Genomic DNA, 57,671 nt, shown 5'->3' on the forward strand with positions numbered 1-57,671 from the left:
TGCCTCATTGTAGTTTTTTTTCCATGATTATGGGATGTTTGGTTTCACCCTTTTTTAATTCGCCAACAGTCTCTTTCCAATCGCCAAGGCTAAAAAAATACTACTTATTTTCGCCGATTTATCCAATCTTCTCCACCTGGTAACTGACTTAAATGCTGGGCTAACACTGCGGGTAAATCTTTGGCGGAATGGATATAAGTCAAGTTCAATAACCTCACAGCAGTCTGAATAATCAGGTTTCTATCCATTATCTCTGCAAGTTGAAATTGAGTATAAACACCATTCAATACTTCCTCGGCAGCCTCTGCGATCGCATCCTCAATCACCTCCTCCTCTATAAAACTCTCCCATTCATCAGAATTGATGTAATAAGATGTTTTATTGTCTTTAATATTTGCCTTTTTAATTTCTCTAATTGAATTGCGAATCGAACTTACCCAAGAACCAGTTAATCGCTGTTCAACTTGATTTTTAATCAAGTGAATCAGCAAAACATTTAAAAAAGATTGGATTTGTCGCAAGATTGCCTGTTTGCTCATTCCATCTAACTCATCGACTATTGCCAAAGCCTCCGTATACCTTCCTTCCAATATGCTCTTTCTAAGAGCAATTAATTCTTGTGTCATTTGATTTACCTCAACTTTGATATTTCCTAACCAAATATGGTTATTAGGTATTAATTATTAATTACACTAGCTAAAATGCCTAAAATTTTATTAACATCTCTAAGGTAATACTCTGTTAAATCTATTTCAATTACTTGGTCTTTTAATTTTAGGAATCTCCAGTTAGTCCCGCTAGTGACAGCGCCAAAAATCGCAGGAATATCGTTGCCTTCACGTTCATTAAATATTCTAGCGCCTAGCATTTCTGCTACGCACTGTCCCAATCCGCCATTGATATTTTCTTTTTTGGCTTCTACAATGATAATTACTGGTGCGGTAAGAATTAATAATTCTGGAGAACGACTAATCAGGAAATCGCAATTTCCATTTAATCCTTTTTCGGGATCGATTGTAAAGTCTATTCCGGAAAAAAAGCTAATTTCAGAATTTAACTGTTTTCTCAGTTCGATCAAAATTGGTGCAATAATCATTTCGGAGCGAGCTTTTTCTGTATTACTGCTAATAGCTAATGGCACAGTATATAGAAGGGTTTCTTCTAAAAAATTACTACTTTCTAACTCTGGAATAGCAGAAAACATATTAACTACATCTAAAAGTTTAAGTTCAAAAGTTTTAGATACTTTTGCTAAACTAAAATCACTGTATGCCATTTTTTTCTCCTTTAATCCTACCTCAAAAATCTCAAATAGTCAGCAGTTACCTCTCCTTGATTTGTACGGTTTTATTGTACCAATTCATGAACAGAGAAACTATCAAACTAATTGTTAGATATGTTACCATGATAATTAACATTGCTTCGATCGCCCGACCGGTCTGATTCAACGTCGGAGAGCCCACCACAAAATAAACGTCGGGATAAGCAACCGCAACCGCTAAACTCGAATTCTTAGCTAAATTCAGATACTGACTGGTTAAAGGTGGCACAATCACCCGCAAAGCTTGCGGCAAAATTACCATCCGCATCATTGTTCCAGACTTCAGCCCCAAAGACTTTCCCGCTTCCCACTGGCCTCTCGATACTGACTGAATTCCGGCCCGCACAATTTCTGCAATGTAACTGCCAGTATACAAGCTGAGTCCTGTCACTAAGGCTGCGAATTCAGGAGTTAATTTTAATCCTCCTTCGAGTTGCAAGGCTTGTGTCAGGCGGGGGAAATCTAGGCGAAAAGGCAGATTTTTGGTAAGAATCAAAGCTAAGATTGCACTCATCCCGATCGCACCTAGAGCCCAAAACAACTGTCTTCCCGGCTTAGCTTCTTCCAACATCACCCGCGCCCGCCACCTCCACAGCCCAGCGGCAGCCAAAACTCCGACAGTTAGCAAAATCAACCAAATCGCAAAACCCGGCAAAGGCACAGGCCAAGGTACAGCAATGCCGCGATTTGTCAAGTAAATCGGCCCGCGTAACTGCGGGTTGTCTTCCAGTTTGGGCAGGGAAATGAAAACTGCAAAATACCAGAAAAATAATTGCAGCAATAACGGCGTATTTCGCAAAATTTCCACATACAAACCAGCCAAACTTCGCAGCAGCCAATTGTCGGAAAGGCGCGCAATCCCTACCGTCAAACCCGCAACTGTTGCGAAAATAATGCCGATACCCATCACCCGCAGCGAGTTGATTAAACCGACTAAATAAGCTTGTCTGTAACTGTTAGCGGGACTGTAGGGGATTACACTTTCACCGATGTCAAAGGATGCTTGGGAATTGAGAAAATCAAATCCAAATGCAATCCCCAGTTGCGAGTAATTGGCGCCCAGATTGTCCCCGAGAATGGCGATAACAACTATTACTAAAATTAGGGCGATCGCCTGTCCGGCTATTTTCCAGAAGCGATCGTCCCGCAGCAGTTTTGATATATCTTTAAATTTGGGCAATTTCTGCGATTTGCCCGGTAGAGGTTCTGGGTTCATAACTGTTTAATTTAGAGCGAACTATACCTAACTTTAGCCTGCCTAAAATATCTTGTAGGGTGCGCCTAACAAGCACCTTAAAAGTCTGCTAGGCGCGGAGTACCTTCCTGTCTAAAATATCTTGTTGGTTAACTGTTAACAGTCAACAGTCAACGGTCAACAGTCAACAGTCAACAGTCAACAGTTAACTAAAATTAACGGAACGGCGGCGAGTAAAGCAAACCGCCATCTTTCCAGAGTCTGTTTTGACCGCGTTCTAACTTAAGTGTACTTTTGGGGCCGAGGTTGCGATCGTAGATTTCCCCGTAATTCCCCACTTTCTTAACAACGCGGACAGCGTAGTCGTTCGGGAGTCCCAAACCTTTACCTAAATCTCCTTCTGTTCCTAGCAAACGTTTGACGTTCGGATCTGTAGTGCTTGCCACTATTTTGTCTACATTTCCTGAATTAATTCCCAAATCTTCAGCTTCAATCGCGGCGAAAATAATCCATCTCACCGCGTCCGACCATTTAGGATCGCCGCTTTTCACCGCTGGGGCTAACGGTTCTTTTGACATCACGATCGGCAAAACAACATTATTCTCGGAATTCGGCAGAGTTGTCCGCTTAGAAACAAGTTGCGATCGATCGGCAGTAACACCTTGACAGCGACCTTCTTGATAGGTGGCAAAGGTAGAATTGACATCTTCAAACACGACAGGAGTGTATTTAACTCCTAATCTTCGCATTTGGTCGGACAAATTTTGTTCCGTGCTCGTACCTGTCTGCACGCAGATAGATTTGCCCGCAAAATCTTTTAAACTTTTGATGCCACTATCTTTTTTGACCATGATGCTTTGAGAGTCATAAAAGATCACCGGGGCAAATTCCAGTCCGGTAGTGCTGTCGCGACTCGCGGTGTAGGTAGTATTTCGGCTGAGAATGTCGATTTCTCCCGCCTGCAAAACTGTAAATCTATCTTTAGCGTTGAGTTTTCGGTACTCGACTTTTTCGGGATCGTCAAATATTGCTGTCGCGACAGCCCTGCACACATCCACATCCAGTCCGGAATATTTGCCTTTTTCGTCTACAAAGCTAAAACCCGGCAGTTCGCCGCTGATGCCACAAATCAGTTTGCCGCGGCTGACAATTGTATCTATCCGGCTGGAACCTTGTTGCGAGTTGCCACCTGCCGCAGTTGTTGCTGTTGTTTGTCCGGTTTGTGCCGATCGATCCCTACAAGACGCCAACGGTGCCACAAACAACACACTTGCTAGCAGCAGAAATCCCCATTTACGCATAAATTTTAATAGAACGCTTTCCTGACAATCCTACCTTGTAGCTGTCAGAACTGTGGCGATCGGCGATCTACACAGCTTCCGGTTTCAAATTAGCCGTTCTGCATCCGTTGCTGCACTGCGGCAACTGCACCGACTACCCGCCTGTTTTTTTTTGAGCAAACTGGGAACCCAGAGTTAGAAACCCGGTTTCTGGCTGAAGGCCTGGTCGTCAAACCTAAGATTTATCCTTGAAACCCGGTTTCTTTTCTGCTATTTCTGCCCAGCGCAAGGGCTCATCGCCTTTCCCTGGAATATTTATCCGATTTTGATTGAATCCGCTCACAGTAGCTCTGGGGCTAGCCGCTGCTCAGCTAAATCGCGGATTAGGGAAAGCCGAGACTGGATGTATTCGTCCAACAAATCTGCTTCTTTGCCATTAAGCGCAGAGTTCGTCTTTAACTGCTTTAGCAGCCACTGTACCAAGGTCGCATCGTCTAAATTGACTAACAGAGTAGCTTGGGTGGTCTCAATTAATGACCAAAGTTGGCGTAACATGACTGGAGTCATAAAACCTCGTTGAGCGTAAATACGCACTTAATGGGCGGGGATAGCGAAAAGCTGGTCTTGGTGTCTCAAGCCGATCTACGAAAAGCACCCTCATGTCGATCGGCTTAATGATTATTTTATATTTGACCACAATAACTTAATGCAGTAGTGTCACAAGTTACAACACACAAGATGTTATAAGAGTTCCCAATTCCTTCACATTCAGATAAACATCTTGATAAAAGATTAACAATCTTTACACGCGCTCGCTCGCGAGGGCTGCCAAGAGCTGTCCGGGATCGTGCCCGATAGCCCGGTTCAAAAGAAAATTGATAGATTACTCAGTAGCCACAAACTTTTCAACCCCCGCCAGAATTATTTCTAATTCAGCGATGATTTTTGTAGCCCCCTCCAAATCATTTGATTCGGCAAGACTTTGAAGCTGATCTGCCATATCGGGCATTAACCGCACCGCCGCCGTAGCGCTGACACCTTTAATTTGATGAGCGTGGCGGGCCAGTGTCTCCATATCTGCCGATGCTATCGCCCCCTTAGCAGCTTCTAAATAACTACCAGTATCCACCACAAAAGCTTGCAGTATTTCCCGCTCAAACTCTAAATCAGCGCCCGAAATTTCGTGCAAACGTGCCATATCGACTACCGATTCGATATCGGGATCAGAGTTTAGAAGTTCCTCGCCATTAAACTTGGGAGTTTCAATTTTTAGCTTGGCCGACCAATTTTCTAGTACAGATTTTAACTTTTCGATCGAAATAGGTTTGCTAATATAATCGTCCATGCCCGCCGCCAGACATTTTTCCCGATCGCCCTTCAAAGCATTCGCCGTCATTGCAATCACCACCGTCTTTTGATGCGACTCCATCTTCCCAGCAGCATCTGCCGCTTCCCGGCGGCGCAATTCCAGCGTTGCTTCATAACCGTCCAAAACCGGCATCTGACAGTCCATCAACACAATGTCATACTTTTTCAGGGCAACCATAGATAGCGCCTCTGCACCGTTATTGGCTACATCCGCAGTACATCCCAAAACTCTGAGTTGATTGAGACCAACTTTTTGATTGATTGGAGTATCTTCAACTAACAAAATCTTTAAACTTGCTAACTCCCGGTTGTCAATAGCCGAGGCTCGATTGGACGTTGGATTTACCTGCGACTCATCAATCAGCGTCATCGGGGCGATCGCATTCGCCAAGCAATCAAATAGTCGGTGAGCTTTCACAGGTTTAGTTAAATACCCGCTAAAACCGCTATCTACCAAGCGTTTCGCCTCTGCAAGCTGATTCATTGAAGTCAGCACCACCCAATGCGTCTGCTGCATTGCCGGCTCAGAAATCCTCAAGCGTTCGAGACTTCCCGCCACCATTTCCGGCAACTGAATATCAACCAAAACGATATCGTAAGGGGAATTAAGGCTAACAGCTTTGTACAGAGATGCGATCGTCATCCAACCGTTCTCAACCTCCTCCACCTCCATTCCCCACAAAACAGCCATTCTCACTAGCACTTTTCGCACTGTCGGCTTATCGCTGGCAACTAACATTTTTCGCCCCGCCAGCACCGTTTCAAAATTCACTTCGCACGCTGTGCCTACAGCGGTTAAATTTTCCGTAACTGTCGGCACAGTAAACCAAAAAGTCGAGCCTTGGCCAGGGGTACTTTCCACACCGATTTGCCCACCCATTAATTCCACCAACTCCTTAGAAATAGCTAGCCCCAAACCTGTCCCACCGTATTTTCTTGTCGTAGAGGCATCAACTTGAGTAAAAGATTGAAACAGCTTTTTTTTGTCTTCGGGAGCAATCCCAATTCCTGTATCTGTGACTTTAAACAGCAGGAGCATCGAGTCATTGTTTTCTATTTTTAACGGTTCGATATTCTCTAAAATTTTCTGATTATCGCTGGCTGCCAACAACCCAGGATTACTAGCATTAGCCACCTCAATTACTACTTCTCCTGCTTCTGTAAACTTAATAGCATTGTTGATCAAATTAGTGAGAATTTGCCGCAACCGCGCTGCATCACCTTTAATTTGCACCGGCACGTCGCTGTCAATCAGTGCCACCACTTCTATACCTTTTTCTTGTGCGGGAGTTGCCAACAAGTCCAGCACTTCATTCACACAGATACTGAGGTTGAATTCGATTGTTTCTAAGCGCATTTCTCCTGCTTCCAGTTTGGAGAGATCCAGAATATCGTTAATGATGGAGAGTAAATTTTGGCCGCTGAGTTTCAGCGTCTGTACAAAGTCAAGCTGTTCGGGAGTAAGATTCGTTTTCAGCAGCAAATCAGTCATCCCCATCACTCCATTCATCGGAGTACGGATTTCGTGACTCATATTTGCTAAAAATAGCGACTTCATTCGAGATGCTTCTAGGGCTGCTTCTCGGGCCTGCTGCGCTTGTTCAAAAAGAGTAGATTGCTGAATGGCGATCGCCAACTGCACGCTCAACCTTCCCAGCAAATCCATCTCAGAATCAGTCCAAACACGCGGAGCGCTGCACTGATGGGCAATCAGCAATCCCCACAACCGATTTTGACTCGTTTCCAAACTCCTTTCCGGCAGTTCAATGCGAGTTTCCGGCGAATATTCTGCTACCAACCCCTGACTTTCATCGCCTATAAAAATTGGTACAACTAAATTAGCCCTTACCTGCAAACTAGCAAGTAAATCTCGGTGTTCCTCGCTCAAATTGGCCGTATAAATATCTGCCATTGTTTGAATCGTTCCTGCACTGTACAGCCATACAAAACTTTCCCCAAAGGATGTTCTTTGAACTTTTCTGCCCAGCAGGGGCATCCAATCATCTCCTACAGATTCCACCACCACAACCGCTGTTTCCTCGGACTCAAAACGATAAATTACCGTGCGGTCAGTTGCCAGCAACTGTCGCACTTCGTGTACAGCAGTGCTCAGAGTTTGAGTGAGGTTAAGAGACTGCCGGACTCGCTGGGCGATCGCCGAAACCAGCCGTTCTTGTTCTGCTTGTTCCCGCAGCATTCTCTCAGCTTGCTTGCGTTCGGTGACATCGCGAATTACCGCAGCAAAGCACAGCGGTTCGGTGGTTTGAGGGTGCTTGACCAGAAAAGCATTCATCACAACATCAATGGGTTGTCCGTTGCCCAAGTGCTGCATTTGACCTTCGCCTTGCCACTGGCCATGACTGATAATTGTTAGTAAAATCTCTTGACTGAATTTCTGTTGAAAATAGGGCCCAATATAATCCCAAATCTCCGTATGAAGCACAGCCGAAAGATTCTCTACACCCACCAGTTTTCGTCCGGCTTCATTGACAAACAGCGTTTTGCCTTTTAGGGTAGCCATACCGATAAAATCGCTGCTGTTTTCAATCAGCGACACAAATTTTTGCCGTTCTTCTTCTCCTTTTTTGCGTTCGGTAATGTCCCGCTTGACGCAGACATGACAAATTACATCGTCGGCGTTGTTAATCACAGAGTATGCCGCAACGTCGATCGCCAGCGTCTGACCTTTTTTAGTGGAGTTAGTAATTTCGCCCCGAAAACTTCCTGTTTTTGCTAAACTTTGGGCAATTGCCAAAAAGCGATCCCCCGCCACCAGCGGCGAAGCTTCTGCTTCTAATTCCGCGTCTGTGTATCCTAGAAGCGTTTGGTGAGCAAGATTTTGTTCGAGGAAAAACCCGTCAGCATCGATAATGACGATCGCATCATTGGAGTTTAAAAATATTTCTCGGTAAAGTTTTAGTTTGTCCTCAGCTCGCTTGCGTTCGGTGATGTCTCTTTTAACACTTACATAACAAACGACATCCCCAGCATCATTTAAAACCGCAAAAGCCGAAACCTCCACCTCAACTATTCCCATTTGCCCAGCCTTAATACAAGTCATTTCGCCTCGGTAACTCCCCGAAGTGGCCAAGCTTTGCAGCACCGACGCAAATGTCTGTTCTCCCATGTGAGTGGCAGGCGTTTTTCCCCACAATTTTGACGCGCTGTGACCCAGCAAAGCCGTGTGAGCTTGATTTGTTTCTAAGTAATAGCCTTCGGGGTCTAAGATCGCGATCGCATCGTTGGATTTTAAAAAGATTTGTTGATAAAGTTGCAGCTTCCGTTCAGCTTGTTTCCGGGCGCTAATATCCGTGAACAAGCCGTAGTAAACTATCTCCCCCGATGCTTGGAATTCTGGCTGGGAAGCTCCTTGCACCCATTTAAGTTTTCCTGACGGAGTGACAATTCTTCCTTCCCACCGCCAAGGCTGCAAATTTTCAGCAGAAAGCGTCACCGAGTTAAGAAAATCATCTCGATCTTCGGGATGAATCATGTCAACAATTACATTAAAATCCTGCTGAGCAGCCTCTGGTTCTATTTCATACAATTCTCGGCAGCCCGCGCTCACAAACGAGAAGGCCATCGAGCCATCTGGATGTAAGTCAATTTGATATACCGTACCCGGTACGCTAGCAGTAATTTTTTGCAGTTTGGCTTGGCTTTGATTCCTGGCTTCCTCTGTGGCTTGCAATTGACCAATCTCTCTAGACAAACCCACAACCCCAAATATATTACCCTCTGCATCGTATAGCGGCAATTTTTGCGTATCAAAGACGTGCTGTTTTCCGCCTTCAAAGACGATCGCCTGGTAGGGATTGCGAACCCTCTCCCCAGCCAGCACAGCTCGATCTTCCTCGCGGATGCCCCTAATTGAGTTGTTGCGATCGCCAAATACTAATTCGGCTGAAAACCCTAATTCAATATCATCTTTGCCGATAATTTCCTCAACATTTTTCCCCACATATTCAGCAAAACTTTGATTAACAAAAATGTATCTAAAATTTCTATTTTTAGCAAAAACTCTGTCCGCAGCAGCTTCCATTACAGCCCGCAACAATAGTTCTTGACTTTCCGAATCCAGAGCACAATTATTTTGAAGTGTATCCTTGACAATGGTCGGTTTAGATGCTAAGATATTTAACTCTTTTGCACAAATTTGAGCTACTGTGTGGAGCAAACAAAGGTGTTCCAAATTAAAAACATTTGCCTGCTCTGCACCAATGAAAAATACTCCCAATAATTCCTCAGTTTCATCCGGGTTGGCTGGTGCCATCAAGAGCGACTGAAACTGAGCCATTGGTGCCGGAGCCATGTTGTGCGCCCAGTCCCGATTGCCAGCAAGCCATTCAGCGCGAGCAGCTTGCAACCGCCCTTCCATTTCGGATCGGGTGCTAGCAGTTAAGGGCTGTAAGTGTTGCAGGTATAGTCGATCGTCCGGTAGGGTCAAAATGGCGATCGCCGCCCCAGGAATCAGGCGATCGAGATATGCCAGACACGCAGACCAAATTTCATCAGCACTGAGACTGGTTTGAACTTTTGCAGTAAGTTCGTTGAGAACTTGCAGTTCCAAGGTACGCTGGCGGACTTGTGCTTTGAGGCTGGCGGCTAGGATTTGCATAGTGCTCACCACACTGGTTTGCTTATATTATAATTATTGATTTTCAAATTTTTGTAAACAATCATCTTAAAATATATCCGACGAAAAGACAACGTTTTATATTTATATTACCTTCACGCGCTAAAAAACCAAGGCGCGATCGGGAGCAAAGAGACACTGCTCAATGCAAGCTCTCGCTCCCGCTGCGACTTAACATCACACCTAAAGATAGATGCAATATCCAGACTTCCGTGGCTTAAACAAAAAAAAATTAGACCAAAGTTCAAACCCTCAAATTCATCTGTAGAGTCAATCAAAAATCGAAAATCGAAAATCAATGGACGGTGAAACTAGCCCATTAAAATCACATTATCGATCACATGGATCACGCCGTTATCAGCTTCGATATCCGCAGCGACAACTGTAGCATTTTTCACCTCAAAACCGTCAGAACAATCAATTTTAATCGGCGAACCTTCCAAGGAAGTAACAAAACCGAGTTTTGCCAAATCAGCTTTCATAAACTTCCCCGATACGACGTGAAACATCAAAATCCTAGTCAGTTGGGGAACGTTCTGCACTAGGGTGGTGATAGTTCCCGGTGGCAATTTGGCAAAAGCATCGTCAGTGGGTGCAAAGACAGTGAAAGGGCCCGGACTTTTGAGCGCATCTACTAAATTAGCTACTTGCACGGCTGTTACGAGGGTTTGGAACGAACCCGCACCTACGGCAATATCAACAATATCAGGCATTGTGTTTTACCTCATCTGGGAAAAAAGTTCTATTAAGTATCGTAAACTGAGGCGGGCAACAATACCTACTGTCTTTTTTGAAAAATTGGTAATTATTTTGTAGTCAGGACTTCAATCCTCACATTTTTGAGGAGGACTTCAGTCCTCACTACAAACCTAATAATATAGGACTTACATATGGCAGCCCAGAAACCGGGTTTTGTACGAAAATACTTCGTTAAAACCCGCAGATTAGGTAAAAAACCCAGTTTCGAGGAGTCGGAGTGCGTAAGTCCTGTAATAGTTATTTTACCCGATATAATATTACTAACCGCTTGGGAATTTAACGGCGGGGGGGGTTTACAATTGGTACATTACTGCTGGCGATTGTGATACCCCAATTCTCTGTTTCTAAATCTTCTACTTCAGCCTTTAGGTTTTCTCCCTTGTGAATGCTAAAACTGCCGTACAAAATTAAAACTTCAAAAATATCCGTATGAATCAAAGCTGCTTTCCGGTGCGCGTTTTCACCTAAATGAAAACCAATCAAATCAGCTTCAGGATCTTTGACATCTTCAGGATGGAACACCTCCCAACTGATGTCTCTGCAGTCATGAAATACTATGCTATAAGGCAATCGATCGCCTGTCGGATCGTAAATACATTCAAATAAAATTTCATTCCCCCACAAAGACACATTGACATTGGTGATGAGGGATGTAAGTCCACCTAAATTAAGCAAGTTGTAGTCATCGGGCATATTAATTACTCACTTTTTCTCCAGTATTGTGCGTCCCAGGAATATTATTGCCAAATTCATCGCTTGTTTTGACCAAACTGCCATCTTTGTCAAGACGCAAACCTTTGTTTATTTTTCGGCCATCTGAACCGTATCTGGGAGCTGGGGTGCGTACAACTTCACCATCAGGACGGATATTGACTCGCGAACGATCGGCAAATTCGTATTCAAGATAACCACCTTTAGTAGGTCTGATTTCTGCACCCAATCCGCGCAAAAAATCATCTACTTCTTGGCGAGTCATCCCGGTTAAGTCTCCAAACTCAGATGCAATTCCATTTCCTCCCACTCCCTGACTCGGCACTCAAGTCTCCTCACCAACCATTGCTTATTGGAGTTTAGCAGGGTTGAATAATCGGAACAAGGAAGTTCGGCAACGGATTCGCTTTCTGAGGATGTAAGGGATGGAAGGAAGAAGGAAGAAGGAAGAAGGAAGAATCATTCCTCAAATTCGCAATGGCTAATTACCAATGCCCAATGCTTTTCGGCTCAATTACCAATTACCAATTCCCAATTTTCAAAACAAATAGGGCGCGCACCGCACGCCCTATCTATCAGCAATTACCCAACAATTATTTCTTAGCCGAGTTGAACTTTAACTACGCGGTTCTTTTCTGCTTCTGCTTTGGGCAAATTCAGGTGCAAAACTCCATTTTTGTACTCAGCTTGTACGCTGTCATTTTGAATCCGTGCGGGTAGGGGAATCACCCGGCGGAACGAACCGTAACGGAACTCAGAGCGAGTCATGCCTTTCTCTTCACTCTTAGTTTCCTGACGGCGTTCGCCGCTGATAGCAACAGCTTCTGCGGTTACTTGTACATCCAAATCCTTAGCTTCCATGCCTGGAACTTCTAATTTAAGGTGGATGGCTTCGGGAGTTTCATCGAGTTCGGCGGCGGGTACAAAAGCAACACCGTTAGATGCGCGATCGGTTGCTGGCGTCAAGCTATCAAACAACCGATTCATTTCTCGCTGCAAGGAGTCCATTTCCCGCAAAGGTTCCCAACGAATAAGTGCCATAACTAATACCTCGACTATCTGAAATTTTTAGGGTTGAGAAACACTTGACTCAACCTGTATTTAATATATTCCAGCTCCCGAAATAGGGGGATTCGGTTTTCCGCAAAAAGGGCGATCGCATTTCCGAACATTCGCGATCGGTATTGTAAAATCATCCTAGGTACGGGTATCCGATCCAACCCGAACCCAGCCATTTTAGATTTTAGATTCCAGCGATGAATTCCCATCTAAAATCTCAAATCGAAACAAAATTAACCCCACCGCGAATGCTGATAAGAAGCGTAGGTATCAAACAAAGCACCCACCAAACCAAAAGTTAGACCGATCACTAAAAAGCCCTGGATCGGACAGCCGCTGCCGAAAGTAGCTAAAAACTGCAAAATTAGGTCTTCTCCAGAACGACCGACCCCTTGGAGAGCAGGCACGAAGCCGATCAGCGAAAAGCTAGTCAATCCCGCGCCGATTAACAATAAGGGGGCGACAAAGCTCAACAGGCTGGTCAACAGTAGAGAGCGCAGAAAATTGGGGAAAATGCTCATAAGAGTCAGTAAATTCAGCTAAACTGCCGAAAGGTGCAAGCAAACAAAACTTGTCTTTTTCCAGGATAGGTAGCCATCGCCCTCAGTAGCCGGTTCTGTCAGAAATCTTAAATGTTAGAGAAAAAACTTGTTTAAGATTTGTAGATAGATTTCATTTTTGCAGTTGTTATACACTCGAAATCCCCTTGAGCACCCCTACATCTTCGAGCCTCAGATTGTGGAGTCAGCGCTTGTTTGCAGCAATTTTATTGGGCGGCCAAGTCATGCTGCACTTGCTGAAGGGCAAAATTCACCGCCGCAACACCCTCGACCAAATGGCAGCCGTCGGCCCGGAATCCCTGCTGATTGCTTTGCTGACTGCGGGTTTTGTCGGCATGGTATTTACGATTCAGGTAGCGAGGGAGTTTGTTAACCTCGGTGCCGGCAATGTCGTCGGCGGCGTTTTGGCTTTGTCTTTGACTCGCGAGCTCGGCCCCGTCTTAACAGCCGTAATCGTGACGGGACGGGTAGGTTCGGCTTTTGCAGCGGAAATCGGCACGATGCAGGTAACAGAACAGATAGATGCCCTGCTGATGCTCAGAACAGACCCGATCGACTATTTAGTAATTCCCCGCGTCATTGCTTGCTGCATGATGCTGCCAATTTTAACCATCATGTGTCTCGTCACCGGCATCGCCGGCGGACTGCTGATTGCTACGACTATGTACGGCATCTCTCACAGCGTGTTTTTAGAATCAGTCCGCAATTTCCTGAGTCTGTGGGATATTTGCAGCGCGGCAATTAAGGCTTTTGTATTCGGTGGCTTGATTGCTGTAATCGGCACTAGCTGGGGTTTGACCACCACTGGCGGGGCAAAAGGCGTCGGCCAATCGACTACTACGGCGGTGGTGACGGCTTTACTGGCTATTTTTATTGTGAACTTTTTCCTGACTTGGCTGATGTTTCAGGGGACGGGATCTAGCGTACTCAAAGGCCTGTAAGCTAGGAAACAGATAAAATATGAATAATCGGCAACATTCGTTTACTACCCTTGATTTAAACCCGTGAATACAACTGCCTCTTCGACTGCGCCGACAAGTACGATCGAACTCGCTCCGAGTTATGCGATTCCCCTAGTCCTGGTACTGGCGGCCCTACCGCTACTGTTCGTTCAGAAGTGGGTGAGTTTGCCGCTTTCTGTGTTCGGCTTGTTTCTGATGTACCAAACCGCCACCCTCCGGCTACAATTTACCCCAACAGATTTGGACATTTATCGATCGTCCAAGTTAATCCGCCGCTTTCCTTACCGAGAATGGCAAAATTGGCGGATATTTTGGCCTGCGGTGCCGATTTTGTTCTATTTCAAAGAAATTAACAGCATTCACTTTCTGCCGGTTCTGTTCGATCGTAAAATGCTACAGACCTGCTTAGAACAGCGCTGTCCCCGTCAAGACTAAAAAAGTTGTTAATTTTTAATTTTTAACTTTTCCGTGCCCACGCCGAACAAAATTTCCCATGAATTCAGACGAATCTCCAACCCAAGAACCCCAACCACAACCAGCCGCCCCAAGCGGTGAAGGCGAAGTCGATTTGCCCGTGAATGAGACGGAATACCAACTTCTATCTCAAACAGAGGATTTGTGGCTCGACGAAAATGAACTGCCAGCCCAACTCCCGCCAGAAACAGACCCGCCGCTGGCAGAGGAAGATGCCGAAATCGCCCAATTCGTGGACGAAGCAGGCGCAATTGCCCAAATTCCGCCCAACACCCACGATGGCGAATCAGAAAGTCCGATCGCTCAAATCGAGCTTCCAACAGACTCTGTGCCAACAGCAACCGCAGAAACGGTAACGCCCATCCCAGACAATGTTACCGAACAGTTGGCAGAGAGAGTCAAAGAATTGCACCAGCAAGAACAAGCTTTGACTGAAAAAATTGCCGCCTTGGAAGCCGAGAAAGCCAATGCTATAGAAGCGTTGGGCCAGGCTCAAGCCTCGATCGGGCGTTTGGTACAAGACGGCTTGATTCAATTAGATCAGCGCAAACAAGCGCTACAAATAGAAGTAGAAAAACTCGAACGTCGGCGCGATCGAATTCAAAAGGAAATGCGAACCACTTTTGCCGGCGTTTCCCAAGATTTAGCAATTCGAGTCCAGGGTTTCAAAGACTATTTAGTAGGCAGTTTGCAGGATTTGGCCGCTACCGCCGAACTCTTAGATTTGACACCGCCAGTGCAAGAGACACCACAGCGAACTGCTGCTGAGGAGTCTCAATCCTCAGCACCGGTAAATCCCAAATTTGCCGAACAGGGATTTCAAGAACAAGCCAAACAAATTCGCCGCACCCTCGATCAATACCGCACTGTCCCCGACTACTACGGCCCGCCTTGGCAACTTCGCCGCACTTTTGAACCCATCCACGCGGAACGAGTTTCTAACTGGTTTTTCACCCAAGGAGGAAGGGGTGCTTTGCGGACTATGGGTTCGCGCTTGCAAAATATCTTGATTACTTCGACAATTATTTCTGTACTCAGAAGCGTCTACGGCGGGCGGGTGCGGACTTTGGTGCTCGCCAACAGTCCCGAACGTTTGGGAGAGTGGCGCCGGGGTTTGCAGGACTGTTTGGGCATTACTCGCAGCGATTTCGGCCCGGAAAGGGGGATTATTATGTTTGAGTCTGCGGAGGCTTTGGCTCAAAAAGCCGATCGACTGGTGAAAGATGGCAAATTGCCGCTAATTGTCATTGATGAAACTGAGGACTTAATTAGTTTGTCAATCCTGCAATTTCCTTTATGGCTGGCCTTTGCTGCTGATCCGCAAACTTTGATGGCGGCTAAGGATTTTTGATTGGGTAATGGGTAATTGGTAATTGGTAATTGCTAATTAGTAATTGCTAATTGCTAATTATGCTAGGGGAAAGGTTGAAACTTTTAAAAGTACACGAAATCTCAAATTAAAAAATGGCTAGCTGGATAATTTTAAATGGCGCATTGCTAATAGCAGCTTATCTGCTGGGTTCGATTCCGACTGGGTACGCCTTGGGGAAATGGATGCTAGGAATTGATATTCGAGAGGTTGGTTCGGGTTCGACTGGTGCGACTAACGTACTGAGGACTTTGGGCAAAGGGCCGGGGTTGGGGGTGTTGTTGGTTGACGTGTTGAAGGGGGTAAGTGCGATCGTCCTAATCCGCTATATTTACTCTCTCACTTTTACCAGCCAGCTAGCAACCGCCGCAGGTTTAGAAAATACTGCAACTGTCCTCCCTTGGATGGCAACTTTGGCGGGTTTCTCGGCTGTTTTGGGCCACAGCAAATCTATTTGGCTGGGGTTTACCGGCGGTAAATCAGTGGCTACGAGTTTGGGAGTTTTGCTAGGTTTGTACTGGCCTGTTGGTTTGGGAACTTTCGGAATTTTCGGGATAGTATTTGCGGTATCGCGAATTGTCTCTTTAAGTTCGATTATAGGGGCAATTAGCGTTTCTGGATTGATGTTTGCTTTACATCAGCCGCTGGCTTATGTATTGTTTGGAATTGCGGGCGGGGTATTTGTAATTGTGCGGCACAGGAGTAATATTCAGCGCTTGTTGAATGGTACTGAACCGAGGATTGGAGAGAAATTGGAAACAGCAGCTAGCGATTGAGCGGTAGAATTGTTGTACCGCTGGTTGCAGATTACTATTTCTCTGTCCAATCTTCGATTTCCGCTTTTGTAGGAGGCGTTGCAGCGCATTATACAGCTTAGAATCCCTGAACCGAGATAATGCTATTGAGAATGCTGTTTTGCAGTTGAGCAGGCGTTACAGCCTCCACAAAACCGATGAATTCTCCTGAATTCCTGAGTTTGATCGCAGTCCCTGAAGTCGCCATCGATGTGGGTTTTAATTGATCGGGTGTGACAAAAGAACCCGCTGCTTGCGGAACTTCAAACTGTACTGTAATGAGTACATTTGGCAAATTTTCCAACACTATATCATTCACAGTCAAACCGTCTGCTAATCCAATTTTATCGAAAGCGGGTCTGAAACTTACAAGGAGATCGGCATTATTGACATCTGTAACTCCGGGTTCTGCTTGGAGGACGTACAAGTTGCTGCCCCCGATTTTTATTGGATTATTTTCAGTGAAGCCTCCTAAAAAGTCTCGACCCAAACCTCCCACTAGAGTGTCATTTCCGTTACCGCTAACTAAAAAGTCATTGCCTTTACCGCCCACTAAAACATCATTTCCACTGTCACCCAGAATAAAATCTCCGTCTTGACCGCCGTTGAGAGAGTCATTTCCGTCCCCTCCCAATATTGCGTCTTTCCCTTTTCCCCCGAATAAAGAATCGTTGCCAAAAATCCCTCTGATAATATCTTCCCCCTCATTGCCAAAGATCAAATCGTTGGTTATTGCGCCATCGATTGTATCGTCACCTCCTAGCAGCAAAACTCCCCCAGAGGAAATTCCTCCACTTCCGATCCGTAAATCTACATATTCGGATGTATTGTCGCCAAAAAAGCGCGACGATCCTGATGGGTCTCTTTGTAAAGCCATAAAATATCTTCTCCGTAAAATCTCAGATGCCAAGATTATTAAATAAGCCAATCTCAAAGTCTATTCATAAAGTCATAACTTTGAGTTCATAAAAGTCATAACTTTGAGTTCATAAAAGTCATATTTGTGCTACGCTCGACACCAACGAGTGCAGCGAGTTAAGGGGATGGAACAATTTAGGTGTCTAAATCCAGGAGATATTCTGCGCGATCGCTACCGAATTATCGCTAAATTAGGTGAGGGAGGGTTTGCTAAAACCTATACGGCTAACGACGCTTTGGGCAGCCCCGAAAATCCCTTGTGCGTCGTCAAGGAAATTCCGCCTCCTGAATCTAACGATCCGCGGCTGTTGGAGGAAGCACAACAGCAATTTGAAAAAGAAGCTAAAACCCTGAAGTATCTCGATAAGTGTCCGCAGATTCCCAAGTTAATCGATCGCTTTCTTGAACAGGGAAAATTTTACTTAATTCAAGAATACATCGAAGGAAATCCGCTGAACAAAGAGATCGGTTCAGGCAGGCAGTTTCAGGAGTCAGAAGTTATTGATTTATTGCAGGACATTTTGTCCGTTTTAGCTTTAGTCCACGATCAAGGGATTATTCACCGCGATTTAAAACCATCAAACTTAATCCGGTGCACAAGAACCGGCAAAATTGCCGTGATTGATTTTGGCGCGGTAAAAGCGATCGGCACTTTGGCGATCGAGGGCGGCCAAATAACTCAAACTCGTGTCATCGGTACAGACGGTTATATGCCAGCCGAACAGTGGAAAAATCAACCAAGATTTAACAGCGATATCTATGCTGTGGGAATCATTGGCATTCAAGCGATCGCAGGGTTAGATATTGAAGACTTTTTTCATGATAAAAAAACGGGGGAACTCGTCTGGCACTACTCAACTGACGATCGCCCGATGGTACAAATTAGCGACAAGCTGAAAAAAGTTTTAAATAAGATGGTGCGTTACCACTTTAACGATCGCTATCAATCTGTTGCTGAAGTGTTGCAGGATTTGATCTCGCTAACAGCGTTGCACTCACCTGCGCCCTCTTCACAACAACCTCTGCTGCCGAAGCCTCAACGCCAATGGCAAGATACATTGAGAGTCTGCTTGCCGATCGCGATCGCAGGATGCCTCGGGCTAGCAGCATTTTTAATACACAAAATTTTCACCCCTCAAACTTGTCCCTTAATCCAGGGAGATGCTGTGAGTTGTGGCGATGAAATTCTCATCAAAACATCTGCTTCGCGATTAAAGCAATGGGGAGTAAATGATTTTTTTAATGGAAACCATCAATCAGCTTTTAATTTATTAAAACAATCGTGGAACGAAGAAGAACGCAAAGATCCAGAAACTTTAATTTACATGAATAATGCTCTTTTGAACGCCCAAAAAGCTGATTACTACACCCTGGCAGTTGCCGTTCCCATCAGCAACACCGAAGGAGGTACTGTCAATTCTGATTTGGCTAGAGAAATGTTGCGCGGCATTGCCCATGCCCAAACAGAAGTCAACCTAGGAGTGTTTCATTCCGATCGCAATAACTACTTTCCCGGTCAAGGTTTTTTAGCAGGAAAAGCCATTAATGGCAAGGGTATTAGAGTCATTATCGCTGACGATGCCAACCTCAAAACAGAAGCAAAAGCTAGGGCCTCTTCACTCGTGAAGCAAACCGAGATATTGGGCGTCGTCGGTCACTATACTAGCGAGATGACTGTGAATGCAGTCGATACTTATGACAAAAATCATTTAGTCTTAATTTCGCCTGGGACTACAACGGAACAATTAACAGAAAAACCTCGGAAGTTTTTCTTTCGCACTGTCCCTAGACATCAAATTACTGCTGAAAACTTCAAGAACTATCTGATTGAAAACGCAGGTCAGAAAAAAGCGGTGGGTTTCTACTGTCCTGAGATTCAAGCTACTTCTTCATTGTGGGAAGAATTCAGAAAACAGTTTAGACAAGCAGGAGGGAATATTTTAAGCATCACTGAATACAATGTGTGTAAGAAAAATTTCAACGTTGAACTAGCATTACAAGAAGTCGAACGAAGCGAGAAAACAGCGATCGTCTTAAGTACGAGTCATGTCCCGGATGCAGTCAAAAATGCGATGGCACTTATTAAAGCCAATGGCGCTCGCAATTGGGTAGTGGGAACCGGGGGCATCTACAGCCAGAAAACCTTAGAAACTGCCTCCCAGTTACCGTCTTTTGAGAAACTGGTGACATCATCCTCTTGGCATCCCTTAGCTGCTCCCAACCGCACATTTGCCGAAAACGCTCGAAAGCTTTGGGGAGGAAACGTCAACCACCGCACAGCTTTAACCTACGATGCAACTTGGACGCTAATTACAGCAATAGAAATGCAACAGCAACCGAGCCGCGAAGGGATGCAGAAAACTATTGCGAGTCCGAATTTTAGCGCCACAGGAGCAACAGGAACTATTGAGTTTGATGCGAACGGCGATCGCCAAAATTTTCAACCGGATTTAGTGCATATTGTCAAGTGTCGAAAAGAACAGTTCGGTGTAGCTTTTGTTCCCGTCAAATATCGGACGGCAAAATCGGCAGGTTTAAAGTGCGATTGAACTCGTTTTTGACGGTTTCTGTGCGTTATTCCTGACTTATTTACCTAATTCTTGAGAACGCAAACAAGCTGCTTTCACGGCTTCGATTAGCGCAGAACGAAAGCCGCTACTCTCTAATTTAGCAATTCCCGCAATAGTTGTACCGCCGGGACTCGTAACTTGATCTTTCAATTGTGCCGGGTGCATTCCCGTTTCTTGCATTAGCTTCGCTGTACCGAATACTGTTTGTAAAGCTAATTGAGAGGCGATCGCCCGTGGCAGCCCAGCACAAACTCCGCCATCTGTCAACGCCTCAATCAAAATTGCTACATAACCAGGCCCGGAACCCGAAAGCCCAGTCACCGCATCCAGCATACTCTCAGGTACTTCTACCACTTCTCCCACGGCCTGAAAGATGCGCTTTACCAATTCTAAATCAGCCGGTTGAACAAGTTTTCCCGGAGCGATCGCGCTCATTCCCGCCCCTACCGTGGCTGGAGTATTCGGCATCACCCGCAGCACTCCCCGCCCCGGAAAAGCTGGTTCGAGCTTGCTCAGTGGCACTCCTGCCAAAATCGACACTACCAGCGCTTGTGGCGGGGAATTAGCCGTTTCTCCATTATTTCCCTGTTGGCGATCGGCCGCCACCGCCAACTCCAAAGCTACCGTATCAAAAACTTGCGGTTTAATTGCCAAAAACAGCACTTCTGTAGCGACAGCAACTTCTAGATTGCTGGCTGTTGTTCCAATCCCGTATTTCTCAGTCAAAAACTCGCGGCGCTTTACCCCAGGCTCGCTCACCAATATTTCTGAAGGCAAATAAACTTTTTCTGCTATTAAGCGGGATAAGAGAGCTTCTCCCATTACCCCGCCGCCGATCGTACCAAATTTTATGTTTGTCATTAGTCAGTTGTCACTTGTCACTTTTGAGTTATCAGTTGTCAGTTGTCAGTTGTCAGTTGTCATTGGTTACTTAGTTGTTAGCTAATGTTATTAATCCGCAGTGTTTATTCCACAGTTATTAGTTGTTAACTATTGACTACTGACTACTAACTACTCACCACTGACTACTGTCAACTGTCAACTGTCAACTGTCAACTGAACTACTGAGCTACTGGAGCTTGTTCTGCCGGCCAGACTGTCGGTGCAGGAGCAGCAGCACGAGGCCGTCCTTGAGCAGGAGGCACTTCGTGAACCACACCAGACTGAGTTCTCACCTGCACGCAGCTAGGCGTAAACAAGAAAATACTTTCGCCAATTCGCTCTTGATGACCGTCAAGGGCATAAGTACCGCCCGCCACAAAGTCCACAGCTCTTTGCGCTTGGTCTGGGTCCATCACCGTCAGGTTCAAAACCACAGACTTGCGTTCCTTAAGGGCTCGAATTGCTGCCGGCATCTCTTCAAAAGTGCGCGGCTCCATTACTACTACTTCCGAAATCCCGTTCATAGCTCCAGGCATTCCAATCACGTTATTCATTACTGACCCTACTCCGCCGGTTGGTGCAACGACATCCATACCTGTCGATCCTACTACTGACCGCTCTCGCATTCTACGATTTTGACGACGTTCTTCTTCTGCGGCTGCGACTGCAGCGGGGTTCGGTTCAGGCGCTTGGTAGAAGTTCTGATAGCGCTCCCCTTCCGTTTCGTCGTAAACGTCATCGTACTCAGGCTCATTGTTGATGCCTACAAAATCTCGCAGTTTAGAAAAAATATTCATGATTCACGCTCCTTCACGACTTGGCTGCCCCGACTATACTCGCGTTGCGCGTTAGTCGCGGGTAGCTGACTATTCTATATTTAACCCAAATTGTCTTTATCAGAAGATTTCAATTATTTATCCCCTCCTAGAGCCAAATAAGGTTTGTCCTAGCCGTACCATAGTAGCACCTGCTTGAATTGCCAAATGATAATCTCCCGACATCCCCATCGAGAGCTGCTGCATTTGAATGCAGGGCAAATTTTGGTGCTGGATTTTCTGTGCAAGTTCGCGAGTGCTGTTAAATAATTCGAGGATTTGCGAGTCATCTAATCCCAGCGGAGGAATTGTCATCAAACCTTGAATTTTGATATGCTGACATTTGTTGAGTTCTGGAAGGTCGGCCAGCAGTTCTGGAACGCTCCAGCCGTATTTGTCCGGGTCGGGCAACATTTTGACTTGCAGGCAGACTTGTGGAGAGGAGGACATTTCCCCCGCCAAGCGCGAAAGTCGCTGAGCGAGTTTTAAATTGTCGAGAGAGTGAATCCACTGGAAATGCTCTAGGGCTTTGGCGACTTTGTTGGCTTGCAAGTGGCCGATCAAGTGCCAGTTGATATCCGGTAAATCTTGCAGTTGGCTTTGTTTTTCGGCAGCCTCTTGAACCTTACTCTCGCCAAAATCCCGGATACCGGCGTCGTATGCTTCGCGGATAGCATCAGTCGGTACCTGTTTGGTAACGGCAATTAACCGCACTGAGTCCGGCAAGTGTTGGCGAATGCTTTTAATTCGAGAGGCTATGGTCATGGGTACTCAACGCTCTTGACGGGAGGGAAGGAAAATTAAGACAGTTACCAATTACCAAATTACTGATTTTCGTTATTGAAATGTGCGCTGGTGAATGGTCTGCAATTGGTCGTACTCGTGATATTGACCGCTGCGACGCAGGGTTCGCAGGCGAATTTCAACCATGAGGCGAGCGTCGGAGCGGCTAATTGGTTCAAATCTCAGCCCGCCAGGGCCGTTTGTCACCAAAAAAAACAGGCGCTGGGCGTATAGGGTGGTAAATAATTCTTGGCTGTCTTCAACCTGGGATACCCTGAAGAGGAGGCCAAAGTTTGGATGATTCAGGTAAGTTTCGGTAGTCATTCACGCTCACAATCGATCAATTTTAGATTAAAGATTTAGATTTTAGATTTTAGTTTCGCTCGATCGCCCGACGGTGTTGTTTGACGGCGGGCTACAAAGGGCGATCGCCGTAGCCGTGCAGTAGTCTCCGTCGTGGCTGAGGCTTAATTGCCACTGGCAATTTCCCCAAACAGAGGCTTGTGCTGCTGCGGTTCCGTGCAGTTGCACATTGGGAGCACCGTTTTCGGAGCGCCGAATTTCCACATCTGCATACCGTATTCCCCGCCATCCCGTGCCTAGAGCTTTGACAACGGCTTCTTTTGCTGCCCAGCGCCCCGCTAGCTGGTTGCAGGAAACTCGATTCATTTTACCTTTAATGCTGCTGTGTTGAGAATTTAGTTGCCCGCAATCCCTTTGTTCGGCGGGCGTGTAAACTTTTTCGAGGAAGCGATCACCAAACCGATCTAATGCGGCTTGTATACGCGGAACATATACAATATCTGTCCCAAGATAGATGTTCAAGGTCTTGGTTCTCTAAATATTTGTCTCCATTACTTTAGCAGGACTGTCGCGCACCAGACAAAACTTACTCAAATCTAGGCCGGTGTTCCAAACCCCGCTCGAATCAGTCATTCCCAATTCTTCAATATTATTCAATCTAAAATCTAAAATCTAAAATCTAAAATCTCAACTGTCCCAGCCCCAAACGAAGCGGGCGCTCCAGAGGACGAGCAAGCAGCCGAGGGCGATCCAGTCTCGGATTTTCAATTGCAACTGGTGCCATTCTACCCGGTGTCGATCGGGACTGGTGAAGCCGCGAACTTTCATGGCGCTGGCAATTTGTTCAGCTCGCAGGAGCAAGTTTTCTAACAGCCGCTCTGCTATCATCAACCACACTTGAGCTGCGCTGCGAAATCCGAGTTTTTTCCAGTTTATCGCTCTGGTTCTGACCGATCGCACTAAATTTTGTATTTCTTCCAATACTAGGGGAATGAATCGCAAAGATAAAGTTAATGTTAAGGCTATTTCGGTAATAGGCCAGTTCAAGCGGCGCAAGGGCTGCATTAAGTTTTCAAGGGCGGCGGTAATTTCTTCGCTGGCTGTGGTGAGAAGGTAGAGGTTGGTGCTGTAAATTACTGTGAAAAATAGGGTGCTGACGTTGATAGCTAAATCTAAGGATTTGCGGGTGATTTTAATCGGGCCTTGTTTGAATACAACGTAACGGTAGTTTGTGGGTTGGGGGAGTTGATTTGAGTTTTGGGCTTTGGGATTGGGGATTGGGGAGTTTGAGCCTAAGTTAAAAGATTGGTACCAGGGTTTGGGCTTTTGAGGGGGCGAAAGGGTTGCCGGCTGTTGGGAAAAGGCTAATTCGTCGGCGGGGATGCGGGGCTGGTGTTCTGCGGGGAGTCCGTCGGGGGCGATCGCGCTGAGGCAAAATACTAATAGGCAGAATAGCAGCAGCATTCCCATTTGCTGTTTCCACACGCGCCAGGGAATTGCTGCTGTTAGTGTGAGTACGATTAACATTCCTACTAGCATCAACCGCCAGATGGGATTGGCGAGTATGGGTGCAATCAGAAATGTCATCAACCAAGCTAATTTTACGCGGGAGTCTAGCCGGTGAAGCCAGGTTACTGGTTGTTCTAGGTAAAGTCCTATGGGGAGCGATCGAAGTAAGTCCATCTTGTCGATTTTAGATTTTAGATTTTAGATTTTAGATTGATTGAGGGATTGATTGAGGGATTGATTGATTGAGGGATTGATTGATTGAGGGATTGATTGAGGGATTGATTGATTGAGGGATTGATTGAGGGATTGATTGAGGGATTGATTGAGGGATTGATTGATTTTTGAATGGGATTATTTGATTGAGCAATTGATTTTTTGAGTGGGGATTATTTGAGTGTTTGATTTTTGATAGGAAATTTTTGTTGAATTTTGACATTTTTTTATTTGCGATTTGCTGTTGGGTTTTTAGCAATTAAAGTTTTGATGGACGCAACTGTCATCGCTAAAATCTCATTGGTTTCTGACATGATACTTTTCAATTTAGTGGCATCTACCAATTCAGCTTCAACTATTAACTCCATCCAGTAAAGACTTTCATCCGCTTCTTCTTCCACTATCCTGAGTTTAGAAATTAAGTCTGCTGTTGACTTAGCACGACAAGCCGCTCGATAATTGGCTCCTACAGAAGTTGCTGAACGAATTAACTGCTTGCCAATTACCTGAGAAGCGGAGCCTTTGGGCAGCGCATCTACTAGCTTAATAACTCTCAATGCTAGCTGCTTTGTTCTTCTTTTAAACTCTTGTTCGTCCACCTTGCGATTTTAGATTTTAGATTGTTTGATTTGGAATTGTTTCAAATACCAAGTAATTGAATTGCCAAGAGGCGAAGGAAGACAAAAGAAAAAAATCGCAACTTAATTATACCATTAAACTGCGTTTTCTCTTCAATCTAAAATCCCAAATCTAAAATCTAAAATCACTTCACGCGCAGTGCTCTGTTTGTTGTGCTCATTTCGGTGGCACGAACTTTTTTGCCTCTCCAAAGTAGCCGCATTGGTGTACCGGTAAAGCCTAGGTGTTTGCGGAATTGGCTTTCCATGTAGCGGCGGTAGTTTTCGGTGAAGCGTTTGGGATCGTTGACGAATAGGGCGATTGTCGGTGGCTGCGATCGCACTTGAGTACCGTAATAGATTTTGCCTTGTTTTCCTTGGCGGGTAACTGGGGCTGAGTGCCAGGTTGTGGCTTCTTCTATCACTTCGTTAATGACGGCGGTAGGGACGCGACGTTTGTGTTCGTCGGAGGCTTTATCTACTAATTCAATGATTTTTTCAACTCGCTGTCCACTCATGGCGCTAACAAAAATCATTTCTGCCCAGTCGAGGAAATAAAGTCGGGTTCTTACTTCTCTTTCGTACTCGTATATGGTGTCGGACTCTTTTTCTACGGCATCCCATTTGTTGACGACTATGATGCAGGCGCGACCTTCTTGGCTGATGCGATCGGCTAATTTTTGGTCTTGATCCGTAACGCCGTCAATTGCGTCAATTACTAACAGTATGACATTGGCGCGGCGGATGGCTTTGAAAGCGCGGTTGATCCCGAAAAATTCTGCGCCGTATTCGACGTTTTTCTTTTTGCGAATTCCGGCTGTGTCAATCAGGCGGTAGGTTTTACCGTTGCGTTCTACTAAGGTGTCGATCGCGTCGCGGGTTGTGCCGGAAATCGGGCTGACTATGGCGCGATTTTCTCCGAGAAATGCGTTTAACAAACTCGATTTTCCAACGTTGGGACGACCGATAATTGCTACTTTAATTTCCTCAACTTCTGGTAATACTTCCGTGGGAAGGTAAGTAATTAATTTGTCAAGCAATTCGCCGGTGCCGTTGCCGTGAATGCCGGAAATTGGGTAAGGTTCTCCCATTCCCAATTGCCAAAAGTCGGCTGCTTGGGTGAGTCCTGTATTTTCCGATTCGCATTTGTTGACGGCGAGAATGACTGGGACTTTTTGCAGTCTCAGCCAAGATGCGATCGCTTCGTCGCCGCCGGTGAGCCCGGTTTTTCCGTCAACTACGAAAATGGCTGCGCTGGCTTCTGCGAGGGCCGCCATTGCTTGTTCGCGAATTAAAGGCAGAAATTCGGTCTCGTCGTCGAATACTAGCCCGCCGGTGTCTACGACTTGATATTCCCGATCGCCCCAGTATGCTGGTCTGTAAGTGCGATCGCGCGTGATTCCTGGTTCGTCGTGGACGATCGCGTCTTGGGTGTTGGCTAAACGGTTGACGATCGTCGATTTGCCTACATTGGGGCGTCCAATAATAGCAACTATAGGTAGAGACATAAAAGTAGCAGCAATGAGGCTGCGCCGTAATTTTGAGCTTTAGTCTTGTATTGTAAGCTAATCTGACGAGATTTTTATAGATTGAGGCTGTGTTTCTGTCTTTTCATGCTGTAGGCGGTGTTTTACTGATCGCCCGTTTAAACATCGAACCCTAAAAAATAGCCACAGCCTATGGATCTGCATTCCCAGCCCCACTCTGAGAATTAGAAATAAAACTTAAATAACTCAACAAATCATCTCATCTGTGGTAATTCTTTGATGATTATGAAGGTAGATATAGGATTTTAGGGATCGGCTATTATTGAAAAAAAGCAGGAGTTTAGTTTTTGACGAAAGCTTAAAACAGCAGCTTAAAAATGGAAACTAAATTTCCCTCAAAGCTCAAAACATTAGGTGGTAATATGGCTGTTCTGCAACTAGAAGACGGTAGAACATATACGGATATCCGGGGGATCGCGAGTCAACTGGCCGTTTTAAATATTGAGATCGATTCCCTGCCCACAAACAAAAATCCGGCGTTTCAGGAACTGCTAGTTCAAGACATTCTCAATGTTACAGAAAAACAGCAGATTCTCGGAGCATTTAATAGCGAGTTTGAAGAGTTTAAGCGCGCCAGCGGATATAAGTGGTGCGACTTGAAAGTGCTGCATCCAGGTTCGCAGCAGATTTACGCGCTGATGACTCAAAGCGATCGCACTCACACCCACACAGATGCAGAAGTTCTTCACATTTTAGCTGGGGAATGCGTTTTTGGGTTTGTGTATTCTAACGGCTCTCAGGTACAATTAATGCTGCAAGCTGAAGAATACATTAAAGTGCCTGCCAATACCGAACATTGGTTTTATCTCACTCCGTCGCTGTACTTGAAAGCCTTGCAGTATTACACCAGTGCTCAAGGCTGGGTTCCTCAGTATACTAACAGGAAACTAAAAATTAAAAATTAAGAGCCAGAAGAAGAGGGGAAATTTGTAGAGGAGGAAGAAGAAGATGAAACAGAATTGGGTGACTTACTATCAAGCGGTGGAAGGTCGCCCGCCGCATGAAACTTTGCTGAAAGCTTTGTCAATTTTTGACACGGAACCGTTGCTAGATCGTCCTCGATTCGCTGTAGATTTAGGCTGTGGCGATGGACGAGATACGGTGGAACTCCTACGTCGAGGCTGGCGAGTTTTAGCGATTGACAGGGAACAAAATGCCTTCGATCGCTTGCTGGATCGTCCGATTCAACGCGATCTGCTCCAAACTCAATTGATGCGTTTTGAAACCTTAACTTTGCCTCAATCGATCGATCTAATCAATGCCAGTTTTTGCCTTCCTTTTTGTCAGCCCGCCGATTTCCCCCATCTTTGGGAAACGATCGTGACATCGCTAAATCCAGGAGGATATTTCTGCGGTCAATTGTTTGGCGATCGCGACTCATGGGCTGTTTACCCCGATCGCACTCATCATACTCGCGAACAAATTCAAGTGCTGCTAAAGTCCTTGCAGATTGAGTGGTTTGACGAAGAAGAACATCCTGGAGTAACGGCGCTAGGCGAGGAAAAACACTGGCATATTTTTCACATTGTTGCTCGTAAGAGAGATTAATATATAGTGCCGACTGCTTAAAGAAGTCGGCACTCTCTTGAAGTCGGAGTTCTGGAAAAGTTGCAGCTCGTTTTTACTGAATTTTTCGGAATTTACCGTTAAATTAGCTTCCTAATTGCTAAGGAATGAAAAATAAAGAAGGTGACTAATAGAGCAATAGTTTACCTTGGATCAAAGCTTCTGGGGTTTAATTGTGCAAGTTATTGATTTTTCATTTTTTAGTCTCGAACCTTTCTGATTTTTTAAATGCTCTCAGCTTCATTAGGTGCCGCCATTTCAATTTCTTCGCAACGCTGCAAAAGCGCTTCTATTTCCTGAGCCAAAAAAATTACTTCCGGCCAAGAAGAACCGTTAATTAAATCTTGAGCGTGAGCTAATTTGTTTCTCAATGCTTCTGCTGACTTTAAAAAACGCTCCCCGTAGCGTTTGGATTTGAGCCCCAGCCGATCGACTATTTCAGCAGAAGTCAGGATTAAATCTCGCTTGTCGCAGAATTGCAGGTAATCAATTAAGTCAATTGCTTCATTTCGCGATCGCCCCAATTCCCAAAGGTGTTTGGCGGCTAAAATGCGATCGCCCTTAAGCAATTTTTGCCAAGAATCTTGGGGAAAGTAAATCCGCACGATCCGTAATAAATTCATTTCCAGAAGCGTCACCAATCCAAACAGCAGCATCCGCACCGGTGCTTTTTGCAAATCGCCGCAGGTAACGATCCCGTCGATCCTGTTGCTTTCTAATACAAATAATCTCGGTTTTTCTCGCAGCAGCGGCAGCAATTCCATTAAAGGAGTGGCAGCGGCAATTAATTGGGAGGGGTGAAAAATTTGCTGGTAGTCGCTGCACTTGCCTGTCTTTAAGTGCGATCGTTCTACATAGCCGCAAACCGTGCCGTTTTCTTCGATACCGAGTACGTCAAAATCGCGGGCCTCCATCCACGATCGCAACTTGGCTGCGTCTTCGCAAGCGGGGACAGCTTTCAGCGGTTCCGCGAGATATTTAACTGTAATGCTGTCTTTGAATAAATCCCGCAAGTCGGCGGAACTTGATTTTAAATGTTTCATTTCCGGTAATTTCATGGATCGTTGCTGCAAGTAGAGACGCGGCCTTACCGTGGGAAGCATCTCAGTTTTGTAACAAGTATTTTTTAGGAGTGGGAGGCGGACGATCGCACAGGGATAGTAAAAGCAAAACTGAGATGCTCGCTTAGCGTGTCTCTCCAAATTTCATGATATTACTTACTGGCTAACTCCGGGCAATAATGGTTGGCGGCAAGAGTAGTAATAATATCGGCATCCGCCAGAAAACTTTCTTTGACAGTTGGATTTTCGATACTCGCTGCTTGCCCGATCGCTCTTAATTTAACTTCCGGCAGAGAAACTCCCGATTTTGCTTCCGCACACATTCTTTTAGCGGCCGCAATTTTTTGACCAGGGGCCCTTTGGATGGCTTGCAGTAAATTATCCGTTGCTTCGGGAGAGTAACTTTTTGCTAAGCGTTTGTAGTCTTCGAGAAATTTCCCATCGTTTCCTGTCAGCTTAATGTCTGATTCTTGAGGCGAACACAACAAATTTAAGTTAATTACTTCTCCCACTGAATTAACAAGAAAACATCCTTCGCGTTCTTGGGCGATCGCGCTTTGGTTGCTGGGTACAAATTGTATAATAACGGCGGACATAACAGCAGTTAAGCGCGAGTAATTTAGCATGGAAATTATGTAATATATTGGCATTTTTAACCGCAGAATGCGGAGCAAGGCGGGTGTTTTTGAGTGAGAGCGTGTCTGGTAAATTAACCAAAATAATTGTAGGGTCTGGTTTCACCAACAATCTGTAATTCTAACTAAAAATCTACATAAGCCCGCCCTCCAAGCTGTCGGTAATTCAACAAACATAATATCAGACGAGCATTTCGTTGTCTATGGAAGTTTTCATTAACAGCAAACATCCCCCTTGTGTGAGGGAGGAATGTATGGAACCGGGAACCGATCGAATGTAGTCGCCTTGATGGCAAATTTCCCCTTCTACAATTAAGTCTCCTTCTAATACAAACACTTCCTCCGAGGCAGCGTGTCGGTGCAGGGGAAATGTTACTCCCGGTTCAAGTCGCAGCAAGCAGGTAATTTGGCGATTTGTTTTGTCAATATAAAGCTTGCCCAATGAGACTCCCGCAACTCCATAAGATTTCCATTTGACATCATTCGATCGCACGATTAAAGATGGAGCATTGTTCTCTGTTGGGGAGGTAACAATTGGGTTGATATTTACTGATTCTGCCTGGGTTGGCGGCAGTTCGGCTATGCGCTGTAACAGGCGGTTTTTGAGGTCGGGGGCGACTGGAAATGGGGGGGCTGTGTAGGCGATCGCGGCAATTGTTGATTCCAAAGCAGCTAATTCACTTGTAAGTTCTGCGGACTCTTTCAATTTTTCTGCAAATGCGCCGCGTTCTGACTCGTCGAGGATATCGAGAGCTTGAAGGGCTGCAAGGATTTTATATTCCTCGTCTGGCATCATTTCCATCTGTTTTCCGCCATTAATTGTAATTCAGCCTAGGTTGATTTTAAACTGGAAATTGGTCTGCTGCCCTCGCACTCAAGATGGATGATTGGAGAGACCATAATTTTAGATTGAGGTTAAACAACTTAAATTGTGTTTTTTGACCATCTAAAAAAAATGTTCGCTCAAAGCTTGACGCAATTTGGAAATACCCAACCGAATTCTGGTTTTAATTGTACCTGTCGGGATACCAGTTTTAGCTGATATCGCCGCGCAAGTCAGCCCTTGATAGTAGGCGAGTTCGATCGCCTCTTGCTGTTCCTTTGGCAGTTTTTCTAAGGCTGCTTTGACTTGTTCCCTGCGTTCTTTAAACATTGCATCTTCCATCGGTTCTGCAACGCTAGAGATGGGTATTTTAGCATCTTCCAGACAAGCTTCAGCAGCCCGGACTGTTCGCTGAATCGCTCGGAGCCGATCGAGGGAACGACTGCGGGTCAGCATGAACAACCACGTATCTGCTCGACTGCGAGAAGGATCGTAAGTTGCTGCTTTTTGCCAAATTTGGGAAAAAACATCGATTACCACTTCTTCAGCTTCTTCTACCGAACCCAGGATTTTGTAAGCGAGAGCGTAACTTGGGCGACCGTAGCGATCGTAAAGTTTAGCTAATGCCGTTTGGTCTTTCCGGGCAATCTGCACTAAAAGCAGCGATTCATCGCCTGACTTCTGGCCTGTCATTTCAGTGTACCCAAAATTTTTGTTTTGACGGCACAGATCCAAAATTAACAATTCGGCGTATATCACTACAGAACATAATTGTAAGTTTGAAGTTGGGGGTACAAGCTGGAGGATGCCTTTTCAGGCTAATTTTGTCGTGCTTTGAATTGTAAAAATCCTAAGTCATCTTGGATTTTACCACCTAATTAGTGATTTTTTGGATACTTACCAATCCGCTTTATGCAGAACGAAAAAATCCCTGAGCGTGAAGAGTCAAAACCGCGCCATTCACTCGTTCCCAAGCTTTGTTCGATCGCTCCCAAGAAGAGTCTGGAAACCCATATAAGCGACGCTCTGTCTCTTGTATAGCGAGGGTGGATGTGTCTCCGATCGGGCATTTCCAAGAATAGTCCGGGCACGAGTAAATCCTTAATTACCCACTTTTTTATATAAATTAGTCTGGCCGCACAGATCCAAAATTGCCAAACCTTCGTATACCACCAATAGGAGAAGGCTCAGCAATAGCGCAAAAGCCCGACAGGTTGACAGATTTCAACCTGTTGCTACAAAAGTAAAACCCGCGAATGCGGGTTATTTAGCATTGATTTGTGCAAAAATTTCATTGAAATAAAGGTGCTAACTGTGAAGCTCACAAAAAAAATTCGCCGAACCATACTAGCTATTGAAGTAGCTTTAATTGCTCTATTAACTCCAGGGATAATTGTCGCTTCCGACCACGACGACGGCGAAGTAGATATCAAAGGTCGCGCGGTCAATTTAACTGACCTGTATGTATATCGCGAAAAAGACCAAAACTCCGGTGCTGCGGACGGGGATTTAGTATTTACTATGAATTCAAATCCCAGGTCTGTCGCCCGTTATCAATATTATTTCAGCACTACAGCCCTTTACCAATTTCATATCACGCAGGTAGGTGACGTGAATTCTACACCTACTGGACGCTCGGATATTATCTTGCGGTTTGCCTTCAGTCCGCCTAACAATAGAGGTATGCAAGCGGTAGCTGTAACTGTTGTTCGCAACGGCTCGGAGACAACTACTAAGGCTACAGTTAACGGCGGGCTAATTGCCACAACTCCGCTGAATTCTAATGCTGTTTTGAATACAGTACCTGTGGGCGGTTCTAACTTGACTGTATTTGCGGGTTTACGGGAAGACCCGTTTTTCTTTGATGTGGAACAATTTTTCCGAGTTCGCGCCGCAGCTTTGGGAACGGGGCCGCGCACTGCTTTTAAAGAACCGAGTCAAGCGATCGACTTTACTAAAGGTTACAACGTCAATACAATTGCTGTCCGCGTTCCGAAAGCATTTTTGCAAGCAGGAAGTGGGGCGAATACTTTTGATGTTTGGTCAACTGTTTCTATCAGAGACGGAGCTGGCGGTTTCAAACAATTCGAGCGTTTGGCCAGGCCTGCAATTAATGAGGGTTTAATAGTTACTCCCGCTTATCTGGAAGCATTCAATAATATTCCTCCGAGATCTGATTTAAGCGCTGCTGCTGCTCCGGTGCGTCAGGAAGCTGTTGCTACTCTGAATGCTGTCGATCTTTTGGACGGTCGGGATAATGTCGATCCAAATGCGATCGCCGGAGCTTTCTTACCCGATGTCATGCGGATTGATACCACAAAAACCAGCGGCTACGCTAGCGCTACAAATGCTCAAGGAAGCTTGATCGGAGGTCGTATGCTGATGGACGACGTTATTGATATTACTCTGGGAGCTTTGGTGGGTTCTCCGGTTGGCGATAATGTTTCATATAACGGAACTCCGGGAAATCCGGCTCAGGGACACAAACCTTTAGAACGGAATTTTCCTTATTTGGCTTTGCCTAATTAGTCAGTTGACAGTTGACAGTTGACAGTTGACAGTTGACAGTTGACAGATCTATGAATGTAGGGTGCGTCGCTATGAGATTTTTAATGAAACTTGCAGATTATAGATGGCGACGCACCTTACCACAATAGAAAAGACTTTTTTTGACCGCAGATGAAGGCGGATTAACGCAGATGAACGCGGATGTATGAAAACTAAAACTAAACAGGAAATAAAGTCGGATATTTTCTCGTGGTGGCTGCTGATAGTAGTTCCTTTTGTTGGGATGGTAGTAGTGAATTTACCTCCTAATTTTCGTTTTATTTCAGAAAAATTTTCCAACAAAAGCCCCGAAAATCTAGATACTAATTACCGCTATCATTTTTCGGAAAGTTTGAGAAATAATCCCAATCAAAAGGAAGCAATTCAGCAAGAAATAGCTTTTTACCAGCAGCGATTGGCTGTTGATTCCCGCAGCGGTTTGAACCGGGCGGCGCTGGCGGGATCTTATTTAAAAATGGCTCGCGCTACTGGGGAGGGAGGTTGGTTTTTATTGGCAGAACAAGCGGCTCAAAAGTCGATCGCCGATTTGCCTTTTGACAACAAAGGTGCGCTGTTAGTTTTAGCTCGGATTGCTGAGGCGAGACACGATTTTGCTACTGCTTTGCGCTTTGCTAAACAGGCGAGTTCTGATAATGAAGATGCGATCGCCCTTTCAGTTACATCTCACTTAGCGATGGGTAAAGTGAGCGAGGCAAATGCAGCCGCAGAAGCCTTAGTTAACCGGATTCCTAACTTGGGCTCTCTCACTTTGAGAGCTTTAGTGAGAGAGTCTCAGGGTCGAGATGCTGAGGTTTTGCAGGATTACCGGCAAGCAATGGCGGCGGAGGAACCGGGAGAGGTTGCTGGTTCGGCGCGGGCCCGATCGCTCTTGGGTCGATTTTACGCGCGTCGCGGGCAGTTTGTGCAGGCGAAAGCGCTGTTTTTGGAGGCGCTGCGGTTGGTGCCGCGATACCCGCTGGCGCTGATTTATTTGGCGGATTTGGAGACGCGGCAGGGCAATTATCGGGAGGCGGAAGGCTATTACAGCAAGGTTTCGGCCTATTCTGGCTCCGTTGCGACTGTGTTCGATCGCATTGTCGATCGCGGTATGGCGAGGGTGAAGGATTTGCAGGGTGATGCGATCGAATCCCGGCGACTTCGCGACAAAGCAGAAGCAGGGCTGCGACAGGAACAGGTTTCTGGAGCTCGCGGTTTCGGACACCGGCGCGATTTGGCAAGTTTGCTGCTGGAAAAAGGTCGATCGCAGGATGTTGCGGAAGCGCTGGTGTTAATGCAGGATGAGGTGAAAATTCGGCGGGATGCTGTGACGTTGGATACTTTGGCTTGGGCGCTTTCCGCCGCTGGGGAATGGCAAAAGGCCGATCGAGTGATGGCCGAAATAGTGCGATCGGGCATTCGGGATGCGGGTATGTTTTACCGGGCTGCTGCGATCGCCCGTACTTTAGGTAAGGATGCTGAATCTCGCGCTTATTTTCAAAAGTCCAAGGAAATTGACCCGAATTTTGACGATCGATCTCGCCAAGCATTAGGTTTGGGAAGTTATGAATTTTGAGATTAGCTAATAGCAGCCATTCGGCAAAGTTCGCTATTCCGTCAATCCGCCAGGGGTTTCAACCCCTGGCTAAAAGCTTAAGTCCTGTCAAGAGGACTAAAAGATTTCACTAAAAAGTAAAAAATCTTTTAGTCGGTTTCAACCGACTTTCGCTATGAGACAGGGGTTTCAACCCCTGGCGGACTGTGAGACTCACGAAAAGATTGATCGCCTCAAAAATCCCAACAAACACAAATAATTCACAAACAAATTACCTAAAAACGAAGGTATTTATGCACTATAAGTTGAACCAATTACTAAGGTTTTTCCTCCTATTCTTCCTGACACTTTCCTTGTTACTAACAACCTCAACCAGACCAGTTTACTCGCACTGGTCAGACTTATCCGTAGCAGAAATAGTAGTCAAAGATTTGCAAACCGAAATAACATTAACTTTCCCAACCGGTTTAACAAACTTCGCCGACGACAATCGAGACAGCCAGCTACAACCTGCTGAAGTTCGCAAGCACCAAACACAGCTAGAAAAGTTTTTTAGCCAACAAATCCGCATCGCCAACAGTAGCAATATTCAAGGCTCCGTAGCAGTAAACCCGCTAGAAATAGCAGCTAAAACCGCCATTTCAATCCAGCAGCCGAATACCCACAGCACCTTAATTTTAGACTACACCTGGCCCGCACCTTCTCAAGATAAAACCCCCGCTTTGCCTGACTCAATTTCCATCTCCAAACCAGAGAAATTGCGGATTAATTACAATCTGTTTTTGCCCGAAGTTTCGACAGCTAGCTGCCAAGCCACGATTGTGCAAGCGGGTGCTGTAAAAAGCTTTGTATTTACGCCGCAAAACCGCGACTTTTTGTTAGCCGGAAATGAATCTCTCTGGGATTCAGGTTGGAGTTTTTTACTAGCAATAGCGGGAGCATTTGCTTGGGGATGCGTGCACGCGATGTCGCCCGGACACGGAAAAACCATAGTCGGCGCTTATTTAGTGGGTTCGCGGGCTACTCCCCTACACGCTTTATTTCTAGCAGCAACCACTACAATTACTCACACTGCCGGCGTGTTTGCGGTGGGCGGAATTACTTTGTTTGCTTCTAACTTAATTGATCCAGAAAAATTAGATCCTTGGCTAAGTTTAATCTCGGGTTTATTAGTGGCCTTCATCGGGCTAAATTTACTATTAAAAAAACTCAAGACTAGGTTAGTCGTGAAAACTGAATTTATCAAAAAAATTAAGACTAAATTTTTCAATAAAAACTGTTTTTTAAGAACGGAACTCCTTAATATAAACCGTGAGGAACCAGTAAACCTTTTAAATAGAGGAAGTTGGGAGAGAGAATTTACACCTGTAAAACCAGATATATCTCACCACTACCACCATCACGGAGACGGCCGGATTCATTCGCATTTGCCTCCTGGTGCTGACGGTTCTGCTATTACTTGGAAAAGCTTATTAGCGTTGGGGATTTCCGGCGGTTTGTTGCCTTGTCCTTCCGCTTTGGTGATGCTGTTGAGTGCATCGGCTTTGGGCAATGTTGCTTTGGGGATGACGTTAGTTGTAGCGTTTAGTTTGGGATTGGCTTTAGTGCTGAGTGCGATCGGATTAATCTTAGTTTATGCCAAACGAAATTTTGATAAACTGCCAAAACAGATCACAGCAGTCAAATTTATGCCGGCGATTAGCGCGATGTTTGTAATGTTATTGGGGTTGGGAATTACCGGACAGGCGATGTTGAAAATATTGGCGGAAAATCAATGGGTAATTGGCAATGGATAAGCATAAAATTATGACTCTCCCTCCTAACTACAAACTTACGAATAAGTCGGATTTTAGATACCCGATTTCTTGAAGAAGCCGGGTATCTGGGTATTCTGTTTTTTAGCCGTTGCTCACTTATCAGGCCCCACTATGTTTATTAATAATTTCGGCTAAATCCGGTACTCCCTTTTCCACGTAATTCTTGGCTGAGGGGCGGAGTTTGGCATAGGCGCCTTTAACCATCGATCTTGTGCTTTTCTCGACCCTTTTGTCACTTATCTGGAGCAATTCGTCTGCTACTTCAGCTTTTCTTTGGGCTAGATATTCTACTGGGTTGCCATTGTTTACCCCTTCAGTCCACATCGGATCGAGTGCCGTGGAGATTTCTGGCAGAAGTTGATCGACGACTTGGGCGCAATAGTCAGCCCGTATCCCCTTGACAGTAGAGTAGGCAGCTTTAAGAGCCAGACCACCCAATCCCGACGCTGCTGCAACTTGTTGGTCTATCAACTTTACACAGTCATCAACAAAAGTGTCTCTGTGGTTTTCATTCAAGAGAATATCGCTAAGTCCCATTTTCAGTTTCCTTGATTTAATAGTCAATGTGCTTATACCAATTTTTTATGCGGCTGCATAGAATCCGATCACCCTGGCGCCCCCCTTAATAAGGGGGGAACAAGATTCTTATCAAAGTCCCCCTTCTTAAGGGGGATTTAGGGGGATCGAGATATGTGCAACTTTACAATAAATTGGTATTATTAGCTTCGATCTCAATCTGACATCATATATCTATTTTGAGCCATTACTCAAGGTTTCCCAAGTTTTTTAAGGTTTAAAAGTCTTTAGTTGACAAGTTGATGTTGAGATTTGTCTAGTAGTATGTTATAGGAATTAATGTTCAATCTGCTACTCATTATTGACCTACGGTTTGTAGTAAGGGCTTTAGTCCTTATTAGGTGAGATTAATGAGGACTAAAGCCCTGACTACAAACTGATGAGTTGTGAACAGCCACATAGAAAAGAGGACAGCTCGAAAAAAATATTAGAAAGGCTCTGCCTAAGTCCGATCGCATTTGCACGTATGAGCTGGCACGTATCATTAGGATTGGACATTCGGCTGGATGCCTGCAGGTACTGCAACGATCGGAAGTTTCTGGGTTTGAGCCGGCCGATCGCTCGATCGCAATACCAAATTTTTCGGTAACGGCGCGGAAGTGCTGAGTCCGGGAAATATTTGAAGCGATAAGGTTAAGCCGGCAGCTAATAATAGTTTTTCTAACATGGCATTGTCTCCCATACATACGCCCTAGGGCATAATTCCTCTTACACCTACAACATATAAACATCCTCAGTCCCTTGGTGCGATCGCACGGGCATAGTTTAAGTGACATCTATCACCACTGAGCAGGGGGTGATGGGAATAGGGGGTGTGGGGATAGGGGGGTGATGGGAATAGGGGGTGTGGGGAAGATTGGGAAATCTTGACTCGCACTTCTGGCGTCAACATCCGTTGAACGTGTTAAATCCTATACACGGCGCATTGCCAAACTTCCCTAAAAATCAAGAATTGTCCTAGAGAAAGAAGCCGTTGAGTCTCTCTCAAAGGTAGAATTAGCGCGTAGAAGTTATTTGACACAGCGGAGGTACCGACAATATGCTTGCATACTTTCTGGCGTTAGCGGTCGGTCTAGGCAGCTTCAGTATTTACATGGCGGCCTTCTTTTTTCCAGAAGTACACCGCAAAAGTGATTTTACCTGGAGCGGGGTAGGGCTTTTTTATGCGTTAATTTTATGGGCTTGTGCGGGACGAATTACTGGTGCTCTCCTGCTTGGTCAAATGGCGGGCGTGGCGATGTTGGGCTGGTTTGCCTGGGAAACTCTGACTTTGCGCCGGCAGGTGACACCGGTTGCTGAGCAAACGCCGATTCCTCAGTCGGCGAATTTGGCTGCAGGAGGCGTGCCGTTTGCTGGCTTGTTTGCCAAGAAAAAAGAACCCGCAGCAGCGAAAAAACCTAAGTTTGTTCGATCGCCCAAACTGAAAACTGATGGGGTTCCAGCACCCACTCTGGATAAGGGCGAGGTAAAGCTAGAGGAACAACCGGCGATTCCCCCCATAGTTGAAAGTATTGCTGAAAGTGCGATCGCCCCAGACTTGAAAATTCCCGACTCGAAACCACCTGCAATTGCAGAAATACCAGTGTTTTCAGTCGAAACTCCTGCTGCTGAGACTTCACCAACACCAGCAGAATTAGCCAGCAGCTTCACTCCTCTACCTCTACCTCTAGAAATTTCAGAAATAGCGGTTGCACCAAGTGTGGAGCCAGCAGAGGCTCAGCCAGAACCTCCACAGCAGCCAGAAGCCGATGATTTTGACGAGGAAACAGAATGGAGGACAGCCGTTAAAGAGTCGCAGGCGGCAGCAGCGGCGGCGGTGGCTCCAACTCCTCCTAAACCAGCTAAAAAATCCGGCGGTTTCGCAAGTCTGTTCGGCAATATCAAAAATAGTCTCGGCGGTATGTTGGGAAGAGGTGTGGCTAAAAACAAGTCTGATGCAACTCCCCAGACGCCAAAACCCTCAGTGACTCCAGAATCGATCGTACCTGAATCTAAAATAACGGCAACTCCTGCACCGGGTATCGACCAAATTCTCGAATCCGAATTAGCCCAGGCGGCTGCGGAAGTGGCAGCCGAAACCAGCAACACTGCTGTCGAAACCAGCCTTGGAGTGCCTTTTCCCACCAATGTTGAAGCAATGGCCGCGTTGATGGCCACAGAAACCGCGAGTTCTGACAAAATAGGGGAAACTCCGATCGAAGATCGATCGTCCGCTGAAATTCAGACACCGCTGGCAGCAGTTGGCGAACCAGAAGCAGCAGCCCCTGCTGTATCTCTGGAAACCGAGACACCGCTGGCTGCAGTTGATGAACCGGAAGCAGCAGCAGGCGAACCGGAAGCAGAAGCCCCTGCAGCATCGATAGAAATGACTGTGGTGGAAATGGCAGCGCCTGTAGAGATAGAAATACCGGGAGAACCTGGGTTGAGCGTGCAGGTGGAAACGGTTTCAGTATCAGTGATCTCGATCGAATCAACAGGTGAAGAACTCTCTTCTGAGGCAGAACAAACTGAATTGAGTCCCCCGAATCCCCCCGATCCGAATCTAGTCGAAACTGCTAAACCGGCCACTGAATCCAAGTCTGAGAAACTATCCGACGAAGATAAGCCGTCATCTTAAGGCAGAAAACAAAAGGTAGAAACCAGAATTTTTTTAGATTCTGCCTTCTGCCTTCTGCCTTCTTACTTTTTACTTTTTACTTTTTACTTTTTACTTTTTACTTTTTACTTTTTACTTTTTACTTTTTACTTTTTACTTTTTACTTCTTCCTGACATCCGTTACATCCGTTATATCCGTTACATCCGTTACATCCGTTACAGAATCCGTTGCCGAACTTCCTTCTTCCCTCTCTCTTAATATTATGAAAGCAATTATGGTCGTGGGAACAACATCTCACGCAGGAAAATCTTTACTCGTGGCAGCTTTGTGTCGAATCTTTGCTCGGCGAGGCTGGCGGGTAACTCCGTTTAAAGGTCAGAATATGGCCCTGAATTCCTATGTCACAGCGGCCGGCGGAGAGATTGGTTACGCTCAAGCAGTGCAAGCTTGGGCTGCGGGCGTCGCACCTTGGGTAGAAATGAATCCGATTTTGCTCAAGCCGCAAGGAGACATGACTTCTCAATTGATTGTCAAGGGTCGGGCGATCGCCAATGTGCGAGCATCTCAATATTACGAGCAGTATTTCGATATCGGCTGGCAAGCTATTCGGGAATCTTTAGAATTTCTCAAGCAAGAATTTGACATGATTGTGTGTGAGGGAGCCGGTAGCCCTGCTGAGATTAATCTCAAACACCGCGATTTAACAAATATGCGGGTAGCTAAACATTTAAAGGCTCGAACTTTGCTAGTAGTTGATATCGATCGCGGCGGTGCTTTTGCTCACATCATCGGTACTTTGGAATTGCTCGATCCCGACGAACGAGCTTTAATTAAAGGATTCATTATTAATAAGTTCCGAGGACAAAAATCGATCTTAGATCCAGGCCTGACTTGGCTAGAAGAAAGGACAGGAATCCCGGTAGTTGGGGTGATTCCTTGGATAGACGAAGTGTTTCCCTCAGAAGATTCTCTCGATTTACTCGATCGGCGTTCTCCCAATTCTCAAACTGACATCAATATTTCTGTCATCCGCCTGCCCCGAATTTCTAATTTTACCGACTTTGACCCCCTGGAGTCCGAAACTACTGTCACAGTCAAATATGTCAGCCCAAAAGACCATCTAGGCCATCCAGACGCCGTGATTTTACCAGGGTCTAAAACTACAATTTCCGATTTGCACGTGCTGCGCCAAACAGGTATGGCAAAAGCTATTCAAAATTATTTAGTAGCTGGCGGTACAGTCATGGGAGTTTGTGGTGGCTTTCAGATGCTGGGAGAAAGTATCACGGATAAAGAAGGCGTTGAGGGAGAAAGGGGAGAATTTCCAGGATTGGGATTGCTGCCTTTGAAAACTGCGATGGCACCGAACAAAATTGCCCGCCAACGCATCGTAACATCTAACTATCCTCAACCGGGTTTGCCAGTTTCCGGTTACGAAATTCATCAAGGAAAAACGCAAATCCTAGAGTCAGATTTGACTCAACCGCTATTTGACGATGCTAGTTTAGGCATTGTCAATACTTCTCAATCAATTTGGGGTACATACCTGCACGGCATCTTTGACAACGGAGCTTGGCGGCGAGCTTGGTTAAATCACTTGCGGCAGCAGCGGGGACTCCGCGCCTTGCCTACTGGTATTCCTAATTACAGAGAACACCGAGAAGCTCTGTTAGACTCTCTAGCAGATACAGTGGAAAAGCATTTAGATATCAAGCATATTTTAGGTTAATTAGTTAACAGTTGACAGTTGACAGTTGACAGTTGACAGTTGACAGTTGACAGTTGACAGTTGACAGTTGACTATTAACTATTGTTTGTTAGAGTTGAGGTTCAAATTCAATGACAAAAGTTTGTTTTTTACCTGATAACGTGACAGTTGAAGCTGAACCAGGAGAGCTTTTGCTAGATGTAGCCAAACGTGCAGGGGTTTCTATTCCTACCGGTTGTCTCATGGGTTCTTGTCACGCTTGCGAAGTAGAAATTGATGGCGGAGATACAATTTGTGCTTGTATTTCCGGCATCCCTTCGGGGAAAAAGCAAGTGACAATTAATCTGTATGTTGACCCGACTTGGTAATTGGTCAGTTGTCAGTTGACGGTTGACTGTGGACTGACAACTGACAACTGACAACTGACAACTGACAACTGACTAATTCTTTTGCCATTCTTGCTGTTTCTTGCGAGCAGATTGCAGCCATTTTTGGGATTCGGGATAAACAGTTGTGCCGGGTTTGACGGATTCTAATTGATTGATAATTTGTTGCAACTGGCTGAGGGAGTAATCGGGATTTTGAGAATTCACATTATTTTGCAAGTTGGCAAACAAGCTTTTAGCTGCTTGCAAAGCTTTTACAGAATCTTTTTCTGCTTCCAGTCTAATCTGGGTAGTTCCTAAATCTTGTTGATATTTAGCGAGTTTGGTTTGAGCGTCGAGATACCCAGGGTTATCGACAGAAATCAATTTCAGTCTGTTAATAGCTTCTTGCCACAATTGTGCTATTTGCTCCCACTGTGCGGCGGGATGGGGAGGTTTTTGGGAGGCGACGGCGGCGGAGAGAGCAAATTCTTTGGCAGCTTCAATTAAGTTGTCAGCCTGCACAGAACCGGTGGCGACGCCGCCCATTGCTTGAAAGTCTCTTTCTGCTGCTTTGAGTGTTTTCTTAGCCGTTTCTCCTGCAAGGGTTTCGGCGGGAATTTGATTGAGTTGGTCGATCGCACTTTGCCAATTTACCGTCGCTTTTTGTCTATCCGCAGCAGTTTTGGCTTGCTGATACTCCTGTTTCGCCGCGTTGAGAGTTTGTTCGACTTGATTTAACTGAGTAAAAGCATTTTTTTGCTGGAAAATCTGAGCCTCCATCCGCCCGACATTTTTGCGGGCGGCTTCAAATTCATCGACTGTAAACCGCCAACTGCAGCCAAAAAAATTGCAGTAAGTTTGTGGGTAATAGCCGAGGAACCACACCGGCAAGGCGTCGAGGTGTTTTTGCGCCTCTTTTGCTTTAATTTCGCCCAAGTCAAAATCAGCGACAGCCGTGGCTTTATTCACCAGTTGATCGGATTGTTCCACAAGGGCGATCGCCTGCCGGTAATTATGATCCATACTCATAAAACTCGGCAGCAATAATATCGGCATTGTTTTCGCCACGGGCCAGCGAATCATGGGAAAAGGTAGGTTAATCAGCCAAATTATCCCCGCAGCACTTCCCAGCAAACTCCCAGCAAAGATGATTTTACCGAACAATCCGGGCGGGCGGTTGGCTTTGACGGCAGCTTTGAGAGCTTGTTCGCTGAAGTTGGGAAATTCGTCTTTGAAGGTATCGCGGATTTCTTCTCTTGAGGCGAAAGTGCCGTTTTGCAAGCGCAACTTCTCCAACCGCTTGATTACCATCCGTCGGTAGACATCACCCGCTAGACTATCAGCCGCCGCGCACTTGTCAACTTCTGCCCGCAAAATTTCAAAAGCTCGATCGGTAAGACGCGCCATAAAACTCACCTATTCCCTTTTAATTATTTTACAGGTTCCCGTGTAAATAATTGTTAAAATATATAAAGCCCACATCAAATATCCGAATTAATTTCATGCCCACTGCTTTAATCACTGGTGCTTCTGGTGGAATTGGTGCAGCCTTTGCCGCCGAATTAGCGAAACGCCAGCACAATCTAATCTTGGTAGCTCGTTCCGAAGACAAATTGCAACAGTTAGCTGCTAAACTGCAACAGGAATTCAATATTTTAGTCGAAATTATCGTTCAAGATTTGACCGCAGCCGGAGCCACAAATGCTGTATTTGACGCGGTTGTTAAAAAAGGTTGGACGGTTGATTTGTTGGTGAACAATGCGGGTTTTGGCGATTACGGTGCTTTTGCCGATCGCCCGCTTGCGAAACAACTAACAATGGTGCAACTAAATATTGTAGCATTAGTTGAACTCTCGCACTTATTTTTGCAGGGAATGCTGCAGCGAAAATCAGGAAGTATTATCAATGTTGCCTCCATCGCAGCTTTTCAACCGATGCCGTACTTGTCGATGTATGCAGCGACTAAAGCTTTTGTTTTGAGTTTCAGCGAGGCACTTTGGGCGGAAAACAAAGATTTAGGAATTGGCGTTTTGTGCGTTTGTCCAGGGCCGACAGAATCGGACTTTTTCGCAGTAGCTGAATTCCCTCAATCAATGGCATCCAGCAGCGGGCAAAAACTCGTTCCCGCAGCGGAAGTAGTGCGAGATGCTTTGAAAGCTTTAGACAAAAATGAGTCTAATGTTGTCACAGGGGGAATTCCCAATCAAATCATCGCCAATCTGCCTCGATTGATGCCGCGAGAACTTTTGGTGAAGTCAGTAGAAAAGGTGTTTCGGGCGAAAGAGGAATAATCGCGATCGTTGACAATATAAATAAACCCGCCCCCACCCAACGACAAACATTAGATCGCCCAAAACCAAAATTTTCCCAAAAGTCGATTAATAAATGAATGGATCGAACCATCCCAAATCCCAAATCGCAATGAAGTCATAACGCGAACAAGCCTACCTCAACCTGATCGATCAACTGCTAACCTGTCCCAGCGGCGAAGAAGCGGAGGTATTAGAGACTCACCCGGAATTGCTGGATGATGGCTTGGTGGCGGCAATGCTAGAAGAGGCAGAGAATCTTAGAATATTTGGGCAACTAAATAACGCTAATCGGTTGATGAATTGTGCCGGGATACGGCTTGGGATGAATGACAACACCTCAGTGGCAGTCACCCGACAAGCGGAAGCAGAAAGACTGTTTCAACAAGGCAATCAGCAGTATAAAATCAGTCAATTTCGAGAAGCTTTGCATTCTTGGGAACAGGCATTAACTATCTGTCGAAAAATCGGAAATCGCCAAGGAGAAGCTAATTGCCTCGGCAATTTGGGCAATGCTTACTATTCCCTAGGGCAATTCCACAGGGCGATCGAATTCCTAAAACAGTCTTTAGTGATTAAACGGGAAATAGGCGATCGCCAAGGAGAAGCTGCTTCCCTCGGGAGTTTGGGCAATGCTTGCCAATCCCTAGGGCAATACCACAGGGCGATCGATTTTCACCAACAGTATTTAGAGATTTCACGGGAAATCGGAAATCGCCACGGAGAAGCTAATTCCCTCGGCAATTTTGGCAATGCTTATTATTCCCTAGGGCAATACCAGAGGGCGATCGCATTTTACCAACAATTATTAGAGATTTCACGGGAAATCGGATATCGCCAAGGAGAAGCCGCTTCCCTCGGCAATTTGGGGGTTGTTTTCTCTTCACTAGGGCAATACCAGAAGGCGATCGATTTTCAGCAACAGTCTTTAGTGATTAAACGGGAAATAAGTGATCGCCAAGGAGAAGCTAATTCCCTCGGGAGTTTGGGCAATGCTTGCAAATCCCTAGGGCAATACCAGAATGCGATCGATTTTCACCAACAGTCTTTAGTGATTTCACGGGAAATCGGATATCGCCAAGGAGAAGCTGTTTCCCTCGGGAGTTTGGGCTATGCTTACCAATCCCTAGGGCAATACCACAGGGCGATCGATTTTCACCAACAGTATTTAAAGATTTCACGGGAAATCGGATATCGCCAAGGAGAAGCTACTTCCCTCGGCAATTTGGCCAATGCTTACGTATTCCTAGGGCAATACCAGAAGGCGATCGAATTTCTCGAACAGCAATTAGAGATTTCACTGGAAATCGGAGATCGCGTGGGAGAGTCACACTCTCTCAACAATTTGGGGTATACTTTTCTACAAACTCACCAACTTGCTGAAGCTGAAACAGCACTTCGCGCCTCGATCGCAATTCATGAAACTCTGCGTTCTGAATTGGTAAGTAATGACCACAAAGCCTCAATCTTTGAAACCCAAATATCTGCCTATCGCCTGCTGCAACAAGTCCTAATTGCCCAAACTAGATTTGATGAAGCCTTAGAAATATCTGAAATGTCGCGCACCCGTGCCTTCGTCGAGTTATTGCGACAAACCTTATTAACAACTCCCCCTCAGTCCCCCCCTTATCAAGAGGAGGAAGAAGAGTTATCTCAATTCCTCCCTCTTAAGCCCCCCCTTAGCAAGGGGGGGTTGGGGGGGTTATCAAGATTTGAGGAAGAAGCAAACCTCTCAAAGCCCCCCCTTAGCAAGGGGGGGTTGGGGGGGTTATCAATTCCCAAAATCCAACAAATCGCCCGCGACAGAAACTCCACAATAGTTGAATATTCGCTTATCTTTGATGACATTTACATCTGGGTAATCCAACCAAACGGCAACATCACCCATCGTGCCGCCAACCTCCAACCCCTCAACCAACAAAACCAAACCCTCAAACAAATCATCCTCAAAGCCCGCGTCTCCATCGGCACCAATGAAACCGACGACGCAGGCAACAAAATTCAGCTAGAATCCCAGTACAATCGAGACGAAACAGGCCGCTTTCCCCTCTTGCAACTCCTCGATCAAATCCTGATCGAACCCATCATCGACTTGCTGCCCGTTGATGCCAATTCCCCCATCATCTTCGTCCCCCACTACGACTTATTTTTAGTTCCCTTCGCCGCCTTGCAAGATAGCAACAACCGCTACCTAATCGAAAATCATACCATCCTCACCAGCCCATCCATCCAAGTATTAGAAATCACCCGCGAACATCAAAACCGAGTCCGAGGATTGAGACAAGCCGCCCTAATTGTCGGCGATCCAACCATCGCCGCAAAATTCAACAAAAACCCCTACAGACTCCGCCAAATCCCCAGGGCAAAAGAAGCCGCCGAAGCCATAGCCGCAACTTTAGGAACCGAAGCAATTAGCGGAGAAAATGCCACAAAACTCGCCATTTTAGACAGGATGCTAAACACCCGCATCGTGCATTTATCCGCCCACGGGCTCCTCGACGATTTCCAAGGTTCCGGCATCCCCGGCGCGATTATTTTAGCACCATCAGGAGACACCGACGACGGCGCGCTTAACGCCGCAGAAATCTTGCGATTAAAACTCGATTCCGAACTCGTAGTTTTAAGCGCGTGCAGCACCGGAGGCGGTAAAATCACCGGAGATGGAGTCATCGGATTGTCGCGCTGCTTCATCCTCGCCGGAGTCCCCAGCATCATCGTTTCCCTGTGGAATATGGGAGCGATTTCAGCCAAATTACTAATGACTGAATTCTACCAAAATTTAGCACGGGGCGAGAATCGAGCAGCCGCCTTGCGGTGTGCTATGCTAACCACAAAAGCTCGATTTCCGAGTCCCATAGCTTGGGCTGCATTTACCTTAATTGGCGAAACCGAAACTTTACCGCTGTCAACTGAAAAGAGTGATTTAAGGAGATTAGTAATGTCACTTCCCGATGATGCCACACCCGAAGAAATTGTGGCGGCTTTCACTAAGTTATTGAAAATATCCGAGCCGCAATTTGTCAAACAATTATCAGCGATTGATGTTGGTTCGACCGATAATATCAATATTATCGCTCAAACAATCAAGGATTGGTGTGAAACTAAACCTCAAATAGAAGAGAATTTAGAGAACGAAATTTATCAAATGGGTGCGGGCGGCACTGATAGCGATACACCGGAGGAAATCGTCAGGGACTTTTACCAAACGCTGAAGGAAAATCAGATCCGACTGGGTTTGCCTCCGTCGTCTGCGCCGCCTGCACCGCCAACAAATAATCCACAAACACCTGCCTAGGATAGAAACCATAAAAATCTTGTGGGGTGGGAATCTTGCCCGTCCCAAATATCTGATACAAATACTCGAAAACATCTCACAAAATTGATTATGAGCCAAGAATGGCAAATTAAAAATCCCAGCATTACCCTGTATCCTTTCCACCTGCGGGATGATAGGGACAAAGGCTATAAGCAAGTAGCAAAAAATGCCAAAAATTTGTGGGAAATTTTAGCAGATAATGTCGGCAAAGAATTTAACATCGACGAACTCAACTCCCTCAGAGACAAGCTAATTTGCTACAAAAACGGGGTGTATTATCCAGAGGGCGAAGGGGAAAATCTGACTCTGGTAAAATTGCTGATTCCCGATGGAAAAACTCTGAATTTCCAGCCAATTACTCAGCCAGATAACCCGAAACTTGATGGTTCTATCAATGCTCTGCGACTTCAGGATACTTACACGGCAGACTTGACCTTTTACTATAAAAATGTCACAATAAAAGTAGCGGACTTAAGTCGATTAAATCCCCAAGGTTGCTTGTTGCCAAATGCAATTCAACCGTCTCTGGGACAGACATTATTATTATACGCAGCACCAGCAGTGTATGATACTTACCGGAAACTAGCTGACGAATCTATTAAAGCTTTTGTACAGGATAAACAGCCAGCATCAGTAGACTTTTGCGCCGAAGGAAAGTTATTCGGGAGTCCGATTTTTGAGTATGACAGCCGAGAAGATGATGGGCGTCAGCGGTGTCACATTTTAGTATGGTTGCAAGACAATCCCCAAACTTTGAAATTCGTCGCAACGCCGGCGTTTAATGATTACTTGATGAATCTGCTGTGCTCTCGCGCTAAAATTGTATTTGTGTATGGCGAAGCTCGGAAAAAGTATCGCAAAGCACAGCAAATAGTGGGCGAGTTAGAAAAGAAGCTCCTCGAATGGGATGCAATACAAAGCGAACAAAATCGACAAGTTAAGTTGCAAAAGCTAAAAGAGTTGCTGGCTGAAGTTCACACTAAAATGTTGGCTTTTGCTCAGCCGGTGCGATATTTGCAAGAAGACAGAAATACCATTGATACTAATGCTGAAAATTATGGTGAGGCGTTGACAAGAATTAGAGGTTTGTGCATCCCAGGCGACAATCTGGATTTTTGGCAGAGGTTTCTAGATTTAGCTGAGGATAAGTATCAGCGGCAAATTGAAATAGATTTAAACTACCTGATTGCTAGTCAAAATTTGTTCCAGCAGTCGATATCCACTGTGCGGGGGATGGTGGAAATCGAACAGGTGGAATTGGACAGGGAACAGATGGAATTATACAAGCAACAGGAAGACAGGGAGAAAAAGCGCGATCGCCAGCTTGAGAATATCATCTTTTTTGTCGGAACTGCGATCGGCGGCGGACAAATCTTTTCCGCCGCCTATCCTCTAATCAAGGATACACAGATTCAATGGCAACCCGATTTTTCTCTACCGCTGCATCCCTTTGCTGCGACAATTATCTTGAGTCTGCTGTTTGGCTTACTATTTGGCTGGTTAATGCTGGGTATCGCCGTGTGGGTAAGGAAAACTTTTCCCCGATAATTTGGATTTAGGACTTACGCATAAAACCAAAGAAACCGGGTTTTTGGGGGTTTTTGGGTGGTATAACTCATATGTTGCAGCATTCTTAAGAACAGGCAAGATGCCTGTTCCACAAAGAGTCAATTTTTTGTGGGGAGTAGGGGTTGGGCATCTTCGCCTCAGCATTCTTAAGAACAGGCAAGATGCCTGTTCCACAAAGAGTCAATTTTTTGTGAGGAGTAGGGGTTGGGCCGAAGATGCCGCCCATAAATTACAAATATCGAGTTAGCTGGACTCGATAGCGTTCCTTCTTAGTAACAGCAACTTCCCCAATTTCCAATCTTCCCTTGCCGGTAACAGCAATTAAATCTCCAGACTTGACATTATAACTAGCTTGAGTAACGTCTTTCCAGTTAACTCGCACGTCGCCACTATCAATTAAATCGGCCATTTTGCTGCGAGACATTGCGAATCCAGCGGAGGCGACAGCATCCAATCTCATGGATGCTTCAACGGTTGTCATTTCTTTCTTTTTGGGTTCTCTAATTTTGAGTTCGCTCAACTCAATGCGCCGCGTTTGCACAGGAACCGATCGCACTTGCTGCAAACTCATCTCCAAATACTCTACCATCTCCGGCATGACAATCGCTTGCGCGCCGCGTTCTCCCAAAACAATCACATCGCCAGTTTTCTCGCGGACAATTCCCGTACCCAACATCGCCCCCAAAAAGTCGCGGTGAGAAGCTGTATCGAACAAGAAATTGCCAGCGATTTCTACCGCAGCAACGTTAACGCTAGCAGAGTCGATCGGGATATCCGATCGGGCGATCGCAATTCTTTGTCTTTCAGCTTGCGGGTAGCCGCCCCAAGCCACTACTTCCACGTCTGTTAACCGCTTAAATACCGTCAGAGTGTCCGCCAATTCTGGAGGCGACAGAAAATCACTCTGAGTAACTTCCCAAGTTTTAATTGCTTGTTCCGCTTGGTCGATCGCCCGCGCCACACAGTCGCGGTTTTCGATGCCTTTTAACAGTTCTTCTTTTTGTAACATCAGTTAATGTTAGATTCTAATTTGAAATTGCCAAAAATTGCTGTAACTAAAAAGTCTACTTTTTTAACAGTCACACTACTTTAATTATAGTCTAAGATCACCAAATAACGCTCTTAGGATTTTAGTTGCTGGTAAAGCTGATATGATGAGCACGATTATTGTACCAAATCTATGAAGTCTTCGAGTTTAAGTTTTTGCAAGAGCTCGATCGAGTATGGCAACAAAATTGTCCACCCAACTACTTATTCTTCTTCACCCGCAAATACAGTTCTTCCATCGCCTCAATAAACGAACCATCCTTGTGCCAAAACTGTGGAAAATCTCCCTGTTTCTTCACCACGATCGCACTTACCCCACTTGGCGCTGCCACCTCAATCGTCTGCGGCAATCGCTTCGCACCATGCCAAAACTCTTTCAGGCTGACCGTTTGCGCCTCACTGGCGATCGCCTGCGTGTAATAGGAATCCACCGCCACAGGGGCCGCTGCATCCGCCGTTAACTCAGCAGAAAGTGCCAAGCCCAAAGGCGTTTTTGCTAATTCGCGGTGCAGCACTTCCTTAGAAAGCCCCCGTAATTCAAACAGTAAAAATGGATCTTTGTCCAATTCTGCCGCCACCAAATAATAAACTCCGGCAATATGTTTGCAGGGATTGCTATAGTCTGGGCAAGAGCAAGTAGTCTTAAAGTCCTCGCGGCTGCTGGGTAAAAGGTGCAATCCGAGGGGTGCAAAAGCCTTTTCAATATTGTCGGGCATTTCGTTTAGCAGCAGCCGAGAAATAAAGCTGGCTTTTGATGCCATTTGGGCGATCACCATTTGCCACTTTTCCTGACTAATTGGCTCAAACTCAATTTTAGTTTTGTACAGAGGCTCCTTATAAACCCCAAAATAAGGATTAACCGAGCCTCTCACCTGTGCCATCACTAAGCCATCATTAATCTTAAAGCTTTTTACCTTGTCATTCCGTGCATAGGAACGTCCCCGTCCGAGTCGCCCAGAATCTGTAAATCTTTCCAGCGCATCGATAAATTTATTGCCCCACCAAGTCCGAGTAAATTGTGACATCTTTGATTTCTCCTAATCTAGAACCGCATTTTTATTGAGTCTAATTAACTTTTTAAATGCCTCATTATCCAACTCAGTCAACCACGACTCATCCGCACCAATAATTGACCCTGCCAATTTCTTTTTGTCCTCAATCATTTGGTCAATCTTTTCTTCCAAAGTGCCGATCGCTACAAACTTATGCACAAACACATTTTTTTGCTGTCCGATCCGAAACGCCCGATCCGTCGCCTGATCTTCCACTGCCGGATTCCACCAGCGATCGAAATGGAACACGTGATTGGCTTTTGTCAGTGTAATTCCCACGCCGCCCGCCTTCAGTGACAGAATAAATACCGAAGGTTCAGACTCTGGATCTTGAAACTCTGAAATCATCCGTTCCCGTTTTTCGCGACTGGTTCCCCCGTGGATGTAGTAAGTGTTGTAATGTAGCGTTTGTTTAATATATTTTTCCAACGCGCTTCCCAGTTCTGTAAACTGCGTAAATACCAATAAACTTTCGCCTTCTGCTTTGACTTCCTCAATCATCTCGATCAGCCGTTCCAGTTTGTGCGATCGCTCTGGTGTAAACTCACTTTCATCTTGCAAAAACTGGCGCGGATGGTTACAAATTTGCTTCAGCTTCAGCAGTGTCGCCAAAATCATCCCCTTGCGCTTCATCCCTTCCGCCGCGTCAATTTCTTGTTCTACCTCTTTCACAATCGCTTCATAAAGCGAAGCTTGCTCGCGGGTGAGATTGCAGTAGAGCTTTTGCTCAACTTTGTCGGGGAGATCCTGAATAATCGACTTATCGGTTTTCAGACGGCGCAGGATAAAAGGTTCTACTAATTTTTTGAGCGCGGCTGATTGTATGCGACTCCCATGTTTTTGAATCGGTAATTCAAACATTTTCCGAAACTGTGCCTCTTTTCCCAAATATCCGGGATTGAGGAAATTAAAAATTGACCATAAATCCAGCAATCGATTTTCCACCGGTGTTCCCGTCAATGCTAGTCGATGGGTAGCGGGTAACTTTAAAATCGCCTTGGTTTGCGCCGCTTTCGGATTTTTAATATTCTGGGCTTCATCAATTACCACGCGATGCCACGCTACGCTGCTCAACAGCTTCTCGTCTTTTCGCACCAAGGTAAAGGAAGTAATCAACATATCACAATCTTGGACGGCGGCTTTGAATGCTTTGGCATCTTGCAAACGTTGAGGGCCGTGGTGAATCAGCGATCGCAATTCTGGAGCAAATTTTTCCATTTCCTTTTGCCAGTTACCAACTACGGATGTGGGCGCAATTAGCAGCGTGGGTAGAACCGCATTTTCTGTCTTTTTTTCTGTCTCTTTTGTAGTAGATAAAACTTCCCGCTCTTGCAATAATCGAGCAATTACCTGCGCCGATTTACCCAAACCCATATCATCGGCAAGACAGCCATTTAATCCCAAACTTTCCAAATAACTTAACCAAGAAACGCCGCGCTTTTGGTAATCCCGTAACTTGCCCTGAAACTTTGCTGGATCTGCAATTAACTCTAACCGACTCTTATCGTTCAGCTTCTCCAACATATCCGATAACGCCCGATCGCGCTCAACCTCCAACTGTTCGCTGGCTTCTCCTTCTGCCGTCAACTTCATAAAGTCAATCAGGCTTAAATCGGGGTTTTCTTCGCGATGTTTTTGCCAAAAATTTAGCATCTCCTGCATCTTGTCTTTGTCCAGTTCCATCCATTGTCCTCGGAACTGCACCAGCGGTGTTTTGCTATTTACTAACGCCTGCCATTCTTGTTCGCTAACCCGTTCACCCCCGATCGCCAATTCATATTGATATTCCACCAAGGAATCCGCCGAAAACAATCCCTTGCCCTTGATTGCAGGGCTCTTGCTGTCCTTCCCTTTGACTTGCAGGCGAATCTTCGCCCGTTGTCGTCCCTTCGGCGTCCACCAAGCGGGGACAATCACTTTGTATCCGGCATCTTCTAATACCCAAGCGGACTCGCTGAGAAAGGTGAAAGCATCATCTAAGCTGAGGGTAATGTTAACGGGTTTGTCGGTTTCTAACCCTTGCCAAAGTTGGGGATAAATGCGGGCAGCGTAGCCGAGATTTGTCAGCAAATGTTGCTCAAAGTTGTCTCCGAATTGTGTTTGCAACTGTTTTTGTTGAGTCGATCGCGATTGCCAATAATCGTGCAACGGCAGCCGCAGAGATGGGTCTTTTTTCGCAGCCACCTGAAACTCTAAAACCCAAGGCTGTTCGGGGTTTTCGGGGGATTGTAGTTGAAAGCAGAGGGAGAATGAGTCAGCAGATTGATTGCGCGTAATGCGATCGCGCCAGGTTTGCCATTGCCGGTATTGTTCAAGGCTTACTGGCGCGATTTTTCGTGTTTGGTTGAGGCAGATTTGGAGTAAAGAATCCGCAATCTTATTTTCAAACGATGCGGGGATGGGGGTTTGAGTGACAATTTCCGCGATCGCACATTCGGAAAAATGCCGCAGCAACCGTTCGCGATCGTAGAACTTTGGTGTATCTTGTAGCTGGATCTTCCGAAAACCGGACACACAAACTAAAGGCATCCATTCAACATAGCGTTGTAAATCAGTTTCGTACTGTGTTGAAACAATTTCCCATCCCGGATAAATCTCAAAGCTGGGTGCAATTTTGGCAGGTGTTTTTGGAGTTTTTGCAGTTGTTTTGGTTTTTGTCTCGCCCGCTTTCTTACGCCCGCGCGTGGCTTTCTCAGCGGGTTCGGATGTTTCGATGGGTGCGATCGCGATCGGAGCAGTTTCTCGATAGCGCAACGCCGGAATATAATGATCTTTCAGAACAATTTGCTTAAAAGTTTGGGTGTAGTGATACCAAAATAGCAAGTCTGAACCAAACTGAACTTCTGCTACATCGTAGAGGGCAAAAAAATGCAGATCGTTCAATACTTTAGTCAAAGTGTGGGTGGCGATGGCCACACAATCAACTTCCCAATACTCCAACTCAAATGTTTCGGGTAACTCTGTCTCTAAATATCGCGCTAGTTCTAAAGATGACAACGGCTGGTTGTCAGCAGTGGGCAGTAAAAAATACCGAGGGACGATCGCGTATTCTCGCCCCATCGCACTTGTATTGCTGACTGCTGACAGTTGAATCCCGGCTTCTTTCGTTAGAAACTCTCTTAACTGTGCCGTCTTCAATTGTCGGGGATGAACCTTAGCAGGCTGTTTTTTCTTTTCAGTAGTTTCAACCCAAATATAAAACGTTCCAGGTTGAATAAAATTCTCTTCTGCTTGAGGAATCCAAGTCCCGTGGAGGATTTTCATAGGTTATACCATCAATTAGCGGGAAAAGATAAGACGGCGGTTGAAAGAGACTGTTGGCGAATTCGCAGGGGGTGTTACCCATCACCTCTGGGAGGCAGTATTTCCGTTCACTATTGGTAGTTAATGGCTATATGGTCAATTTGAAATTTAGTCTAGAACCACTATTTTTAGGGGTGAGAGGTGAAGCCCTTTATTGATTCGCCAACAGTCTCTAATAATAGACTTTTTGCAAAAGTCCTTTTAAGCAAATTTTCGGACGGGCAAGATGCCCATCCCACAAGAGAAAAAACTTTTTGTGGGATGGGCATCTTGCCCGTCCCAGCTATTTTTGCAAGAGGTCTAATCAATCCTCCACTAGCAGTCCGTTCAAATCTTAAATCCCGGTTGTCAATACACAACTGAAAAAACTGCTCGTCTGTTAATTCGAGGGTTAATTCTAGGGGAGAATCTAGGGGGATAGTTTGTGATTCCATAACTGCCTCCAAATATTACACGAGTTGAATGTCAACAGTTAACAGTTAACCGTCAACTGTTAACAAACAAATAACTAAGTCTCTGTATAACCTTGGATATTTTCCGGTTTAAACTGCTGCAAAATCTTCGCAGCTTTCCCAGTCAAATCATCAGTACCCTTAACGGCAATCAAAAATTTACCCGCATTCAAACGGTTGCGGTAGGGCAAAGCATCGCCGCTACCAAAAGCCATACCGCCCGCGCCTCCAACAAACACACTGCCCATTGCAGCGGCGATCGCACCGAGTACACCACCGATCGCATGATCGCCAATTTCTCCCGCCCAGGCAAAAGTCTTCAACTCAGTAATCAAGCTGAAAGTAACGCCAGCAATAAAGCCAAAGGGAATCAGCCAAATAGCCATGAGTTTAGCTTGTTTCTTCGCTTGCTGGTTCGGGTCGATCAAGCCAAATTCATCAGCAGTTTTGTAGCCGCGGCCCAAAATACTCACTTGCTTCATAGGCAAGCCTTCTTTTTCCAGAGCACAGTAGGCAGCTTCGGCTTGAATTCGATCGGGCAGTACGGCGATAAGATAATTCATTAGAAAACAATTCCTGATAGTTAGGCTGGAATAGCCAAAGTCTATTATAGACCGAAAAGACATACTAGCTAAGCACTTGAGGGATTTTCAGACGGTCAGAGAGTCCGATCGCCCGCAAAGCTAAAATATTTCACGCAAAAAACGGCCGACCTTGACCGAATACAGATACAATTCAAACTGCACAAAGGCAAGCTTGAGCTGAGCTGTTAGATACTGCTCTAAGTGTAAGTCTCAACTTTGAGCTCGCCAACGCTCGGTCTATTTTTACTATTGCACTCAATTGCTTGCTATGCCTAAAGTTCTAGTATCCGATCCGATCGACCAAGCCGGAATTGACATCCTCTCCCAAGTCGCGCAAGTTGACGTAAACACAGGACTCTCAGCCGAACAACTGGTAAAAATTATTCCAGATTACGACGCTTTAATGATCCGTTCTGGCACCCAAGTTACCAAAGAAATCATAGAAGCCGGGAATTCACTCAAAATTATCGGCAGAGCCGGCGTCGGCGTAGATAATGTCGATGTACCCGCCGCTACCCGCAAAGGAATTGTAGTCGTCAATTCCCCCGAAGGCAACACGATCGCCGCCGCCGAACACGCGCTTGCCATGATGCTCTCGATGTCTCGCCACATCCCGGAAGCTAACGAATCCGTCAAAGGGGGTAAATGGGAACGCAACCGCTTTCTCGGCGTAGAAGTTTACAAAAAAACCCTCGGCATCGTCGGTTTGGGCAAAATCGGCTCCCACCTCGCCGCCGCAGCCAAAGCAATGGGCATGAAACTGCTGGCCTACGACCCCTTCATTTCGACCGAAAGAGCCGACCAGTTGGGCTGCCGCTTGGTAGAACTCGAACTGCTGATGCGCGAATCCGACTACATCACCCTGCACATCCCCAAAACGCCGGAAACCCTGCACTTAATTAACGCTGAAGTGCTGTCGAAAATGAAGCCCACGGCCCGCATCATAAACTGCGCCAGAGGTGGCATCATCGACGAAGCAGCCCTCGCAGAAGCCATCAAAGAAGGCAAGATCGCCGGCGCAGCTTTGGACGTTTACGAACACGAACCGCTGGAAGCTGATTCCCCGTTGCGGAGTGTCGGCCAGAACATCGTGCTGACGCCCCACTTGGGAGCATCCACAGCGGAAGCTCAGGTAAATGTGGCGATCGACGTTGCTGAACAAATCCGCGATGTACTGTTGGGGCTGCCAGCGCGATCGGCTGTCAACATACCAGGAATTTACCCAGACTCGATCGAAAAACTCAAACCCTACTTGCAACTCGCCGAAACCCTCGGCAACCTCGTCAGCCAGCTAGCCGGAGGCCGAGTCGATTACCTCAACGTTCAACTGCAAGGCGAATTGGCCAGCAACCAAAGCCAGCCCGTAGTCGTTGCCGCCCTCAAAGGCCTGCTCTCCCAAGCCCTGCGAGAGCGCGTTAACTACGTCAACGCCAGCATCGAAGCAAAAGAACGCGGAATTCGCGTCGTCGAAACCAGAGACGCCTCAATTCGCGACTACACCGGCTCCCTGCACCTCTCGGCCAAGGGAACTCTCGGCGAACACACCGTGACAGGTGCAGTGCTCGGCGAAAGCGAAATTCGGATTACCAGCGTTGACGATTTCCCCGTCAACGTTTCCCCCACTCACCATATGCTGTTTACCTTGCACCGCGATATGCCGGGGATTATTGGCAAAATTGGTTCCCAATTGGGCAGTTTTAATGTCAATATTGCCAGTATGCAGGTAGGCCGTAAAATCGTGCGAGGCGATGCGGTGATGGTTTTGAGCCTTGATGACCCTCTACCAGAGGGGATACTGGCCGAGATCCTAAAAGTTCCGGGAATTCGGGATGCTTACACGGTAAATCTTTGACGGATTTGGGAGTTTAGATTTTGGATGCCAGGGCTGATAATTGGTAATGGGTAATTGATCATTGGTAATTAGCCTGAAAGCGGGAATTTTTCTATTAGCCAATCCTCCTTCCTCACTCTCCAGTTCCCAGTCTCCAGTTCCCCTGGGCCAATCTAAAATCTAAAATCTAAAATCTAAAATTGTATGGCACATAGCTGGTGGGAAATTAGAATTCTTTGCGATCCGGCGCTGGAAGATATCATCTTTTGGCGTCTGGAACGATTTAACTGTCAGGGAACTGCTACTGAACTCA

At 45.9% G+C, this 57,671-nt stretch carries 49 protein-coding genes and 1 pseudogene (1 of these 50 running past the window's edge); 18 read left to right on the plus strand and 32 right to left on the minus strand.

What is annotated here, in order from left to right:
* Positions 1-104: 104 nt before the first annotated feature.
* The 11 genes from QUA03_RS10390 to QUA03_RS10440 form a co-directional block, all read right to left on the minus strand.
* Entirely contained in the window at positions 105-626 is a 522-nt protein-coding gene (locus QUA03_RS10390; RefSeq protein ID WP_333211819.1) for a DUF29 family protein, read from the minus strand.
* 50 nt (positions 627-676) lie between these two features.
* Positions 677-1,276, minus strand: coding sequence for a hypothetical protein (locus QUA03_RS10395; RefSeq protein WP_333211820.1), 600 nt, complete (start codon positions 1,274-1,276; stop codon positions 677-679).
* Positions 1,277-1,322: 46 nt separating this feature from the next.
* Positions 1,323-2,537 (minus strand): ABC transporter permease subunit, encoded by a 1,215-nt coding sequence (locus tag QUA03_RS10400; protein WP_333211822.1) that lies wholly within the window; start codon positions 2,535-2,537, stop codon positions 1,323-1,325.
* A gap of 194 nt (positions 2,538-2,731) precedes the next feature.
* A complete protein-coding gene (locus QUA03_RS10405) occupies positions 2,732-3,817 on the minus strand; it encodes an amino acid ABC transporter substrate-binding protein (protein WP_333211824.1) in 1,086 nt (361 codons plus the stop codon).
* A 318-nt stretch (positions 3,818-4,135) separates the two neighbouring features.
* Positions 4,136-4,363, minus strand: a complete 228-nt coding sequence (locus tag QUA03_RS10410; protein WP_015178453.1) for a hypothetical protein — start codon at positions 4,361-4,363, stop codon at positions 4,136-4,138.
* Positions 4,364-4,679: 316 nt separating this feature from the next.
* Positions 4,680-9,782, minus strand: a complete 5,103-nt coding sequence (locus QUA03_RS10415; protein ID WP_333211825.1) for a PAS domain S-box protein — start codon at positions 9,780-9,782, stop codon at positions 4,680-4,682.
* Between the two features lie 329 nt (positions 9,783-10,111).
* Positions 10,112-10,513, minus strand: coding sequence for a fasciclin domain-containing protein (locus tag QUA03_RS10420; protein WP_006634220.1), 402 nt, complete (start codon positions 10,511-10,513; stop codon positions 10,112-10,114).
* A gap of 322 nt (positions 10,514-10,835) precedes the next feature.
* Positions 10,836-11,252 (minus strand): hypothetical protein, encoded by a 417-nt coding sequence (locus QUA03_RS10425; protein WP_333211826.1) that lies wholly within the window; start codon positions 11,250-11,252, stop codon positions 10,836-10,838.
* Between the two features lies 1 nt (position 11,253).
* On the minus strand, positions 11,254-11,595 hold the full coding sequence (locus QUA03_RS10430; RefSeq protein WP_333211828.1) for a hypothetical protein: 342 nt from the start codon (positions 11,593-11,595) through the stop codon (positions 11,254-11,256).
* 275 nt (positions 11,596-11,870) lie between these two features.
* Positions 11,871-12,311 (minus strand): Hsp20/alpha crystallin family protein, encoded by a 441-nt coding sequence (locus QUA03_RS10435; RefSeq protein ID WP_333211830.1) that lies wholly within the window; start codon positions 12,309-12,311, stop codon positions 11,871-11,873.
* A gap of 251 nt (positions 12,312-12,562) precedes the next feature.
* The gene (locus QUA03_RS10440; RefSeq protein WP_333211831.1) at positions 12,563-12,850 is read right to left on the minus strand and encodes a hypothetical protein; all 288 of its coding nucleotides are present in this window, start codon (positions 12,848-12,850) and stop codon (positions 12,563-12,565) included.
* Positions 12,851-13,035: 185 nt separating this feature from the next.
* Between QUA03_RS10440 and QUA03_RS10445 the strand changes: the two genes are divergently transcribed.
* From QUA03_RS10445 to plsY, 4 genes are all read left to right on the plus strand, one after another.
* Positions 13,036-13,830, plus strand: a complete 795-nt coding sequence (locus QUA03_RS10445; protein ID WP_333211833.1) for an MlaE family lipid ABC transporter permease subunit — start codon at positions 13,036-13,038, stop codon at positions 13,828-13,830.
* Between the two features lie 63 nt (positions 13,831-13,893).
* Complete coding sequence (locus QUA03_RS10450) at positions 13,894-14,286, plus strand: DUF3119 family protein (RefSeq protein ID WP_333211834.1); 393 nt, start codon at positions 13,894-13,896, stop codon at positions 14,284-14,286.
* A gap of 58 nt (positions 14,287-14,344) precedes the next feature.
* Positions 14,345-15,676 (plus strand): DUF3086 domain-containing protein, encoded by a 1,332-nt coding sequence (locus QUA03_RS10455; RefSeq protein ID WP_333211836.1) that lies wholly within the window; start codon positions 14,345-14,347, stop codon positions 15,674-15,676.
* Positions 15,677-15,789: 113 nt separating this feature from the next.
* The gene (gene plsY / locus QUA03_RS10460; RefSeq protein ID WP_333211838.1) at positions 15,790-16,470 is read left to right on the plus strand and encodes a glycerol-3-phosphate 1-O-acyltransferase PlsY; all 681 of its coding nucleotides are present in this window, start codon (positions 15,790-15,792) and stop codon (positions 16,468-16,470) included.
* 97 nt (positions 16,471-16,567) lie between these two features.
* Here plsY and QUA03_RS10465 read toward each other — a convergent pair whose 3' ends face one another.
* On the minus strand, positions 16,568-17,365 hold the full coding sequence (locus QUA03_RS10465; RefSeq protein ID WP_333211840.1) for a calcium-binding protein: 798 nt from the start codon (positions 17,363-17,365) through the stop codon (positions 16,568-16,570).
* 166 nt (positions 17,366-17,531) lie between these two features.
* Here QUA03_RS10465 and QUA03_RS10470 point away from each other — a divergent pair, with 166 nt between their 5' ends.
* A complete protein-coding gene (locus QUA03_RS10470) occupies positions 17,532-19,955 on the plus strand; it encodes a bifunctional serine/threonine-protein kinase/ABC transporter substrate-binding protein (RefSeq protein ID WP_333211842.1) in 2,424 nt (807 codons plus the stop codon).
* 36 nt (positions 19,956-19,991) lie between these two features.
* On the opposite strand, the gene proC is transcribed toward QUA03_RS10470, so the two are convergent.
* The 8 genes from proC to der form a co-directional block, all read right to left on the minus strand.
* Complete coding sequence (gene proC / locus QUA03_RS10475) at positions 19,992-20,837, minus strand: pyrroline-5-carboxylate reductase (protein ID WP_333211844.1); 846 nt, start codon at positions 20,835-20,837, stop codon at positions 19,992-19,994.
* 200 nt (positions 20,838-21,037) lie between these two features.
* Positions 21,038-21,655, minus strand: a complete 618-nt coding sequence (locus tag QUA03_RS10480) for a cell division protein SepF (RefSeq protein WP_333080778.1) — start codon at positions 21,653-21,655, stop codon at positions 21,038-21,040.
* Between the two features lie 117 nt (positions 21,656-21,772).
* On the minus strand, positions 21,773-22,438 hold the full coding sequence (locus QUA03_RS10485) for a YggS family pyridoxal phosphate-dependent enzyme (protein WP_333211845.1): 666 nt from the start codon (positions 22,436-22,438) through the stop codon (positions 21,773-21,775).
* Between the two features lie 72 nt (positions 22,439-22,510).
* The gene (gene pipX / locus QUA03_RS10490; RefSeq protein WP_333058020.1) at positions 22,511-22,780 is read right to left on the minus strand and encodes a transcriptional coactivator PipX; all 270 of its coding nucleotides are present in this window, start codon (positions 22,778-22,780) and stop codon (positions 22,511-22,513) included.
* A 42-nt stretch (positions 22,781-22,822) separates the two neighbouring features.
* Positions 22,823-23,281 (minus strand): holo-ACP synthase, encoded by a 459-nt coding sequence (gene acpS, locus QUA03_RS10495; protein WP_333211847.1) that lies wholly within the window; start codon positions 23,279-23,281, stop codon positions 22,823-22,825.
* A 165-nt stretch (positions 23,282-23,446) separates the two neighbouring features.
* The gene (locus QUA03_RS10500) at positions 23,447-24,442 is read right to left on the minus strand and encodes an energy-coupling factor transporter transmembrane protein EcfT (RefSeq protein ID WP_333211849.1); all 996 of its coding nucleotides are present in this window, start codon (positions 24,440-24,442) and stop codon (positions 23,447-23,449) included.
* Positions 24,443-24,708: 266 nt separating this feature from the next.
* The gene (locus tag QUA03_RS10505) at positions 24,709-25,080 is read right to left on the minus strand and encodes a four helix bundle protein (RefSeq protein ID WP_333211850.1); all 372 of its coding nucleotides are present in this window, start codon (positions 25,078-25,080) and stop codon (positions 24,709-24,711) included.
* Positions 25,081-25,244: 164 nt separating this feature from the next.
* Complete coding sequence (gene der, locus QUA03_RS10510; protein ID WP_333211852.1) at positions 25,245-26,606, minus strand: ribosome biogenesis GTPase Der; 1,362 nt, start codon at positions 26,604-26,606, stop codon at positions 25,245-25,247.
* Between the two features lie 356 nt (positions 26,607-26,962).
* Here der and QUA03_RS10515 point away from each other — a divergent pair, with 356 nt between their 5' ends.
* Positions 26,963-27,550, plus strand: a complete 588-nt coding sequence (locus QUA03_RS10515; RefSeq protein ID WP_333211854.1) for an acireductone dioxygenase — start codon at positions 26,963-26,965, stop codon at positions 27,548-27,550.
* A gap of 43 nt (positions 27,551-27,593) precedes the next feature.
* Positions 27,594-28,193, plus strand: coding sequence for a class I SAM-dependent methyltransferase (locus tag QUA03_RS10520; RefSeq protein ID WP_333211855.1), 600 nt, complete (start codon positions 27,594-27,596; stop codon positions 28,191-28,193).
* Between the two features lie 242 nt (positions 28,194-28,435).
* Here QUA03_RS10520 and QUA03_RS10525 read toward each other — a convergent pair whose 3' ends face one another.
* The 4 genes from QUA03_RS10525 to QUA03_RS10540 form a co-directional block, all read right to left on the minus strand.
* On the minus strand, positions 28,436-29,254 hold the full coding sequence (locus QUA03_RS10525) for a hypothetical protein (RefSeq protein ID WP_333211857.1): 819 nt from the start codon (positions 29,252-29,254) through the stop codon (positions 28,436-28,438).
* A 170-nt stretch (positions 29,255-29,424) separates the two neighbouring features.
* Positions 29,425-29,898 carry a DUF732 domain-containing protein gene (locus QUA03_RS10530; protein ID WP_333211859.1) on the minus strand — a complete coding sequence of 158 codons (474 nt, stop codon included), beginning with the start codon at positions 29,896-29,898 and terminating at the stop codon, positions 29,425-29,427.
* Between the two features lie 190 nt (positions 29,899-30,088).
* Positions 30,089-30,709 carry a cupin domain-containing protein gene (locus QUA03_RS10535; RefSeq protein WP_333211861.1) on the minus strand — a complete coding sequence of 207 codons (621 nt, stop codon included), beginning with the start codon at positions 30,707-30,709 and terminating at the stop codon, positions 30,089-30,091.
* A gap of 144 nt (positions 30,710-30,853) precedes the next feature.
* A complete protein-coding gene (locus tag QUA03_RS10540; RefSeq protein ID WP_333211863.1) occupies positions 30,854-31,423 on the minus strand; it encodes a sigma-70 family RNA polymerase sigma factor in 570 nt (189 codons plus the stop codon).
* Between the two features lie 621 nt (positions 31,424-32,044).
* Here QUA03_RS10540 and QUA03_RS10545 point away from each other — a divergent pair.
* The 3 genes from QUA03_RS10545 (at position 32,045) to QUA03_RS10555 (ending at position 36,625) form a co-directional block, all read left to right on the plus strand.
* Positions 32,045-33,259: a DUF4331 domain-containing protein gene (locus QUA03_RS10545; protein WP_333211864.1), complete on the plus strand. Its 1,215-nt coding sequence runs from the start codon at positions 32,045-32,047 to the stop codon at positions 33,257-33,259.
* Positions 33,260-33,443: 184 nt separating this feature from the next.
* Positions 33,444-34,850, plus strand: a complete 1,407-nt coding sequence (locus QUA03_RS10550) for a hypothetical protein (protein WP_333211865.1) — start codon at positions 33,444-33,446, stop codon at positions 34,848-34,850.
* Between the two features lie 272 nt (positions 34,851-35,122).
* Positions 35,123-36,625 carry a HoxN/HupN/NixA family nickel/cobalt transporter gene (locus tag QUA03_RS10555; protein ID WP_333211867.1) on the plus strand — a complete coding sequence of 501 codons (1,503 nt, stop codon included), beginning with the start codon at positions 35,123-35,125 and terminating at the stop codon, positions 36,623-36,625.
* Between the two features lie 120 nt (positions 36,626-36,745).
* Here the strand turns inward: QUA03_RS10555 and QUA03_RS10560 are convergent, their stop codons facing one another.
* Positions 36,746-37,183 (minus strand): DUF6918 family protein, encoded by a 438-nt coding sequence (locus QUA03_RS10560; RefSeq protein ID WP_333211869.1) that lies wholly within the window; start codon positions 37,181-37,183, stop codon positions 36,746-36,748.
* Positions 37,184-37,706: 523 nt separating this feature from the next.
* Positions 37,707-37,889 (minus strand): hypothetical protein, encoded by a 183-nt coding sequence (locus QUA03_RS10565; protein ID WP_333080764.1) that lies wholly within the window; start codon positions 37,887-37,889, stop codon positions 37,707-37,709.
* Between the two features lie 372 nt (positions 37,890-38,261).
* Between QUA03_RS10565 and QUA03_RS10570 the strand changes: the two genes are divergently transcribed.
* The 3 genes from QUA03_RS10570 (at position 38,262) to QUA03_RS10580 (ending at position 41,895) form a co-directional block, all read left to right on the plus strand.
* Complete coding sequence (locus QUA03_RS10570) at positions 38,262-39,839, plus strand: Ycf66 family protein (RefSeq protein WP_333211871.1); 1,578 nt, start codon at positions 38,262-38,264, stop codon at positions 39,837-39,839.
* Positions 39,840-40,081: 242 nt separating this feature from the next.
* The gene (gene cobQ, locus QUA03_RS10575; protein WP_333211873.1) at positions 40,082-41,548 is read left to right on the plus strand and encodes a cobyric acid synthase CobQ; all 1,467 of its coding nucleotides are present in this window, start codon (positions 40,082-40,084) and stop codon (positions 41,546-41,548) included.
* Between the two features lie 110 nt (positions 41,549-41,658).
* Positions 41,659-41,895, plus strand: coding sequence for a 2Fe-2S iron-sulfur cluster-binding protein (locus QUA03_RS10580; RefSeq protein WP_006634188.1), 237 nt, complete (start codon positions 41,659-41,661; stop codon positions 41,893-41,895).
* Positions 41,896-41,967: 72 nt separating this feature from the next.
* Here the strand turns inward: QUA03_RS10580 and QUA03_RS10585 are convergent, their stop codons facing one another.
* Positions 41,968-43,302 carry a hypothetical protein gene (locus QUA03_RS10585; protein ID WP_333211875.1) on the minus strand — a complete coding sequence of 445 codons (1,335 nt, stop codon included), beginning with the start codon at positions 43,300-43,302 and terminating at the stop codon, positions 41,968-41,970.
* Positions 43,303-43,397: 95 nt separating this feature from the next.
* On the opposite strand from QUA03_RS10585, the gene QUA03_RS10590 reads away from it, so the two are divergent.
* From QUA03_RS10590 to QUA03_RS10600, 3 genes are all read left to right on the plus strand, one after another.
* Complete coding sequence (locus QUA03_RS10590; RefSeq protein WP_333211877.1) at positions 43,398-44,186, plus strand: SDR family oxidoreductase; 789 nt, start codon at positions 43,398-43,400, stop codon at positions 44,184-44,186.
* A gap of 343 nt (positions 44,187-44,529) precedes the next feature.
* Positions 44,530-47,499, plus strand: coding sequence for a CHAT domain-containing tetratricopeptide repeat protein (locus QUA03_RS10595; RefSeq protein WP_333211879.1), 2,970 nt, complete (start codon positions 44,530-44,532; stop codon positions 47,497-47,499).
* A 90-nt stretch (positions 47,500-47,589) separates the two neighbouring features.
* Positions 47,590-49,068, plus strand: coding sequence for a hypothetical protein (locus QUA03_RS10600; RefSeq protein ID WP_333211880.1), 1,479 nt, complete (start codon positions 47,590-47,592; stop codon positions 49,066-49,068).
* A gap of 250 nt (positions 49,069-49,318) precedes the next feature.
* On the opposite strand, the gene QUA03_RS10605 is transcribed toward QUA03_RS10600, so the two are convergent.
* The 5 genes and pseudogenes from QUA03_RS10605 to QUA03_RS10625 all read right to left on the minus strand — a co-directional run bounded on the left by QUA03_RS10605 (position 49,319) and on the right by QUA03_RS10625 (position 55,506).
* Positions 49,319-50,098, minus strand: coding sequence for a photosystem II S4 domain protein (locus tag QUA03_RS10605; protein ID WP_333211882.1), 780 nt, complete (start codon positions 50,096-50,098; stop codon positions 49,319-49,321).
* A gap of 238 nt (positions 50,099-50,336) precedes the next feature.
* Positions 50,337-51,161, minus strand: a complete 825-nt coding sequence (locus tag QUA03_RS10610; RefSeq protein WP_333211884.1) for an SWIM zinc finger family protein — start codon at positions 51,159-51,161, stop codon at positions 50,337-50,339.
* 12 nt (positions 51,162-51,173) lie between these two features.
* Positions 51,174-54,452 (minus strand): DEAD/DEAH box helicase, encoded by a 3,279-nt coding sequence (locus QUA03_RS10615; protein ID WP_333211885.1) that lies wholly within the window; start codon positions 54,450-54,452, stop codon positions 51,174-51,176.
* A 341-nt stretch (positions 54,453-54,793) separates the two neighbouring features.
* Positions 54,794-54,925 (minus strand): annotated as a pseudogene (locus tag QUA03_RS10620) (Uma2 family endonuclease); the annotation flags it as partial.
* A gap of 74 nt (positions 54,926-54,999) precedes the next feature.
* Positions 55,000-55,506, minus strand: coding sequence for a hypothetical protein (locus QUA03_RS10625; RefSeq protein WP_333084683.1), 507 nt, complete (start codon positions 55,504-55,506; stop codon positions 55,000-55,002).
* 289 nt (positions 55,507-55,795) lie between these two features.
* On the opposite strand from QUA03_RS10625, the gene serA reads away from it, so the two are divergent.
* Together serA and prmA are read left to right on the plus strand one after the other, a co-directional pair.
* On the plus strand, positions 55,796-57,379 hold the full coding sequence (gene serA / locus QUA03_RS10630) for a phosphoglycerate dehydrogenase (RefSeq protein ID WP_333211887.1): 1,584 nt from the start codon (positions 55,796-55,798) through the stop codon (positions 57,377-57,379).
* Between the two features lie 183 nt (positions 57,380-57,562).
* On the plus strand, positions 57,563-57,671 hold the 5' end (the start) of the coding sequence (prmA, locus tag QUA03_RS10635) for a 50S ribosomal protein L11 methyltransferase (protein ID WP_333211889.1). 782 nt of this gene lie beyond the right edge of the window; 109 of the gene's 891 nt are visible here — the first part of the coding sequence; it begins with the start codon at positions 57,563-57,565; its stop codon lies beyond the right edge, outside the window.

The sequence above is a fragment of the Microcoleus sp. S36b_A4 genome, from assembly GCF_036700645.1.
In the GTDB taxonomy this organism is placed as follows: Bacteria; Cyanobacteriota; Cyanobacteriia; order Cyanobacteriales; family Microcoleaceae; genus Microcoleus.

Excerpts from the sequence above, each read along its gene's own strand:
- QUA03_RS10390 (WP_333211819.1), bottom strand. The coding sequence starts at position 626 with ATGACACAAGAATTAATTGCTCTTAGAAAGAGCATATTGGAAGGAAGG.
- QUA03_RS10395 (WP_333211820.1), bottom strand. The coding sequence starts at position 1,276 with ATGGCATACAGTGATTTTAGTTTAGCAAAAGTATCTAAAACTTTTGAA.
- QUA03_RS10400 (WP_333211822.1), bottom strand. The coding sequence starts at position 2,537 with ATGAACCCAGAACCTCTACCGGGCAAATCGCAGAAATTGCCCAAATTT.
- QUA03_RS10405 (WP_333211824.1), bottom strand. The coding sequence starts at position 3,817 with ATGCGTAAATGGGGATTTCTGCTGCTAGCAAGTGTGTTGTTTGTGGCA.
- QUA03_RS10410 (WP_015178453.1), bottom strand. The coding sequence starts at position 4,363 with ATGACTCCAGTCATGTTACGCCAACTTTGGTCATTAATTGAGACCACC.
- QUA03_RS10415 (WP_333211825.1), bottom strand. The coding sequence starts at position 9,782 with ATGCAAATCCTAGCCGCCAGCCTCAAAGCACAAGTCCGCCAGCGTACC.
- QUA03_RS10420 (WP_006634220.1), bottom strand. The coding sequence starts at position 10,513 with ATGCCTGATATTGTTGATATTGCCGTAGGTGCGGGTTCGTTCCAAACC.
- QUA03_RS10425 (WP_333211826.1), bottom strand. The coding sequence starts at position 11,252 with ATGCCCGATGACTACAACTTGCTTAATTTAGGTGGACTTACATCCCTC.
- QUA03_RS10435 (WP_333211830.1), bottom strand. The coding sequence starts at position 12,311 with ATGGCACTTATTCGTTGGGAACCTTTGCGGGAAATGGACTCCTTGCAG.
- QUA03_RS10440 (WP_333211831.1), bottom strand. The coding sequence starts at position 12,850 with ATGAGCATTTTCCCCAATTTTCTGCGCTCTCTACTGTTGACCAGCCTG.
- QUA03_RS10455 (WP_333211836.1), top strand. The coding sequence starts at position 14,345 with ATGAATTCAGACGAATCTCCAACCCAAGAACCCCAACCACAACCAGCC.
- plsY (WP_333211838.1), top strand. The coding sequence starts at position 15,790 with ATGGCTAGCTGGATAATTTTAAATGGCGCATTGCTAATAGCAGCTTAT.
- QUA03_RS10465 (WP_333211840.1), bottom strand. The coding sequence starts at position 17,365 with ATGGCTTTACAAAGAGACCCATCAGGATCGTCGCGCTTTTTTGGCGAC.
- QUA03_RS10470 (WP_333211842.1), top strand. The coding sequence starts at position 17,532 with ATGGAACAATTTAGGTGTCTAAATCCAGGAGATATTCTGCGCGATCGC.
- proC (WP_333211844.1), bottom strand. The coding sequence starts at position 20,837 with ATGACAAACATAAAATTTGGTACGATCGGCGGCGGGGTAATGGGAGAA.
- QUA03_RS10480 (WP_333080778.1), bottom strand. The coding sequence starts at position 21,655 with ATGAATATTTTTTCTAAACTGCGAGATTTTGTAGGCATCAACAATGAG.
- QUA03_RS10485 (WP_333211845.1), bottom strand. The coding sequence starts at position 22,438 with ATGACCATAGCCTCTCGAATTAAAAGCATTCGCCAACACTTGCCGGAC.
- pipX (WP_333058020.1), bottom strand. The coding sequence starts at position 22,780 with ATGACTACCGAAACTTACCTGAATCATCCAAACTTTGGCCTCCTCTTC.
- QUA03_RS10500 (WP_333211849.1), bottom strand. The coding sequence starts at position 24,442 with ATGGACTTACTTCGATCGCTCCCCATAGGACTTTACCTAGAACAACCA.
- der (WP_333211852.1), bottom strand. The coding sequence starts at position 26,606 with ATGTCTCTACCTATAGTTGCTATTATTGGACGCCCCAATGTAGGCAAA.
- QUA03_RS10515 (WP_333211854.1), top strand. The coding sequence starts at position 26,963 with ATGGAAACTAAATTTCCCTCAAAGCTCAAAACATTAGGTGGTAATATG.
- QUA03_RS10520 (WP_333211855.1), top strand. The coding sequence starts at position 27,594 with ATGAAACAGAATTGGGTGACTTACTATCAAGCGGTGGAAGGTCGCCCG.
- QUA03_RS10525 (WP_333211857.1), bottom strand. The coding sequence starts at position 29,254 with ATGAAACATTTAAAATCAAGTTCCGCCGACTTGCGGGATTTATTCAAA.
- QUA03_RS10530 (WP_333211859.1), bottom strand. The coding sequence starts at position 29,898 with ATGCTAAATTACTCGCGCTTAACTGCTGTTATGTCCGCCGTTATTATA.
- QUA03_RS10535 (WP_333211861.1), bottom strand. The coding sequence starts at position 30,709 with ATGGAAATGATGCCAGACGAGGAATATAAAATCCTTGCAGCCCTTCAA.
- QUA03_RS10540 (WP_333211863.1), bottom strand. The coding sequence starts at position 31,423 with ATGACAGGCCAGAAGTCAGGCGATGAATCGCTGCTTTTAGTGCAGATT.
- QUA03_RS10550 (WP_333211865.1), top strand. The coding sequence starts at position 33,444 with ATGAAAACTAAAACTAAACAGGAAATAAAGTCGGATATTTTCTCGTGG.
- QUA03_RS10555 (WP_333211867.1), top strand. The coding sequence starts at position 35,123 with ATGCACTATAAGTTGAACCAATTACTAAGGTTTTTCCTCCTATTCTTC.
- QUA03_RS10560 (WP_333211869.1), bottom strand. The coding sequence starts at position 37,183 with ATGGGACTTAGCGATATTCTCTTGAATGAAAACCACAGAGACACTTTT.
- QUA03_RS10565 (WP_333080764.1), bottom strand. The coding sequence starts at position 37,889 with ATGTTAGAAAAACTATTATTAGCTGCCGGCTTAACCTTATCGCTTCAA.
- QUA03_RS10570 (WP_333211871.1), top strand. The coding sequence starts at position 38,262 with ATGCTTGCATACTTTCTGGCGTTAGCGGTCGGTCTAGGCAGCTTCAGT.
- cobQ (WP_333211873.1), top strand. The coding sequence starts at position 40,082 with ATGAAAGCAATTATGGTCGTGGGAACAACATCTCACGCAGGAAAATCT.
- QUA03_RS10580 (WP_006634188.1), top strand. The coding sequence starts at position 41,659 with ATGACAAAAGTTTGTTTTTTACCTGATAACGTGACAGTTGAAGCTGAA.
- QUA03_RS10585 (WP_333211875.1), bottom strand. The coding sequence starts at position 43,302 with ATGGCGCGTCTTACCGATCGAGCTTTTGAAATTTTGCGGGCAGAAGTT.
- QUA03_RS10590 (WP_333211877.1), top strand. The coding sequence starts at position 43,398 with ATGCCCACTGCTTTAATCACTGGTGCTTCTGGTGGAATTGGTGCAGCC.
- QUA03_RS10595 (WP_333211879.1), top strand. The coding sequence starts at position 44,530 with ATGAATGACAACACCTCAGTGGCAGTCACCCGACAAGCGGAAGCAGAA.
- QUA03_RS10600 (WP_333211880.1), top strand. The coding sequence starts at position 47,590 with ATGAGCCAAGAATGGCAAATTAAAAATCCCAGCATTACCCTGTATCCT.
- QUA03_RS10605 (WP_333211882.1), bottom strand. The coding sequence starts at position 50,098 with ATGTTACAAAAAGAAGAACTGTTAAAAGGCATCGAAAACCGCGACTGT.
- QUA03_RS10610 (WP_333211884.1), bottom strand. The coding sequence starts at position 51,161 with ATGTCACAATTTACTCGGACTTGGTGGGGCAATAAATTTATCGATGCG.
- QUA03_RS10615 (WP_333211885.1), bottom strand. The coding sequence starts at position 54,452 with ATGAAAATCCTCCACGGGACTTGGATTCCTCAAGCAGAAGAGAATTTT.
- QUA03_RS10625 (WP_333084683.1), bottom strand. The coding sequence starts at position 55,506 with ATGAATTATCTTATCGCCGTACTGCCCGATCGAATTCAAGCCGAAGCT.
- serA (WP_333211887.1), top strand. The coding sequence starts at position 55,796 with ATGCCTAAAGTTCTAGTATCCGATCCGATCGACCAAGCCGGAATTGAC.